The sequence below is a fragment of the Streptomyces sp. SAS_272 genome, assembly GCF_052543235.1.
In genome coordinates this window covers 1-56,125 of sequence record NZ_JBMNDR010000007.1, presented here as the reverse complement: position 1 = coordinate 56,125, position 56,125 = coordinate 1, and the positions used below count along the sequence as shown (strand labels likewise).

At 70.1% G+C, this 56,125-nt stretch carries 51 protein-coding genes (1 of these 51 cut by a window edge); 31 read left to right on the top strand and 20 right to left on the bottom strand.

From position 1 onward, the window contains the following. On the bottom strand, positions 1-627 hold the 5' portion of the coding sequence (locus ACN6LD_RS07380; RefSeq protein WP_445042730.1) for an inositol-3-phosphate synthase. The gene continues 456 nt to the left of window position 1, outside the view; 627 of the gene's 1,083 nt are visible here — the first part of the coding sequence; its start codon is at positions 625-627; the stop codon falls past the left edge of the window. 44 nt (positions 628-671) lie between these two features. Continuing rightward, positions 672-1,355: a PadR family transcriptional regulator gene (locus tag ACN6LD_RS07375; protein ID WP_319188045.1), complete on the bottom strand. Its 684-nt coding sequence runs from the start codon at positions 1,353-1,355 to the stop codon at positions 672-674. 362 nt (positions 1,356-1,717) lie between these two features. Between ACN6LD_RS07375 and ACN6LD_RS07370 the strand changes: the two genes are divergently transcribed. After that, a complete protein-coding gene (locus ACN6LD_RS07370) occupies positions 1,718-4,399 on the top strand; it encodes a transglycosylase domain-containing protein (protein WP_445042729.1) in 2,682 nt (893 codons plus the stop codon). A gap of 142 nt (positions 4,400-4,541) precedes the next feature. Continuing rightward, a complete protein-coding gene (locus ACN6LD_RS07365; protein ID WP_445042728.1) occupies positions 4,542-6,041 on the top strand; it encodes a glycosyltransferase family 87 protein in 1,500 nt (499 codons plus the stop codon). 80 nt (positions 6,042-6,121) lie between these two features. On the opposite strand, the gene ACN6LD_RS07360 is transcribed toward ACN6LD_RS07365, so the two are convergent. The 3 genes from ACN6LD_RS07360 to ACN6LD_RS07350 form a co-directional block, all read right to left on the bottom strand. Further along, complete coding sequence (locus ACN6LD_RS07360) at positions 6,122-7,153, bottom strand: alanine racemase (RefSeq protein ID WP_306950460.1); 1,032 nt, start codon at positions 7,151-7,153, stop codon at positions 6,122-6,124. 103 nt (positions 7,154-7,256) lie between these two features. Next, positions 7,257-8,378, bottom strand: a complete 1,122-nt coding sequence (gene femX / locus ACN6LD_RS07355; protein ID WP_319188038.1) for a peptidoglycan bridge formation glycyltransferase FemX — start codon at positions 8,376-8,378, stop codon at positions 7,257-7,259. Between the two features lie 216 nt (positions 8,379-8,594). Further along, positions 8,595-8,906: a hypothetical protein gene (locus ACN6LD_RS07350; RefSeq protein WP_057576590.1), complete on the bottom strand. Its 312-nt coding sequence runs from the start codon at positions 8,904-8,906 to the stop codon at positions 8,595-8,597. Positions 8,907-9,193: 287 nt separating this feature from the next. Here ACN6LD_RS07350 and rpsF point away from each other — a divergent pair, with 287 nt between their 5' ends. The 4 genes from rpsF (at position 9,194) to rplI (ending at position 10,952) form a co-directional block, all read left to right on the top strand. Next, positions 9,194-9,484 carry a 30S ribosomal protein S6 gene (gene rpsF, locus ACN6LD_RS07345; protein ID WP_006604399.1) on the top strand — a complete coding sequence of 97 codons (291 nt, stop codon included), beginning with the start codon at positions 9,194-9,196 and terminating at the stop codon, positions 9,482-9,484. Positions 9,485-9,560: 76 nt separating this feature from the next. Further along, the gene (locus tag ACN6LD_RS07340) at positions 9,561-10,169 is read left to right on the top strand and encodes a single-stranded DNA-binding protein (RefSeq protein ID WP_445042727.1); all 609 of its coding nucleotides are present in this window, start codon (positions 9,561-9,563) and stop codon (positions 10,167-10,169) included. A gap of 81 nt (positions 10,170-10,250) precedes the next feature. Beyond that, positions 10,251-10,487 carry a 30S ribosomal protein S18 gene (gene rpsR / locus ACN6LD_RS07335; RefSeq protein ID WP_020130672.1) on the top strand — a complete coding sequence of 79 codons (237 nt, stop codon included), beginning with the start codon at positions 10,251-10,253 and terminating at the stop codon, positions 10,485-10,487. A gap of 18 nt (positions 10,488-10,505) precedes the next feature. Beyond that, a complete protein-coding gene (gene rplI, locus ACN6LD_RS07330; protein ID WP_319188035.1) occupies positions 10,506-10,952 on the top strand; it encodes a 50S ribosomal protein L9 in 447 nt (148 codons plus the stop codon). Positions 10,953-11,090: 138 nt separating this feature from the next. On the opposite strand, the gene ACN6LD_RS07325 is transcribed toward rplI, so the two are convergent. Then, on the bottom strand, positions 11,091-12,428 hold the full coding sequence (locus ACN6LD_RS07325) for an MATE family efflux transporter (RefSeq protein WP_445042726.1): 1,338 nt from the start codon (positions 12,426-12,428) through the stop codon (positions 11,091-11,093). A 457-nt stretch (positions 12,429-12,885) separates the two neighbouring features. On the opposite strand from ACN6LD_RS07325, the gene dnaB reads away from it, so the two are divergent. The 3 genes from dnaB (at position 12,886) to ACN6LD_RS07310 (ending at position 16,995) form a co-directional block, all read left to right on the top strand. Next, positions 12,886-14,364, top strand: coding sequence for a replicative DNA helicase (dnaB, locus tag ACN6LD_RS07320; protein ID WP_319188031.1), 1,479 nt, complete (start codon positions 12,886-12,888; stop codon positions 14,362-14,364). A 230-nt stretch (positions 14,365-14,594) separates the two neighbouring features. Next, positions 14,595-15,317 (top strand): VOC family protein, encoded by a 723-nt coding sequence (locus tag ACN6LD_RS07315; RefSeq protein WP_319188029.1) that lies wholly within the window; start codon positions 14,595-14,597, stop codon positions 15,315-15,317. Between the two features lie 292 nt (positions 15,318-15,609). Further along, a complete protein-coding gene (locus ACN6LD_RS07310; RefSeq protein WP_445042725.1) occupies positions 15,610-16,995 on the top strand; it encodes a serine hydrolase domain-containing protein in 1,386 nt (461 codons plus the stop codon). A 114-nt stretch (positions 16,996-17,109) separates the two neighbouring features. Here the strand turns inward: ACN6LD_RS07310 and ACN6LD_RS07305 are convergent, their stop codons facing one another. Together ACN6LD_RS07305 and ACN6LD_RS07300 are read right to left on the bottom strand one after the other, a co-directional pair. After that, positions 17,110-17,562 (bottom strand): GNAT family N-acetyltransferase, encoded by a 453-nt coding sequence (locus ACN6LD_RS07305; protein WP_445042724.1) that lies wholly within the window; start codon positions 17,560-17,562, stop codon positions 17,110-17,112. A gap of 15 nt (positions 17,563-17,577) precedes the next feature. Then, positions 17,578-18,045: a MarR family winged helix-turn-helix transcriptional regulator gene (locus ACN6LD_RS07300; protein WP_319195328.1), complete on the bottom strand. Its 468-nt coding sequence runs from the start codon at positions 18,043-18,045 to the stop codon at positions 17,578-17,580. Between the two features lie 141 nt (positions 18,046-18,186). On the opposite strand from ACN6LD_RS07300, the gene ACN6LD_RS07295 reads away from it, so the two are divergent. Further along, complete coding sequence (locus ACN6LD_RS07295; protein WP_445042723.1) at positions 18,187-19,404, top strand: MFS transporter; 1,218 nt, start codon at positions 18,187-18,189, stop codon at positions 19,402-19,404. Between the two features lie 59 nt (positions 19,405-19,463). On the opposite strand, the gene ACN6LD_RS07290 is transcribed toward ACN6LD_RS07295, so the two are convergent. From ACN6LD_RS07290 to ACN6LD_RS07265, 6 genes are all read right to left on the bottom strand, one after another. Continuing rightward, a complete protein-coding gene (locus ACN6LD_RS07290) occupies positions 19,464-20,330 on the bottom strand; it encodes a GNAT family N-acetyltransferase (RefSeq protein ID WP_445042722.1) in 867 nt (288 codons plus the stop codon). A gap of 283 nt (positions 20,331-20,613) precedes the next feature. Next, a complete protein-coding gene (locus ACN6LD_RS07285; protein ID WP_319195320.1) occupies positions 20,614-21,096 on the bottom strand; it encodes an NUDIX hydrolase in 483 nt (160 codons plus the stop codon). A gap of 88 nt (positions 21,097-21,184) precedes the next feature. Then, complete coding sequence (locus tag ACN6LD_RS07280) at positions 21,185-22,090, bottom strand: LysR family transcriptional regulator (RefSeq protein ID WP_445042721.1); 906 nt, start codon at positions 22,088-22,090, stop codon at positions 21,185-21,187. A 227-nt stretch (positions 22,091-22,317) separates the two neighbouring features. Beyond that, entirely contained in the window at positions 22,318-23,475 is a 1,158-nt protein-coding gene (locus ACN6LD_RS07275; protein WP_445042720.1) for a cystathionine gamma-lyase, read from the bottom strand. After that, the gene (locus tag ACN6LD_RS07270; protein ID WP_319195316.1) at positions 23,472-24,011 is read right to left on the bottom strand and encodes a low molecular weight protein-tyrosine-phosphatase; all 540 of its coding nucleotides are present in this window, start codon (positions 24,009-24,011) and stop codon (positions 23,472-23,474) included. The genes ACN6LD_RS07275 and ACN6LD_RS07270 overlap by 4 nt, the downstream gene beginning before the upstream one ends. Before the next feature lie 7 nt (positions 24,012-24,018). Next, positions 24,019-24,396 carry a phage holin family protein gene (locus tag ACN6LD_RS07265; RefSeq protein ID WP_319195314.1) on the bottom strand — a complete coding sequence of 126 codons (378 nt, stop codon included), beginning with the start codon at positions 24,394-24,396 and terminating at the stop codon, positions 24,019-24,021. A 58-nt stretch (positions 24,397-24,454) separates the two neighbouring features. On the opposite strand from ACN6LD_RS07265, the gene ACN6LD_RS07260 reads away from it, so the two are divergent. The 4 genes from ACN6LD_RS07260 to ACN6LD_RS07245 all read left to right on the top strand — a co-directional run bounded on the left by ACN6LD_RS07260 (position 24,455) and on the right by ACN6LD_RS07245 (position 26,783). After that, a complete protein-coding gene (locus ACN6LD_RS07260) occupies positions 24,455-24,772 on the top strand; it encodes a cupin domain-containing protein (RefSeq protein ID WP_057576559.1) in 318 nt (105 codons plus the stop codon). 182 nt (positions 24,773-24,954) lie between these two features. After that, positions 24,955-25,167, top strand: a complete 213-nt coding sequence (locus tag ACN6LD_RS07255; protein ID WP_057576557.1) for a DUF5326 family protein — start codon at positions 24,955-24,957, stop codon at positions 25,165-25,167. A gap of 355 nt (positions 25,168-25,522) precedes the next feature. Continuing rightward, entirely contained in the window at positions 25,523-26,236 is a 714-nt protein-coding gene (locus ACN6LD_RS07250) for an IclR family transcriptional regulator (protein ID WP_415924969.1), read from the top strand. 100 nt (positions 26,237-26,336) lie between these two features. Continuing rightward, positions 26,337-26,783 (top strand): SsgA family sporulation/cell division regulator, encoded by a 447-nt coding sequence (locus ACN6LD_RS07245; RefSeq protein ID WP_319195310.1) that lies wholly within the window; start codon positions 26,337-26,339, stop codon positions 26,781-26,783. Between the two features lie 336 nt (positions 26,784-27,119). On the opposite strand, the gene ACN6LD_RS07240 is transcribed toward ACN6LD_RS07245, so the two are convergent. Then, positions 27,120-28,904: a YibE/F family protein gene (locus tag ACN6LD_RS07240; protein ID WP_445042766.1), complete on the bottom strand. Its 1,785-nt coding sequence runs from the start codon at positions 28,902-28,904 to the stop codon at positions 27,120-27,122. Positions 28,905-29,391: 487 nt separating this feature from the next. Here ACN6LD_RS07240 and thiC point away from each other — a divergent pair, with 487 nt between their 5' ends. Then, entirely contained in the window at positions 29,392-31,200 is a 1,809-nt protein-coding gene (thiC, locus tag ACN6LD_RS07235) for a phosphomethylpyrimidine synthase ThiC (protein ID WP_445042719.1), read from the top strand. A 174-nt stretch (positions 31,201-31,374) separates the two neighbouring features. After that, positions 31,375-32,844: a VWA domain-containing protein gene (locus ACN6LD_RS07230; protein ID WP_445042718.1), complete on the top strand. Its 1,470-nt coding sequence runs from the start codon at positions 31,375-31,377 to the stop codon at positions 32,842-32,844. A 443-nt stretch (positions 32,845-33,287) separates the two neighbouring features. Here the strand turns inward: ACN6LD_RS07230 and ACN6LD_RS07225 are convergent, their stop codons facing one another. From ACN6LD_RS07225 to ACN6LD_RS07215, 3 genes are all read right to left on the bottom strand, one after another. Next, positions 33,288-34,181: a hypothetical protein gene (locus ACN6LD_RS07225; protein ID WP_445042717.1), complete on the bottom strand. Its 894-nt coding sequence runs from the start codon at positions 34,179-34,181 to the stop codon at positions 33,288-33,290. 203 nt (positions 34,182-34,384) lie between these two features. Further along, complete coding sequence (locus tag ACN6LD_RS07220) at positions 34,385-35,470, bottom strand: metallophosphoesterase (RefSeq protein WP_319194370.1); 1,086 nt, start codon at positions 35,468-35,470, stop codon at positions 34,385-34,387. Positions 35,471-36,272: 802 nt separating this feature from the next. Continuing rightward, complete coding sequence (locus ACN6LD_RS07215) at positions 36,273-37,385, bottom strand: LacI family DNA-binding transcriptional regulator (protein ID WP_319194368.1); 1,113 nt, start codon at positions 37,383-37,385, stop codon at positions 36,273-36,275. Positions 37,386-37,844: 459 nt separating this feature from the next. On the opposite strand from ACN6LD_RS07215, the gene hisC reads away from it, so the two are divergent. The 4 genes from hisC (at position 37,845) to cydD (ending at position 45,404) form a co-directional block, all read left to right on the top strand. After that, positions 37,845-38,924, top strand: a complete 1,080-nt coding sequence (gene hisC / locus ACN6LD_RS07210) for a histidinol-phosphate transaminase (protein WP_319194366.1) — start codon at positions 37,845-37,847, stop codon at positions 38,922-38,924. Positions 38,925-39,095: 171 nt separating this feature from the next. Then, positions 39,096-40,604 (top strand): cytochrome ubiquinol oxidase subunit I, encoded by a 1,509-nt coding sequence (locus ACN6LD_RS07205; RefSeq protein ID WP_319194364.1) that lies wholly within the window; start codon positions 39,096-39,098, stop codon positions 40,602-40,604. Between the two features lie 20 nt (positions 40,605-40,624). Next, positions 40,625-41,629: a cytochrome d ubiquinol oxidase subunit II gene (gene cydB / locus ACN6LD_RS07200; protein WP_445042716.1), complete on the top strand. Its 1,005-nt coding sequence runs from the start codon at positions 40,625-40,627 to the stop codon at positions 41,627-41,629. A gap of 94 nt (positions 41,630-41,723) precedes the next feature. Further along, complete coding sequence (gene cydD / locus ACN6LD_RS07195) at positions 41,724-45,404, top strand: thiol reductant ABC exporter subunit CydD (RefSeq protein WP_445042715.1); 3,681 nt, start codon at positions 41,724-41,726, stop codon at positions 45,402-45,404. A gap of 234 nt (positions 45,405-45,638) precedes the next feature. On the opposite strand, the gene ACN6LD_RS07190 is transcribed toward cydD, so the two are convergent. Then, entirely contained in the window at positions 45,639-46,508 is an 870-nt protein-coding gene (locus ACN6LD_RS07190; RefSeq protein WP_319194359.1) for a Cof-type HAD-IIB family hydrolase, read from the bottom strand. 184 nt (positions 46,509-46,692) lie between these two features. Between ACN6LD_RS07190 and ACN6LD_RS07185 the strand changes: the two genes are divergently transcribed. Beyond that, positions 46,693-47,595 (top strand): LLM class flavin-dependent oxidoreductase, encoded by a 903-nt coding sequence (locus ACN6LD_RS07185; protein WP_319194357.1) that lies wholly within the window; start codon positions 46,693-46,695, stop codon positions 47,593-47,595. Between the two features lie 93 nt (positions 47,596-47,688). On the opposite strand, the gene ACN6LD_RS07180 is transcribed toward ACN6LD_RS07185, so the two are convergent. Further along, on the bottom strand, positions 47,689-48,687 hold the full coding sequence (locus ACN6LD_RS07180) for a helix-turn-helix transcriptional regulator (RefSeq protein WP_445042714.1): 999 nt from the start codon (positions 48,685-48,687) through the stop codon (positions 47,689-47,691). Positions 48,688-48,985: 298 nt separating this feature from the next. On the opposite strand from ACN6LD_RS07180, the gene ACN6LD_RS07175 reads away from it, so the two are divergent. The 10 genes from ACN6LD_RS07175 to ACN6LD_RS07130 all read left to right on the top strand — a co-directional run bounded on the left by ACN6LD_RS07175 (position 48,986) and on the right by ACN6LD_RS07130 (position 56,009). Then, a complete protein-coding gene (locus tag ACN6LD_RS07175; RefSeq protein WP_319188382.1) occupies positions 48,986-49,294 on the top strand; it encodes a hypothetical protein in 309 nt (102 codons plus the stop codon). Between the two features lie 52 nt (positions 49,295-49,346). After that, positions 49,347-50,327, top strand: coding sequence for an LLM class flavin-dependent oxidoreductase (locus tag ACN6LD_RS07170; protein WP_445042713.1), 981 nt, complete (start codon positions 49,347-49,349; stop codon positions 50,325-50,327). 206 nt (positions 50,328-50,533) lie between these two features. Continuing rightward, positions 50,534-51,568: a daptide biosynthesis RiPP recognition protein gene (gene mpaB / locus ACN6LD_RS07165; protein WP_445042712.1), complete on the top strand. Its 1,035-nt coding sequence runs from the start codon at positions 50,534-50,536 to the stop codon at positions 51,566-51,568. Between the two features lie 11 nt (positions 51,569-51,579). Next, positions 51,580-52,515 (top strand): daptide-type RiPP biosynthesis methyltransferase, encoded by a 936-nt coding sequence (gene mpaM, locus ACN6LD_RS07160; protein WP_445042711.1) that lies wholly within the window; start codon positions 51,580-51,582, stop codon positions 52,513-52,515. Then, positions 52,512-53,777 (top strand): daptide-type RiPP biosynthesis aminotransferase, encoded by a 1,266-nt coding sequence (gene mpaD / locus ACN6LD_RS07155; RefSeq protein ID WP_319188374.1) that lies wholly within the window; start codon positions 52,512-52,514, stop codon positions 53,775-53,777. Before mpaM ends, mpaD begins: the two co-directional genes overlap by 4 nt. Positions 53,778-53,781: 4 nt before the next feature. After that, positions 53,782-54,981, top strand: a complete 1,200-nt coding sequence (gene mpaC / locus ACN6LD_RS07150) for a daptide-type RiPP biosynthesis dehydogenase (protein ID WP_319188372.1) — start codon at positions 53,782-53,784, stop codon at positions 54,979-54,981. 99 nt (positions 54,982-55,080) lie between these two features. After that, positions 55,081-55,236, top strand: coding sequence for a daptide-type RiPP (locus tag ACN6LD_RS07145; RefSeq protein WP_199863707.1), 156 nt, complete (start codon positions 55,081-55,083; stop codon positions 55,234-55,236). Between the two features lie 168 nt (positions 55,237-55,404). Further along, positions 55,405-55,563 carry a daptide-type RiPP gene (locus ACN6LD_RS07140; protein ID WP_266722724.1) on the top strand — a complete coding sequence of 53 codons (159 nt, stop codon included), beginning with the start codon at positions 55,405-55,407 and terminating at the stop codon, positions 55,561-55,563. A 62-nt stretch (positions 55,564-55,625) separates the two neighbouring features. After that, positions 55,626-55,784 carry a daptide-type RiPP gene (locus tag ACN6LD_RS07135; protein ID WP_319188368.1) on the top strand — a complete coding sequence of 53 codons (159 nt, stop codon included), beginning with the start codon at positions 55,626-55,628 and terminating at the stop codon, positions 55,782-55,784. A 72-nt stretch (positions 55,785-55,856) separates the two neighbouring features. Then, a complete protein-coding gene (locus ACN6LD_RS07130) occupies positions 55,857-56,009 on the top strand; it encodes a daptide-type RiPP (RefSeq protein WP_173985607.1) in 153 nt (50 codons plus the stop codon). Positions 56,010-56,125 lie beyond the last annotated feature (116 nt).

Genomic DNA, 56,125 nt, shown 5'->3' with positions numbered 1-56,125 from the left:
TCGGACACCGCGGTCCTCGAACAGCTTGGCCATCACACGGTGCGTGATGGTCGCGCCGACCTGGGACTTGATGTCGTCGCCGACGATCGGGACGCCCGCCTCGGTGAACTTGTCCGCCCACTCCTTGGTGCCGGCGATGAAGACCGGGAGGGCGTTGACGAACGCGACCTTGGCGTCGATGGCGCACTGGGCGTAGAACTTCGCCGCGTCCTCGGAGCCGACGGGCAGGTAGCAGACGAGGACGTCGACCTGACGGTCCTTGAGGATCTGGATCACGTCGACCGGGGCCTCGGCGGACTCCTCGATGGTCTCGCGGTAGTACTTGCCGAGACCGTCCAGGGTGTGGCCGCGCTGGACCGTGACGCCCTTGTTCGGGACGTCGCAGATCTTGATCGTGTTGTTCTCGCTGGCGCCGATGGCGTCCGAGAGGTCGAGGCCGACCTTCTTCGCGTCGACGTCGAAAGCCGCGACGAACTCGACGTCGCCGACGTGGTAGTCCCCGAACTGCACGTGCATCAGGCCCGGCACCTTGGCCGCCGGGTCGGCGTCCTTGTAGTACTCGACGCCCTGCACCAGCGATGCCGCGCAGTTGCCCACGCCGACGATGGCTACGCGAACCGAACCCATTCCGGTTGCTCCCTGTGTGTACGAGTGAGGCCCTGAGTGGGCGCTCACGTGGCGGTGTCGTCGGGCGAATCCGCCCCGGGGGTGTCCCCGGGACGGGGCAGGACGCCCGTCGATCCAGATGTGGTGTCTTGCTGAGCGGGCCCCCCGGAGTCGGAACCCTTCAGGTCCCGTCCGGCCCGCTCGCTCTCGATGAGCTCGTTCAGCCAGCGCACTTCGCGCTCCACGGACTCCATTCCGTGGCGCTGGAGCTCAAGCGTGTAGTCGTCGAGGCGCTCCCGTGTGCGCACCAGGGAGGCGCGCATCTTCTCGAGGCGCTCCTCCAGCCGGCTGCGGCGGCCCTCCAGCACGCGCATGCGCACATCACGTGACGTCTGCCCGAAGAAGGCGAAACGAGCGGCGAAGGTCTCGTCCTCGTACGCGTCGGGGCCCGTCTGCGAGAGCAGTTCCTCGAAGTGCTCCTTACCCTCCGCCGTCAACCGGTAGACGATCTTGGCGCGCCGCCCGGTGAGGGGAGCGGCGAGGGCGTCCTCGGAGGTGTGCCCCGGCTCCTCGATCAACCAGCCGTTGGCGACCAGCGTCTTGAGGCAGGGGTACAGCGTGCCGTAGCTGAACGCACGGAACACGCCCAGTGACGTATTGAGTCGTTTGCGCAGCTCATAGCCGTGCATCGGGGACTCGCGGAGCAGCCCGAGGACGGCGAACTCGAGGATCCCGGAACGCCGGCTCATCGTCGCCTCCCCTCGGTCCGTCTCGGCTTATGTCGCTCTGATGTATCGACTCGATACATCACGACGATAGAACGACCTTCCGGATGGGACAAGAGGGGAAACGGTGAACGGGATCACATCCCCGATTAGTTGGAGGCAGGTTGTCTGATTTGGGGTGAAGTTTGGGGCTAGGCGGGTTTTGGCGGTGCGTAGTCTGTGCGCCATGCACACCACCGGGACCCATGAGACGCCGGGGGGCGTCGAGGTCCTCGGTGCAGTACGGGTGAATACGCGACCGACCGCGTCCGTACTTTGGGGGGACAGGAAACCAGCCGCCTTTTCCAGGCGCGCACGGATGCGCCTGCCCGAGGAGTAATCGTTCGATGAGCGAGCACCGTCGCAAACCGCCGCAGCCGCAGGGAGGCGGACGTGCCGCGGCCCGACGCGGCCAGTCCGGACCGTCCTCCGGCCGCCGCGCGGCACCGCGAGGCGCCACCGGATCTCCCTCCGACTACGGCTTGGGGCAAGGAGTCGGAGGCGAGGAGCAGCCGTTCGGCAGCCGTGCCGACGCCCGACGCACGCCCCAGAGGAACGCGGGCGGCCGGCGTAGAGCAGCCGAGCCCGCGGGAGGCCGCCGTGGCGGCTCCACCGGCCCGGGCCGGGGCAGAGGGCGTGCCACGCCCGACCGGAAGCGTCTGGTCGACTATCCGCGCGCTGGGAAGGACGGCTGGCAGCGCTGGGTGCCGTCCTGGAAGCTCGTCACCGGACTGTTCGTCGGTTTCGTCGGCAGCCTGGTGGCCGTGGCCGGCATCGGGTACGCGATGGTGGGCATCCCGGACATCGCCAAGACGGCGACGGCCCAGAACAACGTCTACTACTGGAAGGACGGCAGCCAGATGGTTGCCACCGGTGGGGAGACGAACCGGCAGAACATCGACCTCTCGCAGATCCCTGAGGAGATGCGCTGGGCGGTGATCTCGCAGGAGAACAAGACCTTCTACGACGACAGCGGCATCGACCCCAAGGGCATCGCCCGCGCCGTTTTCAACATGGCCAGGGGCGGACAGACGCAGGGTGGATCCACGATCACCCAGCAGTACGTCAAGAACGCGATGCTCAACGACCAGTCGCAGACGATCTCCCGCAAGTTCAAGGAGATCTTCGTGTCCATCAAGGTGGGCGCCGAGGTCGACAAGAACCAGATCATGGCCGGCTATCTGAACTCGGCGTACTACGGGCGCAACGCCTACGGCATCCAAGCCGCGGCTCGCGCCTATTTCGACAAGGACGCGATCAAGCTCAACCCGGGTGAGTGCGCCTTCCTGGCCGCCATGCTCAAGGGCGCCACGTACTACGACCCGGCCGGCGCCACCTCCGTCGACCCGGTCGGCGCCACGCCCGCCGCCAACAGCAAGCGGGCCCTGCGCCAGATGCAGGACACGCTCGACAAGATGGTCGAGTACGACCATCTGGACGCTTCGGTGCGGGCCAAGTACATGACCCTGCCCGCGTGGGAGAACCCCCGGTCGAACACCGACCTCAAGGGCCAGGTCGGCTATCTCGTCGACCTCGCCAACGGATACCTGGTCACCAACAGCAAGAAGACCGGGATCACCCAGGACTCGCTGCAGCAGGGCGGCTACTCGATCTACACGACCTTCGACAAGGACAAGGTCACGAAGCTCGAGGACGCGGTCAAGAAGGTCCAGAAGGACAACATCAAGCCGAAGCAACGCCCGGACACCGACACCCACGTGCAGTTCGGCGGGGCGTCCGTGGAACCGTCCACCGGCGCCATCCGGGCCGTCTACGGCGGTGAGGACGCCACCAAGCACTTCACCGACAACGCCGACCAGACCGGCGCGCAGGTCGGTTCGACGTTCAAGCCGTTCGTGCTGGCGGCCGCGATGACCTGGGGCGTGCGCGATCCGGATCAGGGGTCGTCGCAGGCGCAGGACGAGCGCACCATCGTCTCGCCGAAGAGCCTGTTCAGCGGCAAGAACAAGCTCAAGATCGAGAACTATGACGGCACGGTCTGGAAGAACGAGAAGGGCGAGGAGTGGCTGCAGACGAACGACGGCAACGTCTCCCTCGGTACCCCGCCCAAGTTCAAGATCGACCTGCGTGAGGCCATGCGCGAGTCGGTGAACTCCGCCTTCGTGCAGCTGGGCATGGACGTCGGGCTGGAGAAGGTGAAGGACTCCGCGATGAAGGCGGGTCTGAAGCCGTCCAGCCTGACCAACAGCGGCTTCCCGTCGTTCTCCATCGGCATCTCCGACCCGAGCGCGATCCGGATGGCGGGCGCCTACGCCACCTTCGCCGCCAGCGGCAAGCAGCGCGATCCGTACTCCGTGGAGAAGGTCACCAGCGAGAAGGGTCAGATCTTCACGCACGAGAACGAGACGAATCAGGCATTCACCGACAAGGTCGCCGACAACGTCACGGACGTGCTGAAGACCGTGGTCGAGAAGGGCACCGGCACCAACGCCCAGCTGCCCGGCCGAGAGGTCGCGGGCAAGACCGGTACCACCGACGGCAACAAGTCGGCCTGGTTCGTGGGCTACACCCCGCAGCTGTCGACCGCGGTGAGCATGTTCCGCTATGACGACGACGAGTCGAACAAGAACCGTACGTTCCTGGAGATGTTCGGAACGGGTGGCCAGAAGAAGATCCACGGCGCCTCGTTCCCGGCGCAGATCTGGCACGACTACATGGCCGAAGCATTGAAGGGCACCCCGGCGAAGGACTTCCCGGAGCCCGAGCCCATCGGCGAGGTCGTGAACGCGGAGCCGTCGCCGTCGCCGTCCCCGTCGGCTTCCGAGACCGAGGAAGAGAAGCCGTCGCCGTCGCCGTCGCCCAGTGAGCCCTCGATCGAACCCTCGCCCTCCACGTCGGAGACCTGCAACCGCTTCTTCGGCTGCGACGACGAAAGCAACGGCGGGACGAACAACGGGAACGGAAACGGCGGTAATGGCGGTAACGGCGGCAGCAGTCCGTCGCCGAGCACGTCGGAGACCCAAGGTGACAACAGAGGTACCGGGTTCTTCGGGGGCCCAGCCGGTTAGCCGTCGATCGGCCGGCTCGTAGTCCGGCTTGGGTGTTTCACGTGAAACATGCGCATGTTTCACGTGAAACGAGGGCCGCTCCACCGCACCAGGTGGGGCGGCCCTCGGCGTTTACCTAGGTCTGTACGGCAGGATGTCGCCCATGCCCAGTGCAGAATCGACGCCGGCCCGCGTGAACGAGCCGGATCCGGTAAAGCCGACCAGCGACGACCCGGTGGCCGCGGCCGGCAGTGAGCTGATCGGCGGCCCCCTCGGCCGACGAGCCCTGCTGGGGACGTCCTGGTGGACCCCTGTGCGGATCATCGCGCTCGTGGCGATCGGAATGTTCGCCCTAGGACTGATCCAGAAGGCTCCCTGCTACAACGGCGGCTGGTTCTTCGGCGCCAGCTCCCAGTACACGCACGCCTGCTACTCGGACATCCCGCACCTCTACCAGGGGCGTGGTTTCGCCGACGGACTCGTGCCGTACTTCGACAAGCTCCCCGGCGACATGGACTACCTCGAGTACCCGGTGCTGACCGGTGTGTTCATGGAGGTGGCCGGCTGGCTGACGCCGGGCAGCGGCAGCATCCAGGACCAGGAGCAGTGGTACTGGATGGTCAACGCCGGGATGCTGATGGCGTGCGCCGCCGTCATCGCCGTGTGTGTGACCCGGACGCACGCGCGGCGGCCGTGGGACGGCCTGCTGGTCGCCCTGGCGCCCGCCGTCGCTCTGACCGCGACCATCAACTGGGACCTGCTGGCGGTCGCTCTGACGGCCCTGGCCATGCTCATGTGGTCTCGGGGGCGGGCGCTGGCGTTCGGCCTCCTGCTGGGCCTCGCCACAGCCGCCAAGCTCTACCCGGTCTTCCTGCTCGGCCCGCTGTTCGTGCTGTGCTGGCGTGCCGGGAAGTGGCGGGACTTCGGCAAGGCGCTGGGAGGCGCGGTCGTGGCCTGGCTCGTGGTGAACCTGCCGGTCATGCTCTTCGCCTTCGAGGGTTGGTCCAAATTCTACCGGTTCAGCCAGGAGAGGGGCGTCGACTTCGGCTCCTTCTGGCTGATCCTGGCCCAGAACTCCAGCGACCCGCTCACCACCGACAGCGTCAACACGCTCGCCACGCTCCTGGTCGTGCTGTGCGCCGTGGGCATCGCGGCGCTCACGCTGACCGCGCCGCGCCGGCCGCGCTTCGCTCAGCTGGCCTTCCTGATCGTCGCGGCCTTCATCCTGACCAACAAGGTCTACTCGCCTCAGTACGTCCTGTGGCTGGTGCCGCTGGCGGTGCTCGCCCGGCCGAAGTGGCGGGACTTCTTGATCTGGCAGGCGTGCGAGGTCGTGTACTTCCTGGGCATCTGGATGTACCTCGCGTACACGACCAGCGGCGACGCCCACAAAGGCCTGCCGACCGACGGCTACCACTGGGCCATCGGCGTCCACCTGCTGGGAACGCTCTATCTATGCGGCGTGGTGGTGCGCGACATCCTGATGCCGGAACGGGACGTGGTGCGTCTGGGCGGCGACGACGATCCCTCGGGCGGGGTGCTCGACGGAGCGGAGGACGTCTTCGTGTTGGGCTCGGCCGCCCATCCGCCCCGGCATGCTTCCCACTTCGACGGACCCCAGGTGGACTGGGGCAAGCAGGACGTCATCGACAGTTCGCCGTGAGCGAACACCGCACTGCGCGGACGTGACAGAGGCCGTACGCGGTGGTTCCGCGTACGGCCTCTGTGCTGTCCGTAAGCCGCTCAGCGGTCCACGAGCCGGTCGAACTGGGTGGTGGTGTGCCGCAGATGGGCCACCAGCTCGTCGCCGACGTGCGGCTCCGGCGCATCCGAGGGCACGAACAGGATGGACACCTGCATGTGCGGCGGCTCGGCGAACCAGCGCTGCTTGCCGCCCCAGACGAACGGCGAGAGGTTCCGGTTCACGGTGGCGAGACCGGCGCGTGCGACGCCCTTGGCGCGCGGCATGACGCCGTGCAGGGCCTTGGGGGCCTCCAGGCCCACCCCGTGCGACGTACCGCCCGCCACGACCACCAGGAAGCCGTCGGAGGCGGCCTTCTGCTGCCGGTAGCCGAAGCGGTCCCCCTTGGCGACCTTGGTGACGTCCAGGACCGCGCCGCGGTACTCGGTGGCGTCGTGGTCCCCGAGCCACAGCCGCGTGCCGATCCGGGCGCGGAAGCGGGTCTGCGGGAACTGCTGCTGCAGCCGGGCGAGTTCGTCCGCCTTGAGATGGCTGACGAACATCGTGTGCAGCGGCAGACGGGCCGCCCGCAGCCGGTCCATCCAGCCGATGACCTCCTCGACGGCGTCTGAGCCGTCGGTGCGGTCCAGCGGCAGGTGGATGGCGAAGCCCTCCAGCCGGACGTTCTCGATGGCCGCGTGCAGCTGAGGCAGGTCCTGCTCGCTGATGCCATGCCGCTTCATCGAGGACATCACCTCGATGACCACACGGGCCCCCACGAGGCCGTACACGCCGTCGACCGACGAGACCGAGCGCACCACCCGGTCGGGCAGCGGAACGGGCTCCTCACCGCGCCGGTAGGGCGTCAGCACCAGGAGGTCGCCGCCGAAGAAGTCCTTGATGCGCGCGGCCTCGTACGTCGTGCCGACGGCGAGGACGTCCGAACCCAGCCGGGTGGCCTCCTCCGCCAGCCGGTCGTGCCCGAAGCCGTAGCCGTTGCCCTTGCAGACCGGTACGAGCCCCGGGAACTGCTCCTGCACGTGCTTGTGGTGCGCCCGCCAGCGCGCGGTGTCGACGTAGAGCGTGAGCGCCATGGCCGGACCTGGGACCTTTCTCGTGGCTGCGGTGTGGGGGAAGTGCGTCAGTCAGCGGTGTCAGAGGTGTTCAGAGACATGCAAGCACTGAACGTGACTGACGTCAGCGGCGCGACATGTAGATGTCGAGCGCCTTGTGGAGCAGCTTGTTCAGCGGGAAGTCCCACTCGCCGAGGTACTCGGCGGCCTGGCCGCCCGTGCCGACCTTGAACTGGATCAGGCCGAAGAGATGGTCGGTCTCGTCCAGCGAGTCGGAGATGCCGCGCAGGTCGTAGACGGTGGCGCCGAGCGCGTAGGCGTCGCGCAGCATGCGCCACTGCATGGCGTTCGACGGACGGAACTCACGGCCGATGTTGTCGGAGGCGCCGTAGGAGTACCAGACGTGCCCGCCGACGATCAGCATCGTGGCCGCAGAGAGGTTCACGCCGTTGTGGCGGGCGAAGTACAGCCGCATCCGGTTGGGATCCTCGGAGTTGAGGGCCGACCACATGCGCTGGAAGTACGACAGCGGGCGCGGCCGGAAGTGGTCGCGCAAGGCCGTGATCTCGTACAGACGCTGCCATTCCTCGAGATCGTGGTAACCGCCCTGGACGACCTCGACGCCGGCCTTCTCGGCCTTCTTGATGTTGCGGCGCCACAGCTGGTTGAAGTTCTTGTGGACCTCTTCGAGGGAACGGTTCGCCAGCGGCACCTGGTAGACGTAGCGCGGCTGGACGTCGCCGAAACCGGCTCCGCCGTCCTCGCCCTGCTGCCAGCCCATTCGGCGCAGCTTGTCGGCCACCTCGAAGGCGCGCGGCTCGATGAAGTCGGCCTCGATGTCGCGCAGTCGCTTCACGTCCGGGCTCTGAATGCCGGCCTTGATCGAGGTGGCCTCCCAGCGGCGGATGATCACCGGCGGACCCATCTTCACCGAGAACGCGCCCTGCTGCTTGAGGTGCGCGAGCATCGGTTCCAGCCACTCGGTGAGATTCGGCGCGTACCAGTTGATGACCGGGCCCTCGGGCAGATAGGCCAGGTAGCGCTTGATCTTGGGCAGCTGGCGGTAGAGGACGAGACCCGCGCCGACCAGTTCCCCGGTCCGCTCGTCGAACCAGCCGAGGCTCTCCGAGCGCCACTCGGCCTTGACGTCGGCCCAGGCCGGAACCTGCATGTGGCTCGCCGACGGCAGGCTCTGGATGTATGCCAGATGCTGCTCGCGGCTGATCGTCCTCAGGGTCAGGCTCATTCGGGGCGCTCCTCGGGCTGGTGTGTCCCCATCCGTTCAGGGGCTCCGGCTCTCGCGCCGAAGCCTACTGCGCCTTTCGAGCGGCCTGACTGGGCGTAGGGAACCTGCGCCCCGGCCCGCGCGCGGCCGGGGCGTTCCGTCTGGGTTCGTGGGTGTTCCGGGTGTCCTACGGGACGCAGGGGACCCGGGGCGCCGCCATCGGCGGCGCCGGCCGGGTCACCAGAGTCCGCCGAAGAGGCCGCCGTGCGCCATGCCGATGAAGAAGCCGAAGCCCGCGGCGCCGAGACCCAGGATCAGACCGAAGCGTTCACGGGTGGTCTCGGAGACCCACTGCCCGTACGCGCCCGTCAGGATCCCGACCAGGCCGGTCCAGGAACTGAGCAGATGCAGGCTGTGGAAGAACGACGTGATGAAGGCCGTCAGTCCGAGCACCAGCGTCACCGCGAGCAGCGCGTCCTGGAGCGGATGGGGTCTGCCGTCGGTGGCGAAGAGAGATCCGGCGGTATTGGGTCGCAATGCCTGTGCCATACGGCACCTCCTGCGGAAGGCGGCGCATCGTAGCGCCATACACACCCGACGTGTACAGATTGACGGTCACCCACGCCGGATTTCAACCGGAAGCGTGTGTGCAGGTAGTCTGTACCCTCTGCACCGGTGTCTGCCCAGGCCATGCCAGGGAGTCCGCCCAGCTCAGATCGAGGATGTCGCCAGCCGACCCCCGATTGTCAGTGGCGGCCGATACCGTTGCTTACGCATCACAACCCTCCTGCCACGGATCGACCGTGGCCGCTGAGTCCAAAGGAGGTGGGTTCCACATGCGTCACTACGAGGTGATGGTCATCCTCGACCCCGATCTCGAGGAGCGCGCTGTCTCCCCGCTGATCGAGAACTTCCTCTCCGTCGTCCGTGAGGGCAACGGAAAGGTCGAGAAGGTCGACACCTGGGGCCGTCGTCGTCTCTCGTACGAGATCAAGAAGAAGCCCGAGGGCATCTACTCGGTCATCGACCTGCAGGCCGAGCCTGCGGTCGTCAAGGAGCTCGACCGCCAGATGAACCTGAACGAGTCGGTCCTCCGGACCAAGGTCCTCCGCCCCGAGACCCACTGAGCTCACGCTCAGCTGATCTCGGGATTCCGAGTAGCAGCACCAGCAGCCAGCAGCAAACCCGCCGAGAGGTTCCCCCATGGCAGGCGAGACCGTCATCACGGTCGTCGGCAATCTTGTCGACGACCCCGAGCTGCGCTTCACCCCCTCCGGTGCGGCGGTCGCGAAGTTCCGTGTCGCGTCCACTCCCCGCACCTTCGACCGCCAGACGAACGAGTGGAAGGACGGCGAGAGCCTGTTCCTGACCTGCTCGGTCTGGCGTCAGGCGGCGGAGAACGTCGCGGAGTCGCTCCAGCGAGGCATGCGCGTCATCGTGCAGGGCCGGCTGAAGCAGCGGTCCTACGAGGACCGTGAGGGCGTCAAGCGCACGGTCTACGAGCTGGACGTCGAGGAAGTCGGCGCCAGCCTGCGCAGTGCCACGGCCAAGGTCACCAAGGCTTCCGGCCGCAGTGGCCAGGGCGGCCAGGGTGGTTACGGCGGCGGTGGCGGCGGCCAGGGTGGCGGTGGCTGGGGTGGAAACTCCGGCGGCGGCCAGCAGGCCGGCGGCGCTCCCGCCGACGACCCCTGGGCGACCGGCGCTCCCGCCGGTGGCAGCCAGGGCGGCGGTGGCAGCCAGGGTGGCGGCGGCTGGGGTGGAAACTCCGGCGGCGCCAGCGGCGGCGGCTACTCGGACGAACCCCCCTTCTAGGCCTTCGGGCCCGGTGCTCCGGGCCCGACCGGGTCGAAGGCGGGTCGTATCCCAACTTCTTGATCACACAGGAGAAACACCATGGCGAAGCCGCCTGTGCGCAAGCCTAAGAAGAAGGTCTGCGCTTTTTGCAAGGACAAGGTCACGTACGTGGACTACAAGGACACGAACATGCTGCGGAAGTTCATTTCCGACCGCGGCAAGATCCGTGCCCGCCGCGTGACCGGCAACTGCACGCAGCACCAGCGTGACGTCGCCACGGCCGTCAAGAACAGCCGTGAGATGGCGCTGCTGCCCTACACCGCCCAGGCGCGATAAGGGAAGGGTGACCGACAAATGAAGATCATCCTCACTCACGAGGTCTCCGGCCTCGGCGCCGCAGGCGAGGTCGTCGACGTCAAGGACGGCTACGCTCGCAACTACCTGATCCCGCGGAACTTTGCGATCCGTTGGACCAAGGGTGGCGAGAAGGACGTCGAGCAGATCCGTCGCGCTCGCAAGATCCACGAGATCCAGACCATCGAGCAGGCCAACGCTGTGAAGGCCCAGCTCGAGGGCGTCAGGGTTCGTCTGGCTGTCCGCTCCGGCGACGCCGGTCGTCTCTTCGGTTCCGTCACCCCGGCCGACGTCGCCTCGGCGATCAAGGCTTCCGGTGGCCCCGAGGTCGACAAGCGCCGCATCGAGCTCGGCTCGCCGATCAAGACCCTGGGCGCTTACGAGACGTCCGTGCGTCTGCACCCCGAGGTTGCCGCCAAGGTCAACATCGAGGTCGTCGCGGCCTGATCGCTGCACTCGCCCGGCTCGCAGAGCTGGGAATCGGCTTGAGAGCTGAGGAGGGGCCGTACCCATCGGGTGCGGCCCCTTCCGCTTGCCCGTTTCACGTGAAACCGGCTGGGCCACTCTCGGTTTCACGTGAAACGGTCAGCGTGTCGCACCGGTGATGACCCAGCGCCCCGAGCGGGCCCGCAGCCAGAGGGTGAGCATCCGCACGGCCATCATCAACGTCATCGCTCCCCATACCGCGGTCAGACCGCCGCCGAGGACCGGCACCAGCAGTGCCACGGGGGTGAAGGCAGCCAGCGTGGCCACCATCGCCCAGGCCAGATAGGGACCGTCTCCCGCGCCCATCAGTACACCGTCCAGTACGAAGACGATCCCGCAGAGGGGCTGGGCGAGCGCCACCAGGAGCAGAGCGGGCAACGCGGCGTCTTTCACCGCCTGGTCGCTGGTGAACAGCGGCAGGAAGAGCGGCCGGGTGATGACGACCAGCAGGCCGAGTGCCACACCCACGGCGATGCCCCACTCGACCATGCGGCGGCAGACGTCCCGGGCGCCTTGGGGATCATCGGCCCCCAGACAGCGTCCGATGATGGCTTGTCCAGCGATGGCGATGGCGTCGAGGGCGAAGGCGAGCAGGCTCCACAGGCCCAGAGCGATCTGGTGGGCCGCGATGTCGTCGTCCCCGAGACGGGCGGCCACAGCGGTGGCGATCATCAGAATCGCTCGCAGGGACAGCGTTCGGACCAGCAAGGGGGCTCCGGCCTGCGCAGACGCTCGGATTCCGGCGGCGTCGGGCCGCAGTGACGCACCATGACGGCGGGCTCCCCGGACCACCACCGCGAGGTAGACGACGGCCATGGCCCATTGGGCGATGACGGTTCCCCAGGCGGATCCGGCGATGCCGAGATCCGCACCGTAGACGAGAGCGACGTTCAGTGCGCCGTTGGCGATGAATCCGCCGACGGCGACGTAGAGAGGTGTCCTCGTGTCCTGAAGTCCGCGCAGAACTCCCGTCGCTGCCAGGACGACGAGCATGGCGGGGATGCCGAGGGCCGAGATGCGCAGATAGGTCGTGGCGTACGGTGCGGCCGTGTCCGATGCGCCGAAGAGGCCCACCAGGGACGGGGCCCAGGGCAGGACAGCGATGATCACGGCGGCGCCCAGCAACAGTGCCAGCCAGATGCCGTCCATGCCCTGCCGGATGGCGGCCGGAAGGTCACCGGAGCCGACACGGCGGGCAACGGCGGCCGTGGTGGCGTAGGCGAGGAAGACGAAGACGCTGACGGCGGTCGTGAGGAGGGCGGAGGCGATGCCGAGCCCGGCCAGTTGGGCGGTGCCGAGATGGCCGACGATCGCGCTGTCGGCCAGGACGAAGAGCGGCTCGGCGACGAGTGCGCCGAACGCCGGCACGGCCAGTGCGAGGATCTCGCGATCGTGCCGTCGCCGGGGAGCCTTGGCGGGCGCGGGAGCCTGTGTCATGAGCACTAATCTAATCGTCCACAGGTAAGAGACACAATTGTGTTGTGACCCTTACTCGGCGTTGCGTCCCACTCCTTCTCGCGCGCCGTTCGAAGGGATCTTGGTCCGACCGGGCAACTTTTTCTTCTGCACAGCCGGTGGATGGGGAAGTCGCAGCTCAGAAGGGTTGGACGAGAAAAATCGAGGGCTTGTTCACAGGCCTGTCCACCGGGTCGTGCACAGGTTTGGCGGAGTTCTCCACAGCATCGGGGCCGTCGTCCACATGGCCTGTGGATAACCAGATTGGCTGACGGTGCCCGCGGGCCTACCGTGGTCCGGCGCCCGCTCCGTCCGTCGGCCCGTGAAAGCTCACAAAACCGACGCACCACAAGCGGAGTTGGGCATCTCAATTGTCAGTGTCGTGCCGTAGAACAGATGCACGGCGAGGTCCGCTCGGCGGACGGGAGGAGGTGGCTCGGTGAGCATTTCCGAGCCCTTGGACGACCCGTGGGCCGACAGCGGTCCCAGTGATCGTCTGCCCGCCTCCCGCCGACGAGGGGACGGGGGCCGTGCACGTGAGGAACAGCACGAGCGGGGCCGGGACAGCGGCGACTGGGAGGGCGGCGGGACGCCTTTCGAGCGGGTGCCGCCGCAGGACCTCGACGCCGAGCAGTCCGTTCTCGGCGGCATGCTCCTGTCGAAGGACGCCATCGCGGACGTGGTGGAGGTCCTCAAGGGCCATGACTTCTACAAGCCGGCCCACGAGACGATCTACCAGGCGATCCTCGACGTCTACGCCAAGGGCGAGCCGGCCGACCCGATCACCATCGCGGCCGAGCTCACCAAGCGTGGGGAGATCAACAAGGTCGGCGGGGCCTCGTATCTCCACACCCTCGTCCAGACGGTGCCGACGGCCGCCAACGCGGAGTACTACGCGGAGATCGTCCACGAGCGGGCGGTCCTGCGCCGGCTGGTCGAGGCCGGCACCCGGATCACGCAGATGGGATACGCGGCCGACGACGATGTCGACGAGATCGTCAACCGGGCCCAGGCGGAGATCTACGCCGTCACCGAGCAGCGCACCAGCGAGGACTACCTGCCGCTCGGCGACATCATGGAGGGCGCTCTCGACGAGATCGAGGCGATCGGCTCACGCAGCGGTGAGATGACGGGCGTGCCCACCGGTTTCACGGACCTCGATTCCCTCACCAACGGACTGCACCCGGGCCAGATGATCGTCATCGCGGCCCGTCCCGCCATGGGAAAGTCGACGCTCGCGCTGGACTTCGCGCGCGCGGCGTCGATCAAGCACAACCTGCCGAGCGTCATCTTCTCCCTCGAGATGGGCCGCAACGAGATCGCGATGCGTCTGCTGTCCGCCGAGGCCCGCGTCGCCCTTCACCACATGCGCTCCGGCACCATGACCGACGACGACTGGACCCGGCTGGCCCGCCGGATGCCCGAGGTCTCCTCGGCGCCGCTCTACATCGACGACTCCCCGAACCTGTCGATGATGGAGATCCGTGCCAAGTGCCGCCGGCTGAAGCAGCGCAGCGACATCAAGCTCGTGATCATCGACTATCTGCAGCTGATGCAGGCCGGTGGCTCCAAGCGCTCCGAGAGCCGTCAGCAGGAGGTCTCGGACATGTCCCGAAACCTCAAGCTGCTGGCCAAGGAGCTGGAGGTGCCGGTGATCGCGCTCTCGCAGCTCAACCGTGGCCCCGAGCAGCGCACGGACAAGAAGCCGATGGTGTCCGATCTACGTGAGTCCGGCTCCATCGAGCAGGACGCCGACATGGTGATCCTGCTGCACCGCGAGGACGCGTACGAGAAGGAGTCCCCGCGCGCGGGCGAGGCAGACATCATCGTGGGCAAGCACCGTAACGGCCCGACGGCCACGATCACGGTCGCCTTCCAGGGCCACTACTCACGATTCGTGGACATGGCCCAGACCTGATCCCGAGTTGCAGGGTCTCAGATCCGAGTTGGTGGACGGCGTCGGTCCTTCACTGCGGGCCGCACTCCGGTCCGGTCGATCCGGGCATCCTCAGCCCTGCGACAGTCCGGACGGGCTGCGTTTCGAGCGTGCTCGCAGCGGATGAGCGCGAGCGTTAACCAGTTGACCAGCCGGCAACCGGCTGCGCAGGCTCCAACATGAGCCGCCCGCCCCGACCGGGAGACCTACGGATGCCTTCTCGCCTGCACGCTCTGTGTTTCGATGCGCACGACCCGCTCCGTCTCGCGCGCTTCTGGGCGGACTTTCTCCGTTGGGAGGCATCCGAGGACTCCTTCGACGACATCACGCTGCTGCCCGGCGACGACACCGGGTTCCGGCTCCGCTTCCTACCGACCCAGGAGCCGAAGACGGTTCAGAACCACATGCACTTCGATCTGACGAGCACGTCCCTGGACGACCAGATGCAGGTGGTGGAAAGGGCGCTCGAACTCGGCGCCCGGCATATCGACGTCGGCCAACGCCCCGAGGAGGGGCATGTGGTGCTCGCGGACCCCGAGGGCAATGAGTTCTGTGTCCTCGGGCCGGGCAACAGCTTCCTCGCCGACTGCGGATTCCTTGGAGCGCTGGCGGGCGATGGTTCGCAGGAGGCCGGGTACTTCTGGAGCCGAGCGCTGGGCTGGCCGTTGGTGTGGGACCAGGAACAGGAGACCGCGATCCGCTCACCCCACGGTGGTCCGAAGATCACGTGGGGCGGTCCACCCCTGATGCCGAAGACGGGGAAGCATCGGCTGCACTTCGACCTCGCCCCACCGGCCGGCAGCGACCTGCAGGGGGAGGTCGATCGGCTCGTCTCCCTCGGGGCGACGCGCATCGACATCGGCCAAGGGGATGTCGACTGGGTGGTGATGGCCGACCCCGACGGTCATGAGTTCTGTGTGCTCACCCCCCGATAGGCCTCAGAGCGGACATGCGCGCACGAGGAATGGAAGCCCGCGCCGACCTCACCAGGGTCATCCTGCTGCCCTGACGGTGAAGCGGTCCCGCATCGGGAACGGGATGCACCTTGAGGCCAGGAGGATCGCCACAGAGGACATGCACGGCGATGAGACACGACTCATCGGCCAAGCCATGAGAAGACCAGTGACGTCGCAGGTCACAGCGCCAAGCTGTGCCACGGACGGCGAGATCCCAGGCCCCGGGCCAAATTGACTCGACGCCGGGGGTTCCGACGGGTGGACTGGGCCCATGACGACACCTCAGGAAGGCCTGCTGGCCGGCACCCGTCGGGCGCTGCTGCACCGGATCGCCGTGGCCCAGTCGGAAGGCCGGGCCCCGTCGCTCGTCGCCGCGGTCGTGAGGGACGGGCAGGCCGTGTGGCACGGGTCGCGGACCTCGGTGGACGGACACGCACCGGACCAGAATGTGCAGTACCGGATCGGCTCGATCACCAAGACCTTCACCGCGGTCCTCGTGCTGCGGCTGCGCGACGAGGGAGCGCTCGGGCTCGAGGACCCGCTGGAGAAGCACCTGCCCGGCACCGCCGCGGGCGAGGCCACCGTGGCCGAACTGCTGGCCCACACCGCCGGGTTGGCCGCCGAGTCACCCGGCCCGTGGTGGGAGCGCACTCCCGGATCGCTGCGCCCCGAGCTCGCCGACGTCCTGGGCGATCAGACCGCTCCCTGCGCCTCCGGACGTCGGTATCACTACTCGAACGTCGGCTACACCCTCCTGGGCGCCCTCGTGGAGAAGCTCCGCGGGGTGTCCTGGGAGGAGGCGGTGCGACGTGAGGTGATCGAACCTCTGGGGCTGGCGCGCACGGGTGTCCGGCCGCAGGCGCCGACCGCGGGCGGCTGGGCGGTGCATCCGTGGGCCGACGTCATGCTGCCCGAGCCCGCCGAGGACTTCGGGCGCATGGCTTCCGCGGGACAGCTCTGGTCCACGACCGGAGACCTCGCACGCTTCGCCGCCTTTCTGGCGCACGGCGACGACCGGGTGCTCGGCGCGGAGACCCTGCGGGAGATGCAGACGCCGTCCGCGCCCGCCGGTCCGGGGGATCTGGCCGAGGGAGCGACCTATGGTCTCGGGCTGCAGATCCAGCAGCGCGACGGTCGCCTGCTTGTGGGTCACTCCGGATCGGTGCCGGGCTTCCTGGCGTCCCTCACCATCGGCGTGGCGGACGACGTGGCCGCTGTGGTGCTCGCCAACTGCACCTCCGGCCTCATGGTGTCCCAGGTGGCGTCCGATCTCGTACGCATCGTCGCCGACGCCGAGCCGCGGATCCCCGAGCCCTGGCGGCCGTTGCCGGAAGTCGACCCGGCCGTGCTGGAGTTGGCGGGGCAATGGTACTGGGGTACGAGTGCTTTCGCCCTTCGGGTCACGGCCGACGGGCTCGTCTCCCTGGGACCGCTGGCCGGCGGCGGTCGGCGTTCCCGGTTCCGGCCGAACGGGGACGGTACCTGGACCGGCCTGGACGGCTACTACGCAGGAGAGCCCCTGAAGGCCGTACGGCGGCCCGACGGAAGCGTGGACCACCTGGACCTGGGGTCGTTCGTGTTCACGCGTCAGCCGTACGAGGAGGGGGCCGCAGTGCCCGGTGGGGTCGACGCCGGGGGGTGGCGGGGGATCGCCTGACCGCCTTGCGGGCGGAACGGGCGGGAGACCGCCCGCCGACGAAGGGAGGGGCCCTGTTTCACGTGAAACAGGACCCCCACGTCCACTCGGTGTTTCCGCACCCTGCGCCAGTTCTCAGAGTTGCAGCTTGAAACCGACGTGCGTGGCCGTGAAGCCGAGTCGTTCGTAGAACCGGTGGGCGTCGGTGCGAGTGTTGTCCGACGTCAACTGCACGAGTTGACAGTTCTCCCGACGGGACTCCTCGATCGCCCACTCGATGAACCGGGTGCCCAGACCGCTGCCGCGCTCGTCGGCGTGCACGCGCACGCCTTCGATGATCGACCTGGTCGCGCCCCGCCGGGACAGACCCGGCACGATCGTCAGCTGCAGGGTGCCGACGACGCGTCCCTCGCGTACGGCGACGACCAATCGCTGGTTCGGGTCGGCGGTCAACCGTTCGAGAGCGGCCAGATAGGGGCCCAGATCGTCCGGCGACTCGCGCTGCGCGCCCAGAGGGTCGTCCGCGAGCATGCCGACGATCGCGGGAACGTCCTCAGCGACGGCGGCTCGTATTTCAAGATCTCCCATGGCGCCACCCTAGGTTCATGCGGCGGCAGCAGGCGCTCCGAGCGATTCCACGACCTGGACCAGGGGGGCCAGCTCCGGGGTCTTTGCGGCTTCGTCGAGGGCTTCACGCAGGGCGGCGTCGTTGGTCGGACGGGCGGCGGCGAGTAGAGTCAGGCCGGTTTCGGTGACGTTGGTGTAGATGCCCCGGCGGTCGGTGGGGCAGAGGTAACGCTCGAGGAGCCCGCGGTCCTCGAGCCGGGTGACGAGCCGGGTCGTGGCGCTCTGGCTGAGAACGACCGCGTCGGCCACCTGCTTCATCTGCAGATGCCCTCCGTCGCCGTCGTGCTGCCGACTGAGCACGTCGAGCAGAGAGTATTCGCGCACGCTCAGGTCGTGCCCGGCCTGCAGGGCGCGCTCGATGTGGGCCTCGATTCTCCCGTGCAGCAGGGAGAGCGCGCACCAGCCCTGGGCGAGAGCAGTGAGCGCGGGGTCCGTCGCAGTCATGGGCGTTCTCCTCCGTCCCGGGCGGCTGAGACCAGGATAGGCCAGCGCCGCGATAGTGCGCGCTTGCACATAACCCGCGTATGCAATTATTGTGAGCGAGCGTTAAGTGCTTCTGCAATCGTCTGGAAGGGGCTGCCTCTCATGCCTCTCGCGCTTCTGGCTCTCGCGATCGGAGCCTTCGGGATCGGAACGACCGAGTTCGTGATCATGGGGCTTCTGCCCGAGGTCGCAGGCGATTTCGGGGTCTCCATCCCCACCGCGGGCCTTCTGGTGACGGGGTACGCACTCGGCGTCATGTTCGGTGCTCCGCTGATGACCGTTCTCGGCACCAAGGTGTCCCGCAAGAGGATGCTGATGGTGCTGATGGGCCTGTTCATCGTGGGCAACCTGCTTTCCGCCGTCGCCCCGACCTTCGCCGTGATGCTGATCGGCCGTGTCGTGGCCTCCCTCGCCCACGGGGCGTTCTTCGGCATCGGATCGGTCGTCGCCGCCGATCTGGTCGCCCCCGACAAGAAGGCCGGCGCCATCGCGATGATGTTCACCGGGCTCACCGTCGCCAACGTGGTCGGCGTCCCGCTGGGTACGCTCGTCGGACAAACCGTCGGCTGGCGGTTCACCTTCACCCTCGTTGCCGCGTTGGGCGTCGTGGGTCTCGTGGGCATCGCCCGGCTCGTGCCCGACATGCCGCGGACCGCAGGCGTACGCCTACGACACGAACTGGCCGCCTTCAAGAACGCCCAGGTTCTGCTCGCCATGGCGATGACCGTCCTCGGCTTCGGCGGCGTCTTCGCGGCCATCACCTACATCGCGCCGATGATGACCCATGTGGCGGGCTTCGCCGACGGGTCCGTCACCTGGCTGCTGGTCCTCTTCGGGCTCGGGATGGTGGGCGGGAACCTCGTCGGCGGCAGGTACGCCGACCGTGCCCTGATGCCCATGCTGTACGTGTCGCTGGGCGCCCTGGCGGTCGTCCTGGCGCTGTTCACGCTGACCGCTCACCACAAGATCCTCGCAGCCGTCACCATCGTCCTCATCGGCGCTCTCGGCTTCGCCACCGTCCCGCCGTTGCAGAAACGCGTCCTGGATCAGGCGCACGGCGCGCCGACGCTCGCGTCGGCGGTGAACATCGGCGCCTTCAACCTGGGCAACGCGCTGTCGGCCTGGCTCGGAGGCATGGTCATCGCCGCCGGTCTGGGCTACACCGCGCCGAACTGGGTGGGAGCGACCCTCGCCGCAGGCGCCCTTGTCCTCGCCGTCGTCTCTGCCGCGCTGGAGCGCCGTGGCACCACCTCCGGCCGACCCGGTCTCCTGGTCGCCGCGGGCGCCGGCGACGGGCGGCAGGCCGCTGCCCGGCACTGACCAGCCGGTGTTCGCCTGTGTCCGTTCGCCCGCTCCTCCGCTGTCGTCAGCAGCCTTCGTCAGCCGGCGGCCACGGTCAGTGGAGCGAAGCGTCGGCGCCAGTCCCCTGGCACATTCGGGATGCCGTAGGTCATCACGGAGTTGAAGGCGACCGACTCCAGTCCCCGTGCCTTCACCCACGCCAGCAGCTCCTCATGCCGTACGTCGATGTCCGTGCGCAGCGGCCGGTCCGTGCGGTCGGCGAGCGAGGCCAGAAGGGATTGTGCGGTCTTCGTGTCCCGGGCGATCAACGGGCCGACGACCTGCGTGTCCATGTTGGGCCAGGCCGCCGAGTAGCCGATGATCCGGCCGGCCTCCTCGGCGACCCGGAACTGGTCGGCGAAGGCGGGCAAGCGAGTGATCACATGCGTGCGGTCGGCGCCGAAGACCTCCTCGTCGAGGCGGAGGATCGAGGGGAGGTCCTCGGCCGTGGCGGCGCGGGTGGTCACGTCCGGGTCCGGGACACCCGGCGTGAGACGCCCGCGCAGCATTTCCGCCCGGCCCGTGGTCTTGAAGCCGAGCTCCTCGTAGAGCGGACGACCGTTCGGCGTCGCGTGCAGGGTCAGCGGCGTGGTGCCCATCAGGGAGACGATGTGCCGCATGAGGCGCCTGCCGACGCCTCGCCGGGCGTGCCGCCCGGCGACCAGCACCATGCCGATGGCCCCGAAGGAAGGGCTGCCGTACGGGCCGTACTCGGTGACGACGCAGGCACTGACGAGGCCTCCGTCGGGGTCGTCGATGCCGTAACCCGTCCCGGCTGACAGGAGGAGGCTCCACTTGTGCTCCTCGCGTGGCCACCCCCGGTCCTCGGACAAGTCCGCACAGGCGGCGAGATCGCGGTGCGTCAGACGGCGGATGGGCAGATGAGCGAGGGAAGGAGTCGGCACGCCGCTCAGGCTGTCCGACCAGCGCTGTTGACGTCCACTCGTTTCCCCTCGAGGGAAGGCGCTTTTGGCCATACCTCCACCCGGGTGCTGAAGGGAGAGGTGTTTCACGTGAAACGTCGAACGGGACCGGCCCGAGCGTTGTCCGGCGGTTGGCGCATGTCCGGTCGGCGCGCTGGGGCAGTACGCACAGCAGTGACCGGTTGAGAAGCGTCCCGATCCAGGGCCGCTGCCGCCCCAGGCCTGCACGCCGGTACCCGATGTCGCACCGTGGAGGATCCGGACGTCAGCCGAGGTCGGGTGCGTGCATGGCACGGACGCCCTCGATATTGCCGTCGAGGTAGTGCCGCAGTGACAGCGGCACCAGGTGGACGGAGGCGATCCCGACGCGGGTGAACGGCACGCGGACGATCTCGTACTCGCCGGCCGGTTCCTCGATCTCGGGGCCGTGCCGCTGTGCCGGGTCCATGGACTCCAGACGGCAGACGAAGAAGTGCTGCACCTTCACGCCGGTCGCACCGCCGTCGTCGCCGATGTGCTCGACGGTGTCCACGAAACAGGGGACCACGTCAATGATCTTGGCGCCCAGTTCCTCGTGGACTTCGCGGTGCAGGGCGTCCACGACGGTCGCGTCGTCCGGCTCGACCCCGCCACCGGGCGTGACCCAGTAGGGATCCACACCGGGCTTGGTGCGTTTGATCAGGATCAGGTTGTCGCCGTCAAGCAGTACGGCTCGTGCGGTGCGCTTGACCACGGGTCGGACGGTCATGGGAGAAATGTGGCCCGGCTGGTTCCACGTGAAACATCGTGATCTGTGACCAGACCGACCCAGGCTGTGACATCGCCTGAAAATGGCGTCAGCACCACGCGGCAGCGGCCGTCAGCAAGCGCTCGTGGGCCCTTGCCACCTGGGGCACCGCCAGCGTCCCGGTACGCACGACGAGGACGTAGGTGCGCAGCGGAGGCACCGCCGGCTCATGCAGCGCGACGACCTCACCGCGCTCGAGAGCGGCTGCGCACAGATAGCGGGGCAGCACCGCCAGGCCTGCTCCGGCGATCGCGCAGGCGAGTACCGCGCGGAGGTCGGGAACGATGACGGCGCCCGAGGCCGCCGGGAGGGAGTCGAAAACCGTGGCCCAGTAGCGGGAGACCAGGGGAAGCGACTCATGAACCTCGATGACGGGCAGGTTCTCCAGCGCGGTCGCACCCTTGCGGCACAGCTTCCCGGCGTCGATCAGCTCGTCCCAGTGGGGGGCGGCAACCAGGACATGCTCCTCATCGCACAGCGGGGTGGCCGTCAGGAGCGCCCCGCGCGGCCGGACCGTACTGATGGCCAGGTCATGATGCCCGGCGGCCAGGCCCTCCAGGACCTCTTCGGCGTTGCCGAAGGCGGCGCGCACAGTGAACCCGTGCCCGTCGTCGAGGGACGGCCCGGTGAGCGCGGGCAGGGCCCGCTCGGCCGTGAACTCGGGGGGTCCGGCCAGGTGCAGCGTGCGCTCGGCGGACTCGTCGTCCAGGCCGGTCTGGGCGATCTCCGCCAGGGCGTCGAGATGCGGAGCGGCCTTGTGGGCGAGCTCGTCGCCGATGCTGGTCGGGGTGACGCCGCGAGCCTGGCGGAGGAACAGAGGGCGTCCCAACTGCCGCTCCAGGGTGCGGATCTGAGAGGTGACGGCCGGCTGGGACAGCCCCAGCAGAGCGGCGGCGCGGGTGAAGGAGCCGGCCCGGTGCACGGTCACGAACGTGCGCAACAAGGCCAGATCCACGGCGCTTCCTCCTCTTTCCCGACTCCCTCCCGGCTCCGAGGCAGGGCTCAACTATAAATAAGTCGATAGGTCTCTGCCGCTAGAGTGATTGGACACTGACACAGAGTCAACTAGCCTTGTGGATGCGGTTCTTCGCGCGCAGAACCGCGGGCGGTCCGAGCCACGAGGGGGGAGGCTCGGACCGTCCGTCGCGGCCAAGGGACGCCCACCGGGGATTCCCGAGCCGGTCATGGCGCCGATTCCTCCAGCGCACGCAGCACGTCCGCCACCAGGTCCTCGATGTCCTCGGCACCCACGGACAGCCGGATGAAGCCCTCCGGTACCGCGTCTCCGCCCCAGCGTCCACGGCGCTCCGCGGTGGAGCGGACCCCGCCGAAGCTCGTGGCGTCGTCCACCAGGCGCAGGGCCTCGAGGAAACGCTCGGCACGCGCGCGCGTGGGCAGCGTGAAGGAGACCACGCAGCCATAACGCCGCATCTGCTGCGAGGCGACCTTGTGCGAGGGATCGTCGGGCAGCCCCGGATAGCGCAGCCCGCTCACCTCGGGCCTCCCCCGCAGCGCCTCGGCCACGGCCAGAGCGCCGGCGCTCTGCCGGTCGACACGCAGTTGCAGGGTGGCGATCGACCGGTGCGCGAGCCAGGCTTCCATGGGCCCGGGAATCGCCCCGACGATCTTGCGCCAGCGTCGTACGGCCGTCATCGCCTCGCCGCTGCGCCCGGTGACGTAGCCGAGGAGAACGTCGCCGTGTCCCGTGAGCTGCTTGGTGCCGCTGGCCACCGAGAAGTCGGCGCCCAGGGCAAGCGGACGCTGGCCGAGCGGGGTGGCGAGCGTGTTGTCGACGGCCACCAGCGCGCCGTGCGCGTGCGCCGCCTCGACCAGCCGGCCGATGTCGCACACGTCGAGCCCGGGGTTCGACGGGGACTCGATCCACAGCAGCTTCGCACCGTCGAGGAGGGCGAGTTGAGCGTCGCCGCCCGTCGGTGCGGTACGCACCTCGATGCCGAACGCCTCCAGCTGTGCGCGTGCCAGGGGCAGTGCCTGGTAGCCGTCATCGGGAAGCACGACGACGTCGCCGGCGCGCAGCTGGGAGAAGAGCACCGAGGAGATCGCGGCCATGCCGGAGGCGAAGACGAGCGTCTCGACGCCGTCCTGCCCCGGCGCTTCGAGCTCGCCGATGGCGTGCTCCAGGCGGGTCCACGTCGGGTTCTCGTCGCGTCCGTAGGTGTAGGGCCCCGTGGGCTCGCCCGGCAGGTGGAAATGGGCTGCGAACACCGGACCGGGGAGGGTCGGCTCGTGCTTCACGGGCTCGGGCAGCCCGGCCCGCACCGCGCGGGTGCCCTCGCCGTCGCCTCCCGGAAGGCCCCCGTTCGCAGCGGAATCGTTCATGCCACTCGTCCTTCCATGTCGTCCCGTACGGCGGCGAGCAGACCGTCGCTCGCCTCCTCCACCATCTCAAGACACTCCTCGAAGCCCTCCCGGCCCCCGTAGTAGGGGTCGGGGACGTCGAGGTCGCCGTCGGCCGGGTCGGAGGAAGCCGGCGAACCGGCCCCTGGGCGACGGCCGGCCTCCGGGCGGGCGTAGGACCGCAGCAGCCGTACCTTCGCCGCGTCCTCCGGCGTCGGCGCGAGCCCGCGCAGGGCCCTGAGGTGGCCGGAGTCCAGGGCGATCACCAGGTCGAGGCGGGCGAACCAGGACGGCTCGAACCGCCGGGCCGTGTGGTCGAGGGCGTACCCGTGCCCCTCCAGGACGTCGAGCGCGCGCGGGTCGGCGTTCTCGCCCTCGTGCCAGTCACCCGTGCCGGCGCTGTCGACCTCGATCAGTGCCTCGAGACCGGCGTCCGCCACGCGCGCGCGGAAGACCGACTCGGCGATCGGCGAGCGGCAGATGTTGCCGGTGCAGACGAAACAGACGCGGTAGGTCATCGACCGGTCAGTCCCCGTCCGGCAGGACGACGTTGAGCGCCCAGGACACGACCGAGATGATCAGACCGCCCAGGACCGCGGTCCAGAACCCGTCGACGTGGAAACTCAGGTCGAACGTGTCGGCCAGCCATGAGGTGAGCAGCAGCATCAGCGCGTTGACCACCAGGGTGATCAGACCGAGCGTGAGGATGAACAGGGGAAAGGTCAGCACCTTGACTATCGGCTTGACCAGGGAGTTCACCAGGCCGAAGAGCAGGGCTACGAGGATGAGAGTGCCGACCTTTTTGCCCGTGCTGTCACCGGTCAGGGTGATCTTGTCGAGCAGCCAGACGGCGACCGCCAGGGCGCCTGCGTTGGCGATCGTCTTGACTACGAAATTCTTCATGTGTCTGATCGTGGCAGAGAGATCGGCAACGAGCACCGGACGAGGGCGGACTAGGTCGATGAAGGCATTCCGGTTGGATGAACTGGAGGCGGAACGCGCCTCCAACGACGGGGCCTACCTGCAGTTTCTGCGCGAACGGAACATGTCGGTCGGACTGTACGCGCTCGACGCCGGCACGCATGATCCACAGAACCCGCACAATCAGGACGAGGTGTACTTCGTCGTGAGCGGACGGGCGTCGATCACCGTCGGCCTGGAGACCACGCAGGTGGCGCGCGGCAGCGTGGTGTACGTCCCGGCGGGCGTCGCCCACAAGTTCCATCACATCAGTGAGGACCTGCGGGTCCTCGTCGTGTTCTCGCCGCCGGAGGGTTGACCGTCTCCGCCTTGCAGCCGAGTCCCGGCCTCCGGGTTCCCTAGGGGATCGGTCAGGGGAGGACAAGGGGTGCGAGGCCCCCGCGGGCACCCCCTCCGGCCCTAGCATCGACGGCAGGACATCGAAATGATCCGGCCCGACAGGGTGCCGGACTTCGACCGAAGAGGATGAGGGCCAGGGCCATGCAAGAGATTTTTTCGGGACTGCCGTGGTGGGTGAAGTGGGTTGCGGTGCCGGTCATCGCCCTGGTCGTGTTCGGCGGGCTGATAGCCAGCGTCGTCGGGTTCGTGATCGGCCTGCTGTTCAAGCTGCTGGTCTTCGTCGCGCTGGTCGGCGGACTGATCTACGTGGTGCGGAAGTTCCTCTCGAGTTCCTCCTCGCGCAGCGACTGGTGAGCGATGCGGGGCGCGGACGACCGGTGATCGGTAACACGATTCGCCGGTTCCCTCGCCCGGGGGAAGTTTTCCTGACAGCCCGTCTGCATGCGGTGGCAGCCGGTTAAAGTCCGGAACTCGACGCGGGGACGACCCCGCGAGCGGCGCACACCCCCACCCGTGTTCCCCGCACGGCCCGCCCCTCGCCCTTCGAGAGTGACCCTTGGCCATGGTTGACACCGCATCCGCAGAGCCGCACGCGCCTCCCGACCAGCCGCGTCCACCGGCGCCTCCCCTCCAACGCCCCCCGAACCCCGGGGTTCCCGGGCAGCCGAATCCGGCGGCGGCCACCCTGATCGGCTCGGTACAGCGCGCCATGCGGCTGCTGGAATCCGTCGCCGAGCACGCATACGGAGCCCCGGCCAAGCAACTGGCCCGGGAGACCGGTCTGGCGCTGCCCACCGCCTACCACCTGCTCCGCACGCTGGTGCACGAGGGCTATCTGCGCCGGGACAAGGGACTGTTCTTCCTCGGCGAGGCCGCCGAGCGGCTCGGCAGCAGCGGAGCGGCGCAGAAACGTCGCAGCACGGTCGCCGACACACTCGCGCAGTGGCGCGATTCGATCGGTGTGCCCGTGTACTACGCCCGCTACCGCGAGGGCGAGATCGAGATCATGTGCGTCTCGGACACCCCGGGGAACCCGGCGGTGGAGGAATGGGCCGACTTCCGCGAGACGGCACACGCGCACGCCATCGGCCAGTGCCTTCTGTCCCAGCTGGACGAGGAGACGCGCCGCGACCATCTGGCCCGCTACCCGGCGCAGTCGATCACCCCCTACACCGTGCGGGACAACCACGCACTGTTGCGGCGCCTGGAACGCATGCGGCGTATGGACCCCGTCCTGGAACGGCAGGAGTACGCGCTGGGCACGGTCTGCGCCGCGATTCCGATCACGGTGGGCACCACGGCCGCCACCATGGCGATCTCCCTGCCCGCCCATCACGCCGACCGGTTGCTGCCCGCGGCCCGGGAGCTGCAGAACGAGGTGGGGCGGCTCCTGGGGTCGCTCGCGATCTCTATCAGTATCTGAAAACTCACTCCTTGTGATCTGTTGTGTACTTTCTGCAAGATGCGTGCAGTGTCAGATGGTCCATTCCCGGCCAGTCGACGGCAAATGACGGGGTAAGGCGATGCGCGAGTCCGTGCAGGCAGTACAGGCAGAGGTCATGATGAGTTTCCTCGTCTCCGAGGAGCTCTCGTTCCGCATCCCCGTTGAGCTGGGGTACGAGTCGTGCGATCCCTATGCCGTGCGGCTCACCTTCCATCTGCCCGGCGACGCCCCGGTGACCTGGGCTTTCGGGCGTGAGCTGCTCATCGACGGGGTGGGCAGGCCCTGTGGGGAGGGAGACGTCCGGGTTTCACCGGTGGAACCCGACGTTCTGGGCGAAGTGCTGATCCGGCTTCAGGTCGGCGGCGACCAGGCGCTGTTCCGCTCCTCGGCGGCCCCGTTGGTGGCGTTCCTCGACCGCACCGACAAGGTGGTCCCGCTCGGCCAGGAGGGCGCACTCGCCGACTTCGACGCGCATCTGGACGAGGCGCTGAACCGCATCCTGGCGGAGGAGCAGAACGCCGGCTGAGGTGACGGGGCGGGCGGTGCCGGATCGGGTGTCCGGCTGCGGACGGCGTTGCGCAGGAACGGTTCTTCGTCTCCTGGCGGCGTGTGCAGGGCGGCCAGCACCGCCTGGTCCGGCGCCGCCCGCACCGCCCGCACCCGGCGGCCAGCACCGCCTGGTCCGGCGCCGCCCGCACCGCCCATACCCGCGGTGCCCGCGTCGTCCGCACGGCTCGTCCTGTGCGGGGGCCGTGCGGATGTCGCTTTGCGGGCCGTGCGGCTGCCCGGGACCTCCGGGACCGACGCCGTCCCGGCGGGCCGGGCAGCTGGCCCAAGGGGGTTTCCCGGACCGGCGGTTCGATCAGTGCTTGCGCCGTCTGCCCCGGCCGCCCCGGCCCGGGGCCGGGGCAGAACCGACGGGCACCGCCCCCGCCGAAGCCGCCGAAGCTGCCGGAGACGCACTCTGAGCCGTCGTGGGCGCCGCCGTCGAGGACGGGCGGTCCGCGGCGACCACGAGGGCCGCCAGGGCCGTCGTGACGGGTACGGAGGCGACCAGGCCGATCGAGCCCACCAGGGTCCGCACGATCTCCTCGGCGACCAGCTCGCTGTTGGCGACCGTCCCCACGCTGCTCTGCGCGATCGAGAAGAGCAGCAGCAGGGGAAGCGCCGCGCCCGCGTAGGCGAGGACGAGCGTGTTCACCACGGAGGCGATGTGGTCCCGGCCGATGCGGATGCCGGCGCGGTACAGGGCGCGCCAGCCCATCGCCGGGTTGGCCTCGTGCAACTCCCAGACCGCCGACGTCTGGGTGACGGTCACGTCGTCGAGGACACCGAGCGAGCCGATGATGATGCCGGCGAGCAGCAGACCGCTCATGTCGATGGACGGGTACAGGCCGTGGATCAGGCCCGTGTTGTCGTCCGTGTTGCCGGTCAGGAACGCCCAGTCGATGAACAGCGAACCGAGGACGCCGATCAGCAGCAGTGAGATGAGCGTGCCGAGCACCGCGACCGAGGTCCGGGCCGAGAGGCCGTGACAGAGATACAACGCGATCAGCATGATGGCGCTCGACCCCACCACCGCCACGATCAGCGGGTTGGAACCCTGCAGGATCGCGGGGAGGACGAAGAAGTTCAGCACCATGAAGCTGATGGCCAGCGCGATCAGCGCCATCACGCCGCGGAGCCGCCCGACGACCACGACGGCGACCGCGAAGATGATGGCCAGCAAGGCCATCGGAACACGACGGTTCACGTCGGCGACCGAGTACTGCAGGTCCTTCGGCGCGGAGGGCTCGTAGGCGACCACGACCTTCTCGCCCTGCTCCAACTGCCGTGACTGGTCCGGCTGGACGATCTCGGTGAACGTGCGGCCCTTGTCGTCGCCGGTGTCCACCCGGATCGTGGCCTTCTTGCAGGTGCCGCCCGCCTGCTGCTGGGCGGAGGATCCTTCGGCCGTGGAGGTGTCCCCGGTGGGGGTCTCGCCCGAGGCGTTCACCGATGCGCAGCTCACGCGCAGCACCTTGGTGACCGTGGCCTGCTGGGTCTGCCGGTCGAAGCCGACGCCGGTGCGCTCGTGCGCGGGGGCCCCGCCGGGCCACAGCACCACGAGTCCCACCAGCACCGCGGCGCCGAACGGGATGAGGATGGCCGCGATGACCTTGCGCAGATGACGGGAGACGGGGGCGGCCGGTCCGTGGCTGTGGCTGTGACCGTGCGTATGCCCGGGCCCGGGGCCATGTCCGCCGCCGACGCCGCTCCCGTCGCTGACGGCACCGGGACCGGGACCGGCACGGTGATCGTGGTCGGCATCGTGATCGTGACGGAAACCATGGCCGTGACCACGGCCGGGCCCCTGAGCGTCTACGTGGCCGGGCGCCTGAGCGTCGGCGCGGCCGGACCCTTGAGCGTGGCCGTGGTCGTGGCCGTCGTCATGCCCCGCGCCGGGACCGTTACCCCAGTCGCTGTGACGAGGTGCGTCGGGGAAGGAGGCGCGGCCGTCGCCGGGGTGGCGCCCCCGCCCGTACCCAGGCTGCTGCCCCGGCGGGTTGCCCCGCTCGGGTGGGGCGTGACCGGACCCCTGCGCGTAGGTTGCGTCGGGGGTGCGGTCCTGGCCGCCGGGAGCGGCACCACGAGCCTGACGACGCAGGCCTCCCAGGCCTCCCAGCCCGCCGGCGTATCCCGGAGGGCGATCAGGGCCAGAGCCGTGGGGGCGCTCCTGCATGTGACCGCGGTCGGCACCGCGGTCCTCGCCGGGGTCGTGCCCGGGGCCTTGTTCGAAGCCGTCTCCGGCACCGGCGCCCGGGCCACTGCCGGGACCGTTTCCGGCGGCGGGCCGGCGGGGCGGCTCAGGCGGCGGGTACGGGGGCTGGTGTGTCGTCACCGCCCGATCATCGCAAGAACGAAAGAGGCCCACTGTTCACCGCGCCACATGAGCCGCTAGCGTGGAGCCACCTTTTGCACACGCGGGAGCTCGGAGCACCGGGCTGAGAGGACGCTGACCTCCGTCTTCGCGATGTTTCACGTGAAACGTCTCTCGAATCGAGTGATGTTTCCCATGAGCGTCGGGAGACGGTAGCCGCTGCGTCGACCGCCGAACCTGTTACCGGGTAATGCCGGCGTAGGGAGTAGGTCTCATGACCAACAAGGACGCACGCACGCCTGCCTCCATGCAGGACGTCACCAGCGACAACGCGGTCGACGTCGATGATGTGGACGGCGGGAGGTCCATCGGCTGGCACAAGGGGTACGTCGAGGGCGATCGCCCCGACCTCCGGGTGCCGGTCCGACAGGTGCACCTCACCAACGGTCGGTCGGTCACGCTGTACGACACGTCCGGCCCGTACACCGATCCGCTCGTCGAGACGGACGTGCGCAGGGGGCTGCTGCCGCTGCGCGAGAACTGGATCATCTCGCGTGGCGACACCGAGGAGTACGCAGGCCGTCCCGTCCGTCCGGAGGACGACGGCGTCAAGCACACCTCGCCGCGCGGAGGTCTGCGCAATCTCGACGCGGTGTTCCCGGGCCGCCCGCGTCTTCCGCGCCGCGGCCGGGACGGCAAGGCCGTCACTCAGCTCGCGTACGCGCGCCGGGGGGAGATCACTCCCGAGATGGAGTTCGTGGCCATCCGGGAGAACGTCTCTCCCGAGGTGGTCCGCGACGAGATAGCCGCGGGACGGGCCGTGCTGCCGGCCAACGTCAACCACCCGGAGATCGAGCCGATGATCATCGGCAAGCGGTTCCTGGTCAAGGTCAACGCCAACATCGGCAACTCGGCGGTGACGTCCTCCATCGAGGAGGAGGTCGAGAAGATGACCTGGGCGACCCGCTGGGGCGCCGACACGGTCATGGATCTGTCCACCGGGCGCAACATCCACACCACTCGCGAATGGGTGCTGCGCAACTCCCCCGTCCCCATCGGCACGGTGCCGCTGTATCAGGCGCTGGAGAAGGTCGACGGCCGCGCCGAGGAGCTGACCTGGGAGATCTACAAGGACACGGTCATCGAACAGGCCGAGCAGGGCGTGGACTACATGACGGTCCACGCGGGCGTCCGTCTCCCGTACGTCCCGCTCACCGCCAACCGCAAGACCGGCATCGTGTCGCGCGGCGGCTCGATCATGGCCGCCTGGTGCCTCGCCCACCACAAGGAGTCGTTCCTCTACGAGAACTTCGAGGAACTCTGCGAGATCCTCGCCGCCTACGACGTCACCTACTCGCTGGGCGACGGGCTGCGGCCGGGATCCATCGCGGACGCCAACGACGAGGCGCAGTTCGCCGAGTTGAGGACGCTCGGGGAACTCAACAGGATCGCGAAGCGCTTCCATGTACAGACGATGATCGAAGGCCCGGGGCATGTCCCGATGCACAAGATCAAGGAGAACATCGACCTTCAGCAGGAGATCTGTGATGAAGCTCCGTTCTATACGCTCGGCCCGCTGACGACGGACGTCGCGCCCGCGTACGACCACATCACCTCCGGCATCGGCGCCGCGATGATCGCCTGGTGGGGCACGGCGATGCTCTGCTACGTCACCCCCAAGGAACACCTCGGTCTGCCCAACCGCGACGACGTCAAGACCGGTGTCATCACCTACAAGATCGCCGCTCACGCCGCCGACCTCGCCAAGGGGCACCCCGGCGCGCAGGAATGGGACGACGCGCTGTCCGACGCCCGCTTCGAGTTCCGCTGGGAGGACCAGTTCAATCTCGCCCTCGACCCGGACACGGCCCGGGAGTTCCACGACGAGACCCTTCCGGCCGAGCCCGCGAAGACAGCGCACTTCTGCTCGATGTGCGGGCCGAAGTTCTGCTCGATGAAGATCTCCCAGGACATCCGTCGGGCTCACGGCGGTAACAGGGCGGAGATCGAGGAGGGCATGGCACTGAAGTCCAAGGAGTTCGCGGAGGGCGGGAACCGGGTGTACCTGCCTCTTGCCACCTGACGGCGGTGGTCGACGTACGGCCCGGGCCGTCCTGAGGCTCGGGCGCGGTTCACCGAAGTTCCCGGTCGGGGAAGCTCGCCCGGCCCCAGCCCGACCCCGACCCAGCCCAGCCCAGCCCGGCCCCGCCGGGTCGGGCCGGGGCCGGGGTCGGGGTCGCGGTGCTTGACTGTGCTCATGACTGCGCGATCCATGAGCAAGGGCGCCAACCTGGCGGTCGACTCGCCCGCCGTTCGTGTGGAACTCAGCTGGTCCGAGGGGGCCGGAGGGCCGGACGTCGATGCCTCGGCACTGTTGCTGACCACCGACGGACGGGTGCGGGGCGACGGTGACTTCGTCTTCTACAACCAGCCCCGGCACGCGTCCGGCGCCGTGCGGCACCTCGGCAAGCAGCGCGCCGGCGACGTCACGACCGACACGGTGGAGGTGGACTTCGGTGCGCTGGAGAGCGTCATCACGCGGGTCGTGCTGTGTGCGTCGGCCGACGGCGGAGTGTTCGGGCAGGTCAGCGGTCTGACACTGCGGTTGCTGGACCCGAACGGGCGATCCGAACTGGCTCGCTTCGAGATGCAGGCGGACACGGAGACGGCGTTCATCGGCGGTGAGCTGTACCTGCGCGAGGGCCGTTGGAAGTTCCGGGCGGTCGGGCAGGGGTACGCGTCCGGACTCGCCGGGCTGGCCACCGACTTCGGGATCACGGTCGACGAGGAGCAGGAGCAGGAGGAGGAGCAGGCGCCCGCTCGGCCGGGCAGGCCGCCTCAGGTCCGCCCGGACCCGCCACGGGCCGGCAGCCCGGGCCTGCCCCCGACTGTCCCGCCGACACCTGTGCCCCCGGGTGTGCCGGGGGCTGTCGCGGCGGGCACCGGGCCCTCGGGCCCCCGCCTGACCAAGGGGGAGGAGCGGCTTCCCGTGGACATGCGCAAGCGCCTGTCGCTGCGCAAGGAGCAGGTCGCCGTCAGCCTGAGCAAGCGGGGAGCGGCCGGGATCACCGCCCGGGTCGTGCTAGTCCTCGACGCCTCCGGTTCCATGGCGTTCCTGTACTCCCGGGGGGTGGTGGCGGACGTTGTGGAGCGGATGGCGGCCGTGGTGGCGCAGCTCGACGACGACGGCGAGATGCAGGCCTGGACGTTCGCCAGCGAAGCCGCCCGCCTCCCCGACCTGCGCCTGGGGGAGCTGCCCGAGTGGCTGCGGCTGCATGTGCGCGGGGGAGAGATGAGTCTGTTCCGGCGCGGCAAGAAGCCCCGCAAGGGGATGGAGCCCGGGCAGGTGGACATGCGCTCGGTCGGCATCCAGAACGAGGAGCAGAAGGCGATCGCGCAGGTCAGGTCCTACGTTCGGGAGAATCCCGCGCCTGTTCCGACTCTGGTGCTGTTCTTCTCCGACGGAGGGGTCTACCGGGACGCGGCGATCGAGCGGGAGCTGCGGGCCGCGGTCGAGGAGCCGATCTTCTGGCAGTTCGTAGGACTCGGCCGGTCCAACTACGGGGTCCTGGAGCGGTTCGACACACTGCCCGGGCGTCGCGTGGACAACGTGGGCTTCTTCGCCGTCGACGACATCGGCAGCGTCCCGGACCAGGAGCTGTACGACCGGCTTCTCTCCGAGTTCCCCAGCTGGATCAGGGCTGCGGGGCAGGCCGGCATCCTCTGACGGCCCGTCCGGCCGTCGGGCGCGCTGGTGCCTCACCACCGTTACCCGTCCGGGGACAGGGCAGGCCGCAGCCGAGCCTCGGCACGGGTCGCCGCATCCGCACCTTGCCTCACCCGAGATTCGAGAACCGAGCCCAAGGACGGAGCCCGAGAACCGAGCCCGAGAACCGAGCCCGAGGACCGAGCCCGAGGACCGAGCCCGAGGACCGAGCCCGAGGACCGAGCCCGAGAACCGAGCCCGAGAACCGAGCCCGAGAACCGAGCCCGACGACCTGATCCCGGTACTGCTTGAGCCGACGTCAGTCCCGCGTCGTTCCCGTCGGCGCTCCTCGGCTCTGGCCCGTCGGCCCCCGGGGCGCAGCGCCGTCCTCGGTTTGCGCTCCCGGCGTCGGGCGGCGGACCTCTCCGACCGGTGACCGGCTGCCGGGGGCGCAGGCCGGACTCCTATTCCGGCTGGTGATCCGGCCCGCCGAAGTCCGGGCTGGAGTAGTCCGGGCTGCTGAAGCTGGGCCGTGAACCGGCCGTGCGGCCGTCGTCGGGGCTGCTGAAGCCCGGGCGGTCGTAGCCGATCTTCGGAAGGCGGCTGACGGGAGCGGGCGTTACCGGGTCGCTGTGCACGGGGGTCACCGCGCCGGGAGCGGTCAGGGCCTCCCGGAGGAACGGCAGGATGCCGCGCTCCAGCAGGGCTTCCCGCCAGGCTTCTCTGGCCTGGTCCACCTCTTCGCTCAGTTCGCTGTACGGCCCGGCTTCCAGGGAGGGGCGGTTGCGCAGGGCGGTGAGCAGCAGTGCGACGGTGGCGACGAGGATCGCGGCCGCGGCCACGGCCCCGAAGGCCCAGCCCGCCGTGAGCATCGTCTGGGCGAACGCCTGTTGGGGGTCGAGCACTCTGAGGATGTAGCCGACGAGGAGGAATATCGCCGCGGCGGTCGCGGCGAGGACGGGGGTGAGGACGGCGGCGACCGCGCCGGCGCCGGCGGCTTCGGCGGCCTGGGCCGCCTCCCCCATGCTGGTGGCGATGCCCATCGCGGTCGCGCCCGGTTCCGCGGGGCCGGTCCCGGTGGTGGACGACGGGCCCGACGTGGTCGTCGGGTTCGTCGGCGCGGGATGGCGCAGTTCCTCGCGGATCTTCACGTAGTGCTGGTACTCGGCCGCCGCGGCCACCGTGATGAGTGCGGAGGCGTTGAGGGCCATGGTGCGCAGTTGTTCGGGGTTGAGCCGCTGACCGACAGCGGCCAGTTCCGGGTGGTGTGGGGCGGAGCGCAGCGCCTCGTCGAGGATCCGCTCGTATTCCTGGCGGTCCTCGCTGTGCAGGTGCTGCGGAACGCTGTTCATGTGCATCCCCCGATGCTCCGTAGGGCTTGGGGCTCGCATGCCAACGAGCCGTCGGGCAGAAACGGAGGGGAGCCTGCTACGGATGAACCGATGGTAGAGCGGCGACGGCATGGCGTGACAGGGGGTTTGCCGAAATTGGCCCCTGGCCTGCGGCGCAGACGACCTGTCGGAAGCGGGGCGGGTGACGCACCGCGGTCACCCTGTGACGCTCAGATGTTCAGGGGCAATTGCTGGACCAGGAGTTTCCCGGCCATCGTCACGCCGCCGTCCATCGCGATGGCGAGCCCGTCGGCGTAGACGTGGGGTCCCTCGACATGCGGTCCGCTGTTGTCCTCGCCCTCCTCGGAGCCGACTTCGCCGAGCAGGTAGGGAATCGGACTGTGGCCGTGAACGATGCGGGTGCCGCCGTACGTATCGAGGAGGGAGCGCACGGCGTCGGCGCCGCCCTCGTCGCGGAAGGAGAAACGCTTCGTGAACTTGCGGAACAGATCCCACACCTCGTCCGCGTCGTTACGCGTGATCGTTTCACGGACGGTGTCGTTGACCGCCTCGATCGAGTCGCCGTAGTCGAGGTAGGCGGTGGTGTCGGAGTGGACGAGCAGATGGCCGTCGACCTCCTCCATGGCGTCCAGACGGGACATCCACTGCAGGTGGTGGTCCTGGAGCCGGTCCATGTCGTACTTCTGGCCGCCGTTGAGCAGCCAGGCCGCCTGGAAGGTGGCGGTGCCCGCGCCGGAGTTGACCGGGGTGTCGCCGAACCGCTTGGCACCGAGCAGCAGCAGCTCGTGGTTGCCCATGAGCGCCTTGCAGTACCCGCCGGCCGCGGCGGCCTCGGCGGACAGCCGCATGACGAGGTCGATGACGCCGATGCCGTCCGGACCGCGGTCGGTGAAGTCGCCGAGGAACCAGAGGCGGGCCGTGCCCGCGCACCAGTTGCCGGCCGCGTCGACCAGACCCTTCTCGCGCAGGGCGGCCACCAGGTCGTCGAGGTAGCCGTGCACGTCGCCGACGACGAACAGCGGGCCCGGGCCGGTCGCGGTGACCGGCGCCTGGACGACCGACGGGTCCACGGCCACCTGGAGGGTGTCGCCGCGACGGTTGATGACGGGCAGGTCGCGCTGGGTCGGCGTGTAGCCGTCCGGGTGCTCCAGCGGCTCATCGAGGGGCGGCGCGACGTTCCCGGGATGGGTGTCGTGGTCGTACGGACCGGTCTCGTTGACGTACGCGGGCACCCGGAAGTCACGCAACGTCGCCGTCCGCTCCACCTCGGGTCCCTGACCGGCCCCCTGAGTCATCAGACCCCTCCACCATCGCGCCGCATCTGCACCCTTCGGGCTGCCTGGTCGCAGCGGCCCGGGGTGCCGTGCGCCCATCATAGGAATGCGGATCGCGCCGTGTGATGACCCAGGGGTGGGGAATCGAGGCGGGGCTCCGGTTCGCCGCGGCTTTCGCCCCGATTGGGCCGGGCTTCGGCAGTGCCCGCCCCTCCCACGCGCACCGGGTCCGCGCCACCGCACCGCCGGAGGACACCCGCCGGTCGGCGGGGTGCGCGCCGGCCGGGGACCCGGTGAGAGGCGTTGCGTCGGCCGGGGCGCGTGTGACTTCGGTGACTGCAGAGGACGAACGCGAAGCGAGGGGGTGCTGCCGAGCGTCCGCCGCGGCCGACGGCCGGGAGCATGACCGTCGCCCGACGGGCCTCGGGCACTCCGGTCGCCCGAGCCGTTCCGTGTCCGGCGGAGATCGCCCATACGTGCTGTCCGCTCAACGGAGTTGACGCGACGCGGTCCGTCACGGACCGAGTCCCCTGCCCCTGACCACCGTGCCCCGGCACCGCAGCACCACCGCACACCCCCCAGGGATTCCCCAATTCCCCGCGGGTCCCCGTCGGAGCCCTGTTCCCCGAATCCTTGATCACCGCACTGCTCTCTCCCCCGCACCGGAGCCCCTGCCGGGGAGCTTTCGCACGGGAGCCCCGCCGGGGAGCTCCCGCCGCGGGGGTCTGCCCGAAACGTCCGCGGCTCCCGGCGGAGTTCCCCTCGGCTTCCCTGTGAGGGTTCACCTCCACGTCGCGCCCGTCCCCCGGGCGGGCCGCCCCGCTCACCCCTTCTCAGGCGCCCGGGGCGGGCTGACCGTCGTGCGTGGCGGGCGGCGCTGGGACGACGTTCGCACCATCAGCTCGGTCGGTATCACCTGCTCGACCGTCTGTTCCGACTCCACGCCCTCGATCGCGTCGATGAGGAGCTGCACCACCGCCGTTCCGATGCGGCGCGGCTTGAGGGAGAGGGTGGTCACGGGCGGCTCGGTGTTGGCGTACACCATGGACTCGCTGCAGCAGACGATCAGCAGCTCCTCCGGCACGCGCAGCCCGTAGCGGCGAGCGGCGGCGAGGAGGTCGGTGCCGTTGGGGTCGAACAGGCCGTAGACGGCGTCGGGGCGGTCCGGGCGGGCCAGCAGCCGGTCGGCGGCCACGGCGCCCGCGCACGGGTCGTGGGCGGGGTAGGCCTCGTAGACGGGCTCCTGGCCGACCCGCTCGCACCACTGCAGGTAGGCGCTGGTCGACAGGTGGGTGTAGGTGTCGGTCGTGGTGCCCGTGAGCAGGCCGATGCGGCGGGCGCCGGCGTCGGCCAGATGGTCGAGGATGTCGAGGACGGCCGCTTCGTGGTCGTTGTCCACCCACGCGGTGACCGGGAGCGTGCCGGCCGGGCGGCCGTCGGAGACGACCGGTAAACCCTGCCGGACCAGCTCGCTGACCACCGGATCCTGGTCGGAGGGGTCGATGACGACCGTGCCGTCCAGGGCGACGTTCGACCACACGTCGTGGCGCGAGGTCGCGGGGAGGATGACGAGCGCGTAGCCGCGGGCCAGCGCGGCCGACGTGGCGGCGCGCGCCATCTCCGCGAAGTACGCGAACTCGGTGAAGGTGAAAGGTTCATCCCCGTACGTGGTCACGGTCAGGCCGATGAGGCCCGACTTGCCGGTACGGAGGGTTCGGGCGGCCGCGGAGGGGCGGTAGCCCAGTCGGTCGGCGACCTCGCGGACATGGCGTCGGGTGGCGTCGGGGAGCCTGCCCTTGCCGTTGAGGGCGTCCGAGACGGTCGTGATGGACACTCCGGCGGCGGCGGCCACGTCCCTGATGCCCGCCCGGCCCGGCCGGCTGCCTCGGCGTGAGGTTTCCGCGCGGCTCACCTGGTGCTTCCCTGCTGCTGTCATGGCGAGCCGATAGTAGGGCTCATTCGGTGGGGTAGGGCGGACGCATATGCACGCATTGACAGGCACGTTTCTGCAAGGCTACATGGGGTCAAGTGCACTAGAAACAAAGGCAGTTGGCAGTTTCAGCCCCAGGACGTGACGTGTCGGCACGGATGAGCCTGCCAACGCACCGATGTTTCGAAGAGGTCTCAACTCACCTGCACGAGGGATGCGCGCCACGGCGCGAGCCACCGGCGCATAGATATATGTGAGGCGCGCCCCCGGGCGTCCGCCCCTTCGTCCGTCTTCGTCCCCAGAAGTCGTGGACGTCCTCGCGTCCCGAGGCGGCCGGGCGGGCCGCTCGCTGCTGCCCCGTCTCCCGTCACCGGTTTCTCGCCGGCTCCCCACCTGTACGCACCGGGGCCGAATCCTCATAAGGTGAGCAGTATTGAAGCCGGTGGTGTCACGAGGAGGACTGCGGTGAGCGAGACGAGCCCCAAGCTGCGCGCCGAGCTGGAGGGTATCCCCACCTACAAGCCGGGCAGGCCGGCTGCGGCGGGCGGTCCCGTGGCCTACAAGCTGTCCTCCAACGAGAACCCCTATCCGCCGCTGCCCGGGGTGATGGAGAGCGTGACGGCCGCGGCAGCCGCCTTCAACCGCTACCCGGACCTGGCCTGCACGGCGCTGGTCAACGAGATCTCCGAGCGCTTCGGCGTCCCGGCCGCCCATCTGGCCACCGGCACCGGCTCGGTCGGGGTGGCCCAGCAGCTGGTCCAGGCGACCGCGGGCGCGGGCGACGAGGTCGTCTACGCCTGGCGGTCCTTCGAGGCGTATCCGATCATCACGCAGATCAACGGCGCACGGCCGGTGCAGGTGCCGCTGACGCCGGGGGACGTCCACGACCTGGACGCCATGGCCGACGCGATCACCGACCGGACGCGGCTGATCTTCGTCTGCAACCCCAACAACCCCACAGGCACCGTCGTCAGGCGGGCCGAGCTGGAACGTTTCCTGGACCGGGTGCCGCGGGACGTGCTGGTCGTGCTCGACGAGGCCTACCGTGAGTTCATCCGCGACCCCGAGGTGCCGGACGGCGTCGAGATCTACCGCAAGCGGCCCAACGTGTGCGTGCTGCGGACCTTCTCCAAGGCGTACGGACTGGCCGGCCTGCGAGTGGGCTTCGCCATCGCCCACGAGCCGGTCGCGGAGGCGCTGCGCAAGACGGCGGTGCCGTTCGGCGTCAGCCAGCTCGCCCAGGAGGCGGCGATCGCCTCGCTGCGCGCCGAGGACGCGCTGCTCGGCCGGGTCGGCTCCCTGGTGTGCGAGCGTCTGCGGGTGGTCGAGGCCCTGCGTGCGCAGGGTTGGACGGTGCCCGAGACGCAGGCCAACTTCGTGTGGCTGCGGCTGGGCGAGCAGACGGCGGCCTTCGCGGGGGCGTGCGAGCAGGCAGGCGTCGTGGTGCGGCCGTTCCCGGGTGAGGGCGTGCGGGTGACGATCGGCGAGAACGAGGCGAACGACATCTTCCTGAAGGCGGCGGAGGGGTTCCGCAAGGAGGCGTAGCTCCCGCCGCGGGCGCTCGGCACCGTTCACTGGTGCGTTTTGGCTGCTCAGATGAGGTGTGGGGGGTTTCCGCGATAGGGCGGGGACCCCCCTTCGCATGTCGAAAGTCCGTGCGGCATAATGGCTTGTGAATGTGAACGCATTCACAAGCGTGGAGTAAGGAGCGGCGACGTGGACCTGGCTTTGGCGCCGGAGACCCTGGCGCGCTGGCAGTTCGGCATCACCACCGTCTACCACTTCCTCTTCGTCCCCCTGACGATCTCCCTGGCGGCCCTGACCGCCGGACTGCAGACCGCCTGGGTGCGCACGGAGAACGAGAAGTACCTCAGGGCGACCAAGTTCTGGGGCAAGCTCTTCCTGATCAACATCGCGATGGGCGTCGTCACCGGCATCGTGCAGGAGTTCCAGTTCGGCATGAACTGGTCCGACTACTCACGCTTCGTCGGCGACGTCTTCGGCGCCCCGCTCGCCTTCGAGGCCCTGATCGCCTTCTTCTTCGAGTCCACCTTCATCGGTCTGTGGATCTTCGGCTGGGACAAGCTGCCGAAGAAGATCCACCTGGCCTGCATCTGGATGGTCTCGATCGGCACGATCCTGTCGGCCTACTTCATCCTCGCGGCCAACTCGTGGATGCAGCATCCCGTGGGCTACCGGATCAACGAGAAGAAGGGCCGGGCCGAACTGACCGACTTCTGGGCCGTGCTCACCCAGAACACGGCGCTCGCCCAGGTCTTCCACACCCTGTCCGCGGCCTTCCTGACCGGTGGCGCCTTCATGGTGGGCATCGCCGCCTTCCACCTGTACCGCAGGAAGCACATCCCGGTGATGAAGACCTCGCTGCGGCTGGGCCTGGTCACCGTGGTCATCGCCGGTCTGCTCACGGCGGTCAGCGGCGACACCCTCGGCAAGGTGATGTTCAAGCAGCAGCCGATGAAGATGGCGGCTGCCGAGGCGCTGTGGGACGGCCAGGCACCCGCTCCCTTCTCCGTCTTCGCCTACGGCGACGTGGATAAGGGCCACAACACCGTCGCCGTCGAGATCCCGGGGCTGCTGTCCTTCCTCGCGAACGACGACTTCAGCTCGTACGTCCCCGGCATCAACGACGTGAACAAGGCCGAGCAGGAGAAGTTCGGGCCCGGCGACTACCGGCCCAACATCCCCGTCGCCTACTGGGGCTTCCGCTGGATGATCGGCTTCGGCATGGCCTCGTTCACGATCGGGCTGGCCGGACTCTGGCTCACGCGCCGCAAGTTCCTGCTGCCGCAGCACCTGAGGGTCGGCGAGGACGAGGTGCCGCACGTGGTGCTGTTCGGGAAGAAGGCGCTCGGCCCCAAGCTCACGCGGCTCTACTGGCTGGTGGCGATCTGGACCCTGGGCTTCCCGCTGATCGCCAACTCATGGGGCTGGATCTTCACCGAGATGGGCCGTCAGCCCTGGGTCGTCTACGGCGTCCTGCAGACGCGGGACGCGGTCTCCCCCGGGGTCTCCCAGGGCGAGGTCCTCCTCTCGATGACCGTCTTCACCGCGCTGTACGCCATCCTCGCCGTCGTCGAGGTCAAGCTGCTGGCCAAGTACGTGAAGGCCGGCCCGCCGGAGCTCACCGAGGCCGACCTCAACCCGCCCACGAAGATCGGCGGCGACTCCCAGGACGCCGACAAGCCGATGGCCTTCTCCTACTAGGCCGAGGGAGCTGCACAGTCATGGAACTGCACGACGTCTGGTTCGTCCTCATCGCCGTCCTGTGGACCGGCTACTTCTTCCTGGAGGGCTTCGACTTCGGGGTCGGCATCCTCACCAGGCTGCTCGCCCGCGACCGGCCCGAGCGGCGGGTGCTGATCAACACCATCGGACCGGTCTGGGACGGCAACGAGGTGTGGCTGCTCACGGCGGGTGGCGCGACGTTCGCCGCCTTCCCCGAGTGGTACGCCACGCTCTTCTCCGGCTTCTACCTGCCCCTGCTGCTCATCCTGGTCTGCCTGATCGTGCGCGGCGTCGCCTTCGAGTACCGGGCCAAGCGGCCGGAGGAGAACTGGCAGCGCAACTGGGAGACCGCGATCTTCTGGACCTCGCTCCTCCCGGCGTTCCTGTGGGGCGTCGCCTTCGGCAACATCGTGGGAGGCGTCAAGATCGACCGGAACTTCGAGTACGTGGGCGGCGTCTGGGACCTGCTCAACCCGTACGCGCTGCTCGGCGGCCTGGTGACGCTGACGTTGTTCACCTTCCACGGTGCAGTGTTCACGGCACTGAAGACGGTGGGCGACATCCGTGCGCGGGCACGGAAGCTGGCGTCGAAGGTCGGCGTCGTGACCGCCGTTCTCGCGCTGGTCTTCCTGACCTGGACGCAGATCGACAGCGGTGACGCCAAGAGCCTGGTGGCCCTCGTCGTGGCGGTCGCCGCACTGATCGCGGCCCTCGTGGCGAACCAATCGGGGCGTGAGGGCTGGTCGTTCGCCCTCTCCGGCGTGACCATCGTGGCCGCTGTGGCGATGCTCTTCCTGTCGCTCTTCCCGAACGTCATGCCGTCCTCGCTCAACGAGGACTGGAGCCTGACGGTGACCAACGCCTCGTCGAGTCCGTACACCTTGAAGATCATGACCTGGTGTGCGGGGGTCGCCACCCCGCTCGTCCTGCTCTACCAAGGCTGGACGTACTGGGTGTTCCGCAAGCGGATCGGCACACAGCACCTCGCCGAGCCGGTGCACTGAGTTTGGCGCATGCCGCGTAGGTGGTGTTTCACGTGAAACACCACCTACGGGAGAGAGGGCGTGTTTCACGTGAAACACGCCCGTCGAGAAGAGGGTGTTTCACGTGAAACCGATCGACCCGCGTCTCCTGCGGTACGCCCGGGCCACCCGCCTCTTCCTGGTGGCGGTCGTCGGCTTGGGCGCTGTCGGGGCGGCGCTGGTCATCGCGCAGGCGATGCTGATCGCCGAGGCGGTGGTCGGCGCCTTCCAGCACGGTATGACGGTCGCTGAACTGCGCACCCCCCTGGTGCTGTTGGCGGCGGTCGCGATCGGCCGTGCGCTGGTCGCCTGGCTCACCGAACTCGCCGCGCACAGGGCCAGCGCCGCTGTGAAATCCGAGCTGCGGGGCCGGCTGCTGGAGCGCGCCACCGCCCTGGGGCCCGGCTGGCTCACCGGGCAGCGCACGGGCTCGCTGGTCGCCCTCGCCACGCGTGGTGTGGACGCCCTCGACGACTACTTCTCACGCTATCTGCCGCAGCTGGGTCTGGCGGTGGTCGTGCCGGTCGCGGTGCTGGCGCGGATCGTGACCGAGGACTGGGTGTCCGCCGCGATCATCGTCGGGACCCTGCCGCTGATCCCGGTCTTCATGATGCTGATCGGCTGGGCCACGCAGTCGCGGATGGACCGTCAGTGGCGACTGCTGTCCCGGCTGTCGGGGCACTTCCTGGACGTCGTCGCAGGCCTGCCCACGCTGAAGGTGTTCGGGCGGGCCAAGGCGCAGGGCGAGTCGATCCGCCGCATCACCGGTGAGTACCGGCGGGCGACCATGCGGACGCTGCGGATCGCCTTCATCTCGTCGTTCGCGCTGGAGTTGCTGTCGACGCTCTCGGTGGCCCTGGTCGCCGTGACGATCGGCATGCGGCTCGTCCACGGTGAGATGGACCTGTACATCGGGCTGGTGATCCTCGTGCTCGCCCCCGAGGCGTACCTCCCGCTGCGGCAGGTCGGAGCGCAGTACCACGCGGCTGCCGAGGGTCTTGCGGCCGCCGAGGAGATCTTCGAGGTGCTCGAGACGGCGGTGCCGGAGCCGGGCGTGGTCTCGGTGACCGGGGGCGGCCTGGCGTTCGAGGGAGTGACCGTCCGCTACCCCGGGCGGACCGCCGACGCCGTCTCGCGCACGTCCTTCGCCGTCCGGCCCGGCGAGACGGTCGCGCTCGTCGGGCCGAGCGGCGCGGGCAAGTCGACCCTGCTGAACACGCTGCTGGGCTTCGTGCGGCCGGCCGAGGGCCGGGTGCTGGCCGGGGGAGTCGACCTGGCGGAGGCCGACCTGGAGCAGTGGCGGTCGCGGGTCGCGTGGGTGCCCCAGCGACCGCACCTCTTCGCAGGGACGATCGCCGAGAACGTCCGGCTGGCGCGTCCCGATGCCGACGACGCGGACGTGCGGCGGGCGCTGGCTGACGCGGGGGCGCTGGAGTTCGTCGACGCCCTGCCCGCCGGGGCCGGCACTGTGCTCGGTGAGGACGGTGCCGGACTGTCCGCCGGGCAGCGGCAGCGGCTCGCGCTGGCCCGGGCGTTCCTCGCGGACCGTCCTGTGCTGCTGCTGGACGAGCCGACGGCGGCGCTCGACGGGGAGACCGAGGCGGGGATCGTGTCGGCTGTACGGCGGCTGGCGGCCGACCGGACCGTGCTGCTGGTCGTGCACCGGCCGGCGTTGCTCGCGGTGGCGGACCGAGTGGTGCGGCTTGAGCCGGCCGGGACGGGGGCCGACGCCACAGCCGACACCGGGGCCGGCGAGACCGGCTCCGAGACCGGGGCCGGCCTCGGAGCCGGACCGGACGCGGCGGCTTGGAAGGCGGCGCGCGGACCCCTGGAGGCCGCTCCCGAGGACGAGCACGTCACTTCGGCGGCGACGGGGGTCGTGGCCGGCCCGGGTGCACTCGGTCCCTACCGAGACGGGAACGGCGGAAGCAACGGCGACGGCGACAGGACCGGCGAAAGCAACGGCGACAGCAACGCCGACGGGAACGGCGACGGGACCGGGACCGGCGACGGCGTGCTCGCCCGGACACGTGCCATGGCCGGGGCGCGGCGCGGGCGGCTCGCCCTTGCGCTGCTGCTGGGCAGCCTCGCTCTCGGCAGCGCGGTGGGCCTCATGGCCACCTCCGGCTGGCTCATCTCACGGGCCGCGCAGCAGCCGCCCGTGCTGTACCTGATGGTGGCCGTGACGGCGACGCGCGCCTTCGGCATCGGACGGGCGGTGTTCCGGTACGCCGAGCGGCTCGTGTCGCACGACGCCGTACTGCGGATGCTGGCCGACACGCGGGTCGCCGTCTACCGGCGGCTGGAGCGGCTGGCACCCGCAGGGCTGCGCACGACGCGCCGCGGCGACCTGCTGTCGCGGCTCGTCGCCGACGTGGACGCCCTCCAGGACTACTGGCTGCGCTGGCTGCTGCCCGTCGGCGCGGCCGTCGTCGTCTCGACGGGATCCGTCGCCTTCACGGCGTGGCTGCTGCCCGAGGCCGGGGCCGTGCTCGCCGCCGGGCTGCTGGCGGCCGGTGTGGGCGTCCCGCTGCTCACCGGCACGGTGGCGCGCCGGGCGGAGCGCCGGCTCGCCCCCGCCCGGGGCGCGCTCGCCGCCCGCACGGCCGACCTGCTCACGGGCACGGCCGAACTGACCGTGGCGGGCGCCCTGCCCTCCCGTACCGCCGGGGTACGCGCGGCGGACTCCGTGCTCACCCGGATCGCCTCACGCACCGCCACCGCCACCGCGCTCGGCGACGGACTGACCGCGCTGGTGTCCGGGCTGACCGTGACGGCCGCGGCACTCGTGGGGGCCCGGGCCGTCGCGGACGGGCGGCTGGACGGCGTGATCATGGCGGTGGTGGCCCTTACCCCGCTGGCCGCTTTCGAGGCCGTCCTGGGGCTGCCCGCAGCCGTGCGGTACCGCCGGCGGGTGCGCCGGAGCGCGGAGCGGGTGTTCGAGGTGCTGGACTCCCCCGAACCGGTGCGCGAACCCGAGCGGCCCGGCAGTGCGCCCGCGTCGCCGTTCCCGCTCGTGGTGCAGGGGCTGGCGGCCCGGCACGCCGGACAGGACCGGGACGCGCTCACCGGCGTCGACCTCACGCTGACACGGGGGCGCAGGATCGCCGTCGTGGGCGCCTCCGGCTCCGGCAAGACCACCCTCGCGCAGGTGCTGTTGCGGTTCCTGGACCCCGGCGCCGGCTCGTACACGCTGGCCGGGGTCGACGCGCACGCACTGGACGGCGACGACGTGCGCCGGTTCGTCGGGCTCTGCGCCCAGGACGCGCACCACTTCGACAGCTCGGTCCGGGAGAACCTGCTGCTGGCCCGCAAGGGGGCGAGCGAGGCGGAGCTGAGGGACGCGCTGGCGCGGGCCCGGCTGCTGGAGTGGGCGGACGGCCTGCCCGACGGGCTCGACACCCTGGTGGGCGAGCACGGGGCCCGGCTGTCCGGCGGACAACGGCAGCGGCTGGCGCTGGCCCGGGCACTGCTCGCCGACTTCCCCGTCCTGGTGCTCGACGAGCCGGCCGAGCATCTGGACCTGCCGACCGCCGACGCGCTCACCCACGATCTGTTGGCCGCAACCGAGGGCCGTACGACCCTGCTCATCACCCATCGGCTGGCCGGCCTCGAGGCGGTCGACGAGGTGGTCGTCCTGGACGAGGGGCAGGTGGTGCAGCGCGGCCGGTACGCGGAGCTGACCGCCGTGGCGGGCCCACTGCGCCGCATGATGGAGCGGGAGGACGCCGCGGAGCTCCTGGCGGCGGCGCGGTGACCGGACGGTCCGTGGCCGATCGGTCCGTGGTCCGACGGTCCGTGGCCGAACTGGCGTTGCGGCCGCCGTCGGCACCGGCTGCTGCACCGGCAGTACCGTCGGCACCGGCGGCATCGGCTGCCGTACCGGCAGTACCGCGGGTACGGCATGGCCCTCGCACGGCGAACGTCCGCGTGCGCGGACGGCACGGGAGCCGTGCCGACGGGCGGCTGCTAGCCCCGGGCTAGCCCCCGTCTAGCCCCGCTCGGCGAGCAGCTGCTCGATGACGACGGCGACCCCGTCCTCGTTGTTGGCGACCGTGCGCCCGGAGGCCGCCGCGAGCACGTCCGGGTGGGCGTTGCCCATCGCGTACGACCGGCCTGCCCAGGTGAGCATCTCGACGTCGTTCGGCATGTCCCCGAACGCGACGACCTCCTCGTGGGAGATGCCGCGCTCCGCACAGCACAGGGCGAGCGTGCTGGCCTTCGAGACGTCGGGGCCGCTGATCTCCAGCAGGGCGCTGGGGCTGGAGCGGGTGACGTTGGCACGGTCACCGATGGCCAGCCGGGCGACGGTGAGAAAGGCGTCGGGGTCGAGCGTGGGGTGGAACGCGAGGATCTTCAGCACCGGCTCACCGGCCCCCGGCGCGTCCGGGGCGAGCAGCTGCTCGGCCGGAGCGAGGTGGTCGGGGATCTCCATGTGCATCTTGGGGTACTCCGGCTCCTGGTAGAAGCCGTACGTCTGCTCGACGGCGTACATGGTCCCGGGCGCGGCCTCGCGCAGCAGCCGGACCGCGTCCAGCGCGTTGTCCCGTGCCAGCTCTCGCACCTTGACGAACCGGTGGGCGCCGGGGCCTCCGTGCAGGTCGACCACGGCGGCGCCGTTGCCGCAGATGGCGAGGCCGTGCCCGTGGACGTGGTCGCTGACCACGTCCATCCAGCGGGCCGGGCGTCCGGTGACGAAGAAGACCTCGATGCCGGCCTCCTCGGCCGCGGCGAGGGCGGCGACCGTGCGCGGGGACACGGACTGGTCGTCGCGCAGCAGGGTGCCGTCGAGATCGGTGGCGATGAGTCGCGGCGGGAGGGCGGCGGCCGGGGTCTCGGGCTGTCGGGTCGCTGAGGTCACCGGGCCATTCTCCCGTACATGCCCGCACGACCGTGCGACGGCCCGCGCACCCGCGGGGCCGCCGCGGCTCGGCCGGCCGGATGCCGAGGGCCGGCGCGGTCGTGTCCGCGGCCCCGACGGGCGTGCGTCGTGATGCTCCGGGGGTGCGGCGGGACGCCTTCGGACTCGACGTAGGCTCGGGGGCATGAACGTGCGGCTGAGTACCGTGATCCTGCCCGTCGACCGCTGGCACGAGGGGGGCCGGGCCAAGTGGCGACGCGCCGAGGAGCTCGGCTTCCACGCCGCGTACACCTACGACCACCTGTCCTGGCGGTCCTTCCGGGACGGCCCCTGGTTCGGGGCCCTGCCCACCCTCACCGCTGCCGCCACGGCCACGGAGCGCCTGCGCCTGGGCACCCTGGTGACGTCACCCAACTTCCGCCACCCGGTGACCCTCGCCAAGGAGCTGATCTCGCTCGACGACATCTCCGGCGGCCGGGTCACGCTGGGCATCGGCGCGGGTGGCAACGGCTTCGACGCCCACGTGCTGGGACAGGAGGCGTGGACGCCGCGGGAGCGCGCGGACCGCTTCGGCGAGTTCCTCCCGCTCCTCGACCGTCTGCTCACCGAGGACGCGGTGAGCCACCGAGGCGCGCACTACTCCGCGGAGGAGGCCCGCAACATTCCCGGTTGCGTGCAGCGGCCCCGGCTCCCCTTCGCGGTGGCCGCGACCGGGCCGCGTGGGCTGAAGCTGGCGGCCCGGTACGGGCAGGCGTGGGTGACGACCGGCGACCCCAAGCTGTACGAGGCGGGGACCCCGGAGCAGTCGGACGCGGCCCTGCGCGGGCAGCTCGACAAGCTCGCCAAGGCGTGCGCCGACGTCGGGCGGGACGGTGCGGAGCTGGACCGGATCCTGCTGACCGGGTTCACGCCGGACCGGAGCCGGCCGCTCGAGTCCGTGGAGGCCTTCGTCGACTTCGCGGGGCGTCACCGCGAGCTGGGCTTCACCGAGATCGTGGTCCACTGGCCGATCGCGGACTCCGACTTCGCCGCGGACCAGGCCGTCTTCGAGGACATCGCGACCGAGGCGCTCACCCGCCTGGGCTGAGCGACGGGCGCCGCCCGGGCGAGGCCCGCGGACCGGTGACTTCGGGTACCGGTCCACGGGCCTCGGCCGTCGGGCGTTCTCCCGCCGCGGCCCTCAGTTCAGCCAGCCCTTCTCGAGAGCGATGAGCGCCGCCTCCACCCGGTTGGCGGCTCCGAGGCGGCGCATGATGACCGCCAGATGCTTGCGGTAGGTGCGCACGGACACGCCGAGGCGCCGCGCCGCCGTCTCGTCCTTGTCGGCTTCTCTGAGCATGACGAGGATCTCGCGCTCGATGTCGGACGGCAGGTCCGTGTCCTCACCGGGGAGTTCCTCCGCGGCGGCCCACATGCGCTCGAAGAGGGTGACCAGGGTGGCCACCAGGCCGGGCTCGCGCACGAGCAGCGCACCCACCGAGGTGTGGGCCGGGTCGATGGGGGTCAGCGCGGCCGACCGGTCGACGATGATCACCCGCTCGATCGGGTGATGGGAGATCCGCACCTCGGCTCCGTGCGAGACCAGGTCGCGCATGTAGGTGAGCGTGGTCTCGTGCTGCAGGATCGCCGACCCCATGATCATGCGCATACGCACACCACGGCGCAGCAACCGCATGTTGATCGGGTGCGACACGGCGATCGACTCCTCGGTGAGGCGGCCCATCGGCTCCGTGGTCAGGTCCTCGGTCCGGGCGAAGAAGGTCAGCTCGTCGATGGCCTCCCGGACCGCCTCGATCCCGTGCAGCTGCGTGATCATCCGGCTGTGGTCGTCCGGGTTCGCGCGGGGTGAGGGAGCGGCCGTCAAGCGCTCCCGGAACAGGGACTCGATGACCGCGTGCCGGCTCGCCTCGCCCTCCAGGTCCTCCCGCAGACGGCGCAGGCGGCCGTCGATCAGGGCGTCCACGGCCCGGGGCGGCGGGACCGGGCGTAGCGCGCCGTGGGTGTTCCGGGTGGCGAGCCCCAGCGCCACCAGCCTGTCCAGGGCCGACTGCTCGGACGGCGTGGCCTCGTCCTCACCGGGCTCCTGGGAGCCGGACGCGGACGAGTCGCGACGCAGCAGAGCGCGGTACAGCCGCTCCTCTTCGTCGTTCACGCCTAGGAATGCGAGCAGATTGCCCATGTTTTTCCCCCTGTTGATGATCGATCACACCGCAGTCCCTGGAATCCTCAGACGCCCGTACTCGACTGTCAACGACGGGTTGACGTCATACGTCCCCTGGTTGCGGATCGGATGCGGGCTCGGGCCGGGGGTGGGCCCGGCGGGGCGGGAGAGCGCTGCAGCTTGAGGAATCCGAGGGTGCAGCAAGCTGCGCGCAGATGGCCTCGTGGCGGCCCCCGCCAGACGGCAGAGTCGTTCTCGCAAGGAAGCACGAACACCGCAGAACGAACGCCGCATCGAGCATCCGAGGAGACATCCTGTGAACCGTTCCACGTCCCGTAGCGCGCTGTCGTCCCGTCGCCGTGGACACGTCGTCGCCGGTCTGCTGACCGCCGTGACGATCGCCCTCGCCGGCCAGGGAACGGCCGCCGCCGCCGAACAGCCGGCGCAGAGCCGGACGGCGACGGAGACCGTGGCGGCGCACGGGACCGCGAACGAGACGGCGCACGGGACGGGTAACGGGGCGGCGCCCGCCGCCGGACTCGGCCCCCTCGGGTGGCTCCACGTCCTCGGCGGTCTGCTGCCCGACGGAGTGACGCTGCCGAAGAACAACAACGACTGGCAGTAGCCCGCGACCGCGGCCGGCCCGACCCGACGACGACCGAGGAGAACCCGAAGCCATGACCGACTACTCCGTGCTCCTCCCCTGCGTCCCCCGCCGTCTGGAGCAGGCCCTCCCCTTCGCCGGACTCGTCCGGTGGACCGGGGCGACCCGCCTCTGGCAGGGACAGGCGATGGTGATGGAGCCTCATCAGACCTTCACCGGTCTGGCCGGGGCCGGGTTCCGGGTCCCGACCGGCTTCGGCGTCACGCTGATGCCCCTGCGCCACCCGTACGAGGCCGCCCTGCAGGCGCGGTCCGTGGCGCTGGCCACCGGGGAACCGGTGATCGCGGGCTTCGGCCCCGGATCGACGGCCTTCCAGGAGAACATCCTCGGAGCCCCGTACGAGAAACCGCTCCAGGTGGCGCGGCAGTACGTGACGGCGGTGCGCCGTCTGCTCGACGGCGAGACGGTCGTCATGGACGGTCCGCAGCTGACCTTCCGGGGACAGCTGGCCCCCGTGGCGGCGCCCCGGGTCGACGTGGGTCTGGGAGTGCTGCGGCCGGCGATGGCCAGGCTGGCGGGCGAGGTGGCCGACGTGGTGATCACCTGGCTGACGCCGCCCGGATATCTGCGGGACGTCATCCTGCCCGCGGTGGCCGAGGGCGCCGAACGAGCCGGGCGGACGTCACTGCCCCGGATCGTCGCCATGGTCCCGACGGGACTGGAGAAGGAGGGGCGGGAGGGCGCCGGGCCCGCGCGGCTGGCGCTGGCCGGCAACGCGGCGCACATGCAGGCCCCGCACTACCGGGACATGCTCGGCCGGGCGGGAGTCGACGTGGGCTCCGGGCGGCTCGAGGACGTGGCGCGCGGTGTCGTGGAGACCGGCGCGTTCGCGGGCGGCGATCTGCCGCAGGTGGTCAAGGCGCTCCGGGTCTACGAAGACGTGGGAGTGGACGAGATCGTCCTGAACACCACCGCCGTGTGCAAGCTCTTCGGCGCTCAGGAGTCGCTCGCTGACCTGTCGGCGATCCTGCGGTCCGTCGCGTCACCGCGCTGACCGACCGTTCGCCGTCGGACCTGCGCCGGCCGCCGACCTTTCGCCGTCGGCTGACCCGGCCGGCCGTCTGTCGACACGGTCGACGAGCGCCCGTCTCCGGCTGTCGTCGTCGCCAGGTCACCTCGTGACCGGCACCCCCGCGCCGCACCCGATTCCCTGCTGCCCCGAGGCAGAGGGGGAAGCAGACCAGTAAAGGAACATCTGGCATGGACATGATCGTTCGTGGGCGTCTGAAGCAGCACCTCATCTCCTGGGCCACCGCCTCCCCGCTCGCCGGACCCCCCGGCGCAGGCGTCGGCACGCTCGTCCTGGCCGACGCGGCGCACATCCCCGCCGTCACGGCCGCCGGACTCGTCGGCCCCCGCACCCTTCTCCTGGCCCCCGACGACGGCACCCGCGACCTCGCTCCCGCCGTCGGCTACCAGGGCAGCCTCACGGAGCCCGGCGACGAGTTCTCCAACGGCCAGGACTTCTTCCTGCAGACCCACGCCTACGCCGCCAGCCCCTTCATGACCGTCTTCGGGCCGACCGTCGTCCGGGTCTTCGACCGACAGGACTTCGAGGTCTTCCTCGCCGACGCCGACCGGGCGCTCGCCGAGGGCGTCTTCCCCGAGTTCCTCCTCACCTCCTCGGTGCTGCTGGCCGACCCGGCCGCCCTGGCCGGTGCCGACGACCCGGTGGACGGACCGGCCCTGCGCCTGTACGCCGACCGGAACGGGCAGGTGTCCACCAGCCCCACGGGAGCGGTGCTCGGCACGGTCGACGACAGCCTCGACGACCTCGCCGAGAGCTTCGTCCGAGCCGGGAACGGCGCCGCCGCACTGGACGCGGCACTGCCGGCGCAGACCCGGGCCGAAGCCCTGCGCACCCGTCCGTTCCTGGCCCGCTACCTCGCGGCGGTCGCCGCACTGCGCAGCCTCATGGCACGCGGAGCCACCGGCCTGAAGGTCTCCGGGTTCGGCTCCCGGCTGACGCCCGGGCTCGCCGTCTCCGGCGACGACCAGGCGAACCCCTCGCTGCCGATCGTGCTGTACGGGGACGAGGACGCCTACGTCGTGGCCGGCAGCCGGCTGTTCGCCGTCGACCGGCGGGCCGCCCGGACCCTGGAGTGCCTGCTCGCCACCTCCGGAGCGGTGGGCGACCGAGTCCCCGCCGACCACGTGGACCAGCTCGCCGAGCTGCTCGCCTCGCACGGCCTGGCGCTGCCCGTACCGGTGCGCGTCCCGGCGGTCACGCGATGAGCGCCCCGGCCATGCCCCTCACGACGACCGAAGCGACCACGACAGTGGCAGCGCCCGCGATGACCGCGGCGGCCACGACGACCGCAGCATCCATGACAGTGGAAGCGGCCACGACGACCGCAGCATGCAAGACCGTGGAAGCGGCCACGACGACCGAAGGGGGCGTCCTCGCCGCCCGCCGGAAGGCGGAGCTCGGCGGCAGGGCCCGCGTCTGCGGCCTGTACGACGCCCTCGGCGCTCCGGTCTACCACGACCTCGCCACCTACGACGACCCGGAGACCCGGGCCCTGCTGACCGCGGTGCGGTCGACGCCCGGCCCCCTGCTCGACCTCGCGGCCGGCTCGGGACGGTTCACCCTGCCGCTGCTCGCCACCGGCAGGGAGGTCACCGCCCTCGACCTGTCCACCGACATGCTGGCGCTGCTGAGGACCCAGCTGGACAGGGCCCCGGCGTCGATGCGGACCCGCTGCACCGTGGTGCAGGGCGACATGTCCCGGTTCGACCTGGGGCGGACCTTCCCGCACATCCTGCTCGGCACGACCTCGCTCTCACTTCTGGACGAGGACGGCCGCGCGGGTCTGTACCGCAGCGTCCTGGCGCACCTCGCCGAAGGCGGCCGGTTCCTGCTGACCGTCCTGGAACGGGGCGACGGCGACGGCCCCGACGAGACGGTCGTCCGGGCCACCGGCGCCGGCGGCACCGTCTACGAGCTGTACGAGCACTGGCCCGCCGGCGCCGACAGCCGCACCGTCACCCTGTTCCCCGCCGACCCGCCGCAGGACGACAGCCCCGTCACCGTCTGCACGGACCGCGTGGCCGTCCTCGACCTGCCCCGCCTGGAGGAGGAACTCGCCGCGTCCGGCCTGACGGTCACCTCCCGCCGGCTCCTCTCGCCGCCCGACGAGCGTCACCGCGTGACACTCCTGACCACGGAAGCCTCCCGATGACCGCGCTCTGGCCCTACCTCATACCGCCCTCCAGCCACGGCGACGACAGCCTCTGCGCCGTCGGCGCGGCCGGACACCGCGTCACCTTCGCGGACGGCAGCACCGCCCTCGACGCCGACAGCGGACTGTGGAACGTGAACCTCGGCTACGGCAACGCAACGATCGCCGGGGCCGTCGCCGAAGCCGCCGCACACGCCTCCTACCTCGGGGCCTTCCGCTTCGAGAACAGCTACGCCCGCCGCGCCGCCGAGGACCTGCTGCGGGTCTGCGGGCCCGACCACTACGCCCGGGTGCTCTTCTCCACCGGCGGCGGCGTCGCCAACGACGCGGTCATGAAACTGGCGCGGATCTACCACGCCGTACAGGGCAGGCCAGGACGGAACCTGGTGGTCGCCCTGCGGGGCAGCTTCCACGGACTGACCTTCGGCGGCTTCGCCCTGACCGGGGAGGACCTGGGGCAGCGGGTCTACGGAGTGGACCAGCGGCTGATCCGCCACGTCACGCCGAACGACACGGCCGAACTGGGCCGGCTGATGACCGCCCTCGGCGGCCAGGTCGCCGCCGTCGTGGTGGAACCCGTCGTCGGCACCGGAACCGTCCCGCTCGACGAGTCGTTCGTGGCCGAACTGGGCCGTCTGCGCGACGAGCACGGCTTCCTCCTGGTCGCCGACGAGGTCGCCACCGGCTTCGGCCGCACCGGAAGTTACTTCGCCTCCGAGAGCTGGCCCGGCCTGCCCGACGTGCTCGTCACGTCCAAGGGCCTGACCAACGGGGCCTGCCCCGCCGCCGCCCTCGTGATGTCCCACCGGGTGACCCGGGCCCTCGTCGAGCACGACACGGTGTTCGCCCACGCCGAGACCCAGGGCGCGACCGCACTCGCCTGCGCCGCGATCAGCGCCACCATCGCCGAGATGGAGCGCCTCGACGCGGTGAACGCGGGCCGCGACGTCGCCGCCTGGCTCCAGCAGGGGCTGGCGGAACTGGTCGAGCGGCATCCGCTCGCCACGCACGCCACCGGCGTCGGCTGCTTCCGCACCCTGCACCTGACGCACCCCGACGGCCGGCCCCTGGCCGGAACGGACGTCGCCGACCTCATCACCCGCATCCGGCACGCGGGCGCCCTCGTCCACCCCGGACCCTCCGGCATCCAGCTCGTGCCCTCCCTGACGTACCGCCGCGACGAGGTCGCCGAGCTCATGACCTGTGTCGAGGAGGGCCTCGACAGCCTGCTGCCGGCGACCTCCCTGGCCGCGAGGAGCTGACCCCATGCCCGTCTCTCTCGACGCCTACGACCGGATTCCCGGACTGCTGCGGGAACTGCGCCCCACCGGCGTGACCGTCCTGGCCGACCCGGCCGTGGCCGACCACGCCGTCACCCGGAACGTCACCGCCGAGATCGTCCGCGCCGGGTTCACACCCACTGTGGCGGTCACCCCGGCGGACGGCGGGATGCGGGCCGTGGAGGCCCACGCCTCGCGGTTCTCTCCCGGTGAGCTGGTCGTCGGCGTCGGCGGGGGCAGCACCCTCGACTTCGCGAAGCTCTCGGCCGCCGTCGGCCGACGTCCCGGACTCCTGCGCTACCTGACCTCCGCGCAGCGCAGCGGCCTCGTGGCGCTTCCGCTCACGGAGGGAGAGCACGCCGAGGTCCTCGCGGTCCCCACCACCCTGGGCACCGGCAGCGAGGCGGGCCCCGTGGCCTGCTTCCCGCACCAGGACGGCAAACGCATCGCGATGGGGGAGTGCCTGCGCCCCCGTGCCGCTCTCCGGGTGCCCGAGGCCACCGAGACCCTCCCGGGGCCGCTCGTCCTGGACGGCGTCCTCGAAGCGATCTTCAGGACGGTCATCCCGTACAGCAGCGACAGCCTCGACCTTCCGGAACAGGACGCCGCCGTGGAGGAGTTGGCGGGTGAACTGCTGACGGCCGGCGACGAACTGGCCCGGCGCCTCGCCGCCGGACGGCCGGCCCCCGCGCCGGAGCGGCTGCGGGTCGCGCGGCTCAGCGCCGAGAGCCAGCGCGGAGCCATCAACGTCGGCCGCAGCCCCTACGCGGTGAAGTGCTGGGCCCTCGCCAACGAGCTCTCCACCACGCTGGGCCTGGCCAAGATGCGCGCGGTCGCCGCCCTGTGGCCGGTCGTATGGCGGCAGGCCCTCCAGGGAGACACCCGCTTCGGCAGCGCCGACCGCGTCCACCGCCTGTGGGAGCGCCTGGGGCAGCGGGCCCCGTGGCTCGCGCCACAGCCCGACGACGGTCTCGAACAGCTGATGCACCGCTGGCGGATCGACCGCACCGTGCACCTCGCCCCGCACCTGCGCCACCACGTCGCCCTGCGCAGCGTGCGCGCCTGGGGCGCCGGACTTCCCACCCTCGCCGGGTTGAGCGCCGACGACGTCGTCGCGCTCCTCGCCGAGGCCACCGAGCCGACCGCCTTCCCGGCCGGCTCCCCCGAACCCCTTCCGGCGGCCTGAGCGCCGACCGGGAGGAGCACCGCACCACCAGCACCACCCGCACCACACCCCGGACAGCGTCCCGGAGAAGCCGGGCGCACCGAACACAAGGAGAACGTCATGACGAAGCACACGCTGGTCGAGCAGGAGCTGCAGGAGCTCGGCACCGAGCTGGAGATGCAGGAGCTCGAGGCCGTGCAGGCCCCGGGCTGGGCCACCAGCGTCGGCGTCAGCGTCGGCATCTCGATCGTCTCCGTCGCCTGGAGCCTCACCTGATCGAGCCGGCTCCGGCCGTCCGATCCACCGTGCCGTGCCCCGCGCGCGGCAGGACACCCCCCGACGGCTGCCGCACGGCCCCGTAAGCCGCGTGGCAGCCGGGGGAACCCCGGAACCCCGGGTCAGCACGCACCACATCCGCCGCAACAGCCGAGAGAGGCAACTGACATGAGCGAGAACCCCGGCACCGTCGAGAGCTTCGACAACGCCGACCTGGTCGAGCTGGAGATGCAGGAGCTGGAGGCGCTGGAGGCTCCGGGCTGGGGCACCATCAGCGCCGTCTTCTCCGCCGGTGTCTCGGTCGGTGTCTCGATCACGCTGACCTGATCCGTTCCGTTCCGTTCCGCACCGTCCCGACAGCAGTCGAACCACCGAGAGAGGCAACCGACATGAACGAGAACCCGGGCACCGTCGAGTCCTTCGACAACGCCGACCTGGTCGAGCTGGAGATGCAGGAGCTGGAGGCGCTGGAGGCTCCGGGCTGGGGCACCATCAGCGCCGCCTTCTCCGTCGGCGTCTCGGTCGGCGTCTCCGTCACCCTCACCTGAGCCGCACCACCCGCACCACCCGCACCACCCGCACCAATCCAACCCGTAGAACACCTCTGAGAGGACACCACCATGGCTGAGAACCTGGGCGCCATCGAGAACGCCGAGCTCGTCGAGCTGGAGATGCAGGAGCTCGAGACCCTCGAGGCCCCCGGCTTCTGGACCGGCGTCTCCATCGGCACCGCCATCAGCGCCTCCGTCGCCACCTCGATCACCCTCACCTGAGAGCGCACCGGCGAGCGCACTGACGCGGTGGGAGACGGAGTAGCCGGATCCCTTCCGCACCTCGGAACCCGACTCGGGTGAGACCGAGGATCTGCGGTGGTGGGGGGGGGGGGGGG

What these genes read in the sequence shown, in the direction of transcription:
- ACN6LD_RS07340 (WP_445042727.1), top strand. Translation starts at nt 9,561, where the DNA reads ATGGCAGGCGAGACCGTCATCACGGTCGTCGGCAATCTTGTCGACGAC.
- mpaD (WP_319188374.1), top strand. Translation starts at nt 52,512, where the DNA reads ATGACCGCGCTCTGGCCCTACCTCATACCGCCCTCCAGCCACGGCGAC.
- ACN6LD_RS07260 (WP_057576559.1), top strand. Translation starts at nt 24,455, where the DNA reads ATGAAGGCATTCCGGTTGGATGAACTGGAGGCGGAACGCGCCTCCAAC.
- ACN6LD_RS07295 (WP_445042723.1), top strand. Translation starts at nt 18,187, where the DNA reads ATGCCTCTCGCGCTTCTGGCTCTCGCGATCGGAGCCTTCGGGATCGGA.
- ACN6LD_RS07300 (WP_319195328.1), bottom strand. Translation starts at nt 18,045, where the DNA reads ATGACTGCGACGGACCCCGCGCTCACTGCTCTCGCCCAGGGCTGGTGC.
- ACN6LD_RS07265 (WP_319195314.1), bottom strand. Translation starts at nt 24,396, where the DNA reads ATGAAGAATTTCGTAGTCAAGACGATCGCCAACGCAGGCGCCCTGGCG.
- ACN6LD_RS07170 (WP_445042713.1), top strand. Translation starts at nt 49,347, where the DNA reads ATGACCGACTACTCCGTGCTCCTCCCCTGCGTCCCCCGCCGTCTGGAG.
- ACN6LD_RS07350 (WP_057576590.1), bottom strand. Translation starts at nt 8,906, where the DNA reads ATGGCACAGGCATTGCGACCCAATACCGCCGGATCTCTCTTCGCCACC.
- cydB (WP_445042716.1), top strand. Translation starts at nt 40,625, where the DNA reads ATGGAACTGCACGACGTCTGGTTCGTCCTCATCGCCGTCCTGTGGACC.
- ACN6LD_RS07215 (WP_319194368.1), bottom strand. Translation starts at nt 37,385, where the DNA reads ATGACAGCAGCAGGGAAGCACCAGGTGAGCCGCGCGGAAACCTCACGC.
- femX (WP_319188038.1), bottom strand. Translation starts at nt 8,378, where the DNA reads ATGAGCCTGACCCTGAGGACGATCAGCCGCGAGCAGCATCTGGCATAC.
- ACN6LD_RS07185 (WP_319194357.1), top strand. Translation starts at nt 46,693, where the DNA reads ATGAACGTGCGGCTGAGTACCGTGATCCTGCCCGTCGACCGCTGGCAC.
- ACN6LD_RS07360 (WP_306950460.1), bottom strand. Translation starts at nt 7,153, where the DNA reads ATGGCGCTCACGCTCTACGTCGACACCGCGCGCTGGCGGGCGCACCAC.
- ACN6LD_RS07140 (WP_266722724.1), top strand. Translation starts at nt 55,405, where the DNA reads ATGAGCGAGAACCCCGGCACCGTCGAGAGCTTCGACAACGCCGACCTG.
- ACN6LD_RS07370 (WP_445042729.1), top strand. Translation starts at nt 1,718, where the DNA reads ATGAGCGAGCACCGTCGCAAACCGCCGCAGCCGCAGGGAGGCGGACGT.
- ACN6LD_RS07245 (WP_319195310.1), top strand. Translation starts at nt 26,337, where the DNA reads ATGCGCGAGTCCGTGCAGGCAGTACAGGCAGAGGTCATGATGAGTTTC.
- rpsR (WP_020130672.1), top strand. Translation starts at nt 10,251, where the DNA reads ATGGCGAAGCCGCCTGTGCGCAAGCCTAAGAAGAAGGTCTGCGCTTTT.
- ACN6LD_RS07180 (WP_445042714.1), bottom strand. Translation starts at nt 48,687, where the DNA reads ATGGGCAATCTGCTCGCATTCCTAGGCGTGAACGACGAAGAGGAGCGG.
- ACN6LD_RS07255 (WP_057576557.1), top strand. Translation starts at nt 24,955, where the DNA reads ATGCAAGAGATTTTTTCGGGACTGCCGTGGTGGGTGAAGTGGGTTGCG.
- ACN6LD_RS07145 (WP_199863707.1), top strand. Translation starts at nt 55,081, where the DNA reads ATGACGAAGCACACGCTGGTCGAGCAGGAGCTGCAGGAGCTCGGCACC.
- ACN6LD_RS07365 (WP_445042728.1), top strand. Translation starts at nt 4,542, where the DNA reads ATGCCCAGTGCAGAATCGACGCCGGCCCGCGTGAACGAGCCGGATCCG.
- ACN6LD_RS07285 (WP_319195320.1), bottom strand. Translation starts at nt 21,096, where the DNA reads ATGACCGTCCGACCCGTGGTCAAGCGCACCGCACGAGCCGTACTGCTT.
- ACN6LD_RS07375 (WP_319188045.1), bottom strand. Translation starts at nt 1,355, where the DNA reads ATGAGCCGGCGTTCCGGGATCCTCGAGTTCGCCGTCCTCGGGCTGCTC.
- ACN6LD_RS07315 (WP_319188029.1), top strand. Translation starts at nt 14,595, where the DNA reads ATGCCTTCTCGCCTGCACGCTCTGTGTTTCGATGCGCACGACCCGCTC.
- thiC (WP_445042719.1), top strand. Translation starts at nt 29,392, where the DNA reads ATGACCAACAAGGACGCACGCACGCCTGCCTCCATGCAGGACGTCACC.
- ACN6LD_RS07130 (WP_173985607.1), top strand. Translation starts at nt 55,857, where the DNA reads ATGGCTGAGAACCTGGGCGCCATCGAGAACGCCGAGCTCGTCGAGCTG.
- rpsF (WP_006604399.1), top strand. Translation starts at nt 9,194, where the DNA reads ATGCGTCACTACGAGGTGATGGTCATCCTCGACCCCGATCTCGAGGAG.
- rplI (WP_319188035.1), top strand. Translation starts at nt 10,506, where the DNA reads ATGAAGATCATCCTCACTCACGAGGTCTCCGGCCTCGGCGCCGCAGGC.
- ACN6LD_RS07220 (WP_319194370.1), bottom strand. Translation starts at nt 35,470, where the DNA reads ATGACTCAGGGGGCCGGTCAGGGACCCGAGGTGGAGCGGACGGCGACG.
- ACN6LD_RS07270 (WP_319195316.1), bottom strand. Translation starts at nt 24,011, where the DNA reads ATGACCTACCGCGTCTGTTTCGTCTGCACCGGCAACATCTGCCGCTCG.
- ACN6LD_RS07230 (WP_445042718.1), top strand. Translation starts at nt 31,375, where the DNA reads ATGACTGCGCGATCCATGAGCAAGGGCGCCAACCTGGCGGTCGACTCG.
- ACN6LD_RS07310 (WP_445042725.1), top strand. Translation starts at nt 15,610, where the DNA reads ATGACGACACCTCAGGAAGGCCTGCTGGCCGGCACCCGTCGGGCGCTG.
- ACN6LD_RS07135 (WP_319188368.1), top strand. Translation starts at nt 55,626, where the DNA reads ATGAACGAGAACCCGGGCACCGTCGAGTCCTTCGACAACGCCGACCTG.
- mpaC (WP_319188372.1), top strand. Translation starts at nt 53,782, where the DNA reads ATGCCCGTCTCTCTCGACGCCTACGACCGGATTCCCGGACTGCTGCGG.
- ACN6LD_RS07325 (WP_445042726.1), bottom strand. Translation starts at nt 12,428, where the DNA reads ATGACACAGGCTCCCGCGCCCGCCAAGGCTCCCCGGCGACGGCACGAT.
- ACN6LD_RS07225 (WP_445042717.1), bottom strand. Translation starts at nt 34,181, where the DNA reads ATGCACATGAACAGCGTTCCGCAGCACCTGCACAGCGAGGACCGCCAG.
- ACN6LD_RS07305 (WP_445042724.1), bottom strand. Translation starts at nt 17,562, where the DNA reads ATGGGAGATCTTGAAATACGAGCCGCCGTCGCTGAGGACGTTCCCGCG.
- ACN6LD_RS07250 (WP_415924969.1), top strand. Translation starts at nt 25,523, where the DNA reads ATGCGGCTGCTGGAATCCGTCGCCGAGCACGCATACGGAGCCCCGGCC.
- ACN6LD_RS07275 (WP_445042720.1), bottom strand. Translation starts at nt 23,475, where the DNA reads ATGAACGATTCCGCTGCGAACGGGGGCCTTCCGGGAGGCGACGGCGAG.
- mpaM (WP_445042711.1), top strand. Translation starts at nt 51,580, where the DNA reads ATGCCCCTCACGACGACCGAAGCGACCACGACAGTGGCAGCGCCCGCG.
- mpaB (WP_445042712.1), top strand. Translation starts at nt 50,534, where the DNA reads ATGGACATGATCGTTCGTGGGCGTCTGAAGCAGCACCTCATCTCCTGG.